The following is a 55,664-nucleotide window of genomic DNA, read 5'->3' as shown; positions in this document are numbered from 1 at the left end:
CCAGGTCACCGTCTCCCACGCCGACCCGGCCATCCGCTGGGTCCTGGCGACCAAACTCGTCCGCGTCCTGGACGAGTGCGACATCCTCTAGACGTCGGTCAGGAGTGCAGGCTCATCGGCCCGTAGACGACATCCTCGCCGTCGAACAGCGTGGCCTCGTCCACCCCTTGCTCCGCCAGCTCGCGCCAGTTCTCCGACAGCCAGGACTCCGCTTCCTGCTGGTCATCGGCGCGCGGGCTCTCGCGCGGGCCTTCGGTGGTGTCGTACCGCCAGAAGTAGGTCACCACCGAACGGTAGCCTGCGCGCCCGTGAGCAAGACGCTGGTACTCGGAGGAGCCCGGTCAGGCAAGTCGGCACACGCCGAGTCCCTGATGGGCACCGACACCCTCTACCTGGCCACCGCCCGCCGCATCCCCGGCGACACCGAGTGGGACGCCCGCATCGCCACCCACACCGCCCGCCGACCCTCCACCTGGGACACCCTGGAAACCCCGGACACCACCAGCCTCACCACCGCCATCGAGACCGCGACCAAGCCGCTCCTCATCGACGACATCGCCACCTGGCTGACCAACGCCATGGACGACGCGAACGCCTGGACCTCCCCCCACCCCGACCTCGCCCCCGCCACAACCGCCCTCGTGGCCGCCGTCAGCCGCTGCCCGGCGCCGATCACCGTGGTCTCCTCCGAAGTCGGGTTGGGTGTCATCCCGCAAACCCGCTCTGGCAGGCTCTTCCGCGACGAGCTCGGCGCGGTGAACGCGTCCCTGGCCCAGGTGTGCACCCAGGTGCTGCTGCTGGTCGCGGGGCTGCCGCTGCGCCTCAAGTGAGGAGTGGAGGCGCGCCGGTGAGCGACACCGCGTTCCCGATCGTGGACCCGCCCGACGCGGCAGCGCGGGACGCGGCGCGGCAGCGGCAGGCGCAGCTGACCAAGCCGGCGGGCTCGCTCGGCAGGCTGGAGGAGTTGGGCGTCTGGATCGCCTCCTGCCAGGGGGTCTGCCCGCCGAGGCCGTTCGCCAGGCCGAGGATCGTGGTGTTCGCCGGCGACCACGGTGTCGCCGCGCACGGGGTGTCCGCCTTCCCCAGCGAGGTCACCGGGCAGATGGTGGCCAACTTCGCCGCGGGCGGCGCGGCGGTCAACGTCCTCGCCGCCGCCGCGGGCGCGACCGTGCGCGTGGTCGACATGGCCGTCGACGGGGAGACCGCCGCCGACGACCTGAAGGTGCGCCGCTCGTCCGGCTCGATCGACCGCGAGGACGCGCTGACCGACGAGGAGACCGCCACCGCGGTCATCGCCGGGCGCGCGATCGCCGACGACGAGATCGACAGCGGCGCCGACCTGCTCGTCGCGGGCGACATGGGCATCGGCAACACCACCCCGGCCGCGGTGCTGATCGCCGCGCTCACCGGCGCCGAGCCGGTCGCGGTGGTCGGGCGCGGCACCGGGATCGATGACCAGGGCTGGATGCGCAAGGCTGTCGCCGTGCGCGACGCGCTGCGCCGGGCCCGCAAGGTGGGCACCGACCCGCTGGGCCTGCTGCGCACCGCGGGCGGGGCCGACCTCGCCGCGATGGCCGGGTTCCTCGCCCAGGCCGCCGTGCGCAGGACCCCGGTGATCCTCGACGGCGTGGTCGTCGGCGCGGCGGCCCTGGTGGCCGAGGAGATGGCTCCGGGGGCGGCGCGCTGGTGGGTGGCCGGGCACCGCTCGGTCGAGCCCGCGCACCACCTGGCACTGGAGCGCTTGGAGCTGGAGCCGGTCCTCGACCTGGGGATGCGCCTTGGCGAGGGGTCGGGGGCCGTGGTGGCGCTGCCGATCGTGTCCGCCGCCGTGCGGGTGCTCGCCGAGATGGCGACGTTCGGCGAGGCGGGCGTCAGCACCGGCTGATGCGCCTCGCCTTCTCCTGGCTGACGGTGCTGCCGCTGCACGTGGCCACCGTGGACGCCAGCGCCGCGCGCCGGGCGATCGCGGCGGCCCCGGTCGTCGGTGTCGCCCTGGGCGCGCTCGTGGCCGTTCTGCTGTGGACAGCGGGTCTGCTCGGCCTGCCGCCGCTGCTCGGCGGTGTGCTCGCGGTGGCGTTCCTCGCGCTGGCCACCCGCGGCATGCACATCGACGGCCTGGCCGACACCGCCGACGGCCTGGGCTGCTACGGGCCGCCGGAGCGGGCGCTGGCGGTCATGCGCGACGGCGGCGCGGGCCCGTTCGGGGTGGCTGCGCTGGTGCTGGTGCTGCTCGGGCAGGCCGCTGCGTTCGGCGCGCTGCGCCCGGAGTCGCTGGGAGTGGCGGTGCTGGCGGTCGCCGTCGGGCGGATCGCCTTCCCGCTGTGCTGCGTGCGCGGTGTCCCGGCGGCGCGACCGGAAGGGCTCGGCGCGCTGGTCGCGGGGACGCAGCCGTGGGCGGTGCCCGCGGCGTGGCTGGCGGTCGCGGCGCTCGCGGGGCTGTTCGCCGTCCCGGGAAAGCCGTGGGCGGCGGCCGGGGTCCTGCTCGCCGCGCTGCTGGTGGCGGGGCTGGTGCGGCACGCGCGACGGCGCTTCGGCGGGATCACCGGCGACGTCCTCGGCGCGGCCTGCGAGCTGTCGGTGCTGCTCGTGCTGGTCCCGGGGGTCCTCTGAGGTCGAGAACCCCCGGGTTCGGCTCAGCCCAGCGTGGTCAGCCAGCCGCGGGTGTCGGCGACGCCGCCGCGCTGCAGCGACACCAGGGTCTCGCGCAGCTGCGTGGTCACCGGGCCGGTGCCGCCGCCGCTGATGTCGAAGGAGCCGCCCGCGTGCTTGACGTGGCCGACCGGGGTGATCACCGCGGCCGTGCCGCAGGCGAAGACCTCGGTCAGCTCACCGGACTCGGCCTTCTTCTCCCACTCGTCGGTGGAGATGCGGCGCTCCTCGACCCCGTAGCCGAGGTCCTTGGCCAGGGCCAGCAGCGAGTCGCGGGTGATGCCGGGCAGCAGCGAGCCGGACAGCTCGGGGGTGACGACCCTGGCGTCCGCGCCGGAGCCCAGCACGAAGAACAGGTTCATGCCGCCCATCTCCTCGACCCAGCGGCGCTCCACCGCGTCGAGCCACACGACCTGGTCGCAGCCCTGCGCGGCGGCCTCGGCCTGGGCGACCAGGGAGGCGGCGTAGTTGCCCGCGAACTTGGCCGCGCCGGTGCCGCCGGGGGCGGCGCGCACGTACTCGGCCGAGAGCCACACCGTGACCGGCTTGACGCCGCTGGCGAAGTAGGCGCCCGCCGGCGAGGCGATCAGCAGGTACAGGTAGCGCGAGGACGGCCGCACGCCCAGGCCCGCCTCGGTGGAGATCATGAACGGCCGCAGGTACAGCGACTCCTCGGCCTGCTCCGGCACCCAGCGCGCGTCAACGGCCAGCAGCTCGCGCAGCGAGGCCATGAACAGCTCGTCGGGCAGCTCCGGCATGGCGATGCGGCGCGCGGAGTCGCGGAAGCGGGCGGCGTTGGCCTCCGGCCGGAACGAGGCGATCGAGCCGTCCGGCTGCCGGTAGGCCTTGAGGCCCTCGAAGATGGCCTGCCCGTAGTGCAGCACCATCGCCGACGGGTCCAGCGAGATGGGGGCGAAGGGTTCGACGCGGGCGTCGTGCCACCCGCTGGAGGAGTCGTGGCGGATCGTCACCATGTGGTCGGTGAAGTGCGCCCCGAATCCCGGCTTCGCCAGTACCTCCGCGACCCGCTCCGGGGTCGCCGGGTTGGGGTTCGGGGTGAGGGTGAATGGCGTCATGCGCAAACGGTATTCGCAGTCCCCCGCCAGGGGAAATCAGCGTCCCGAAGTTCGGACGTCCGACTATCGGGCGGCTACCTGTCGTGACGGCGGGCTGACGCCCAGCACGCGAGGACGCCCACCCCGAGGAGGGCGGCGCCGACCCCGAGCGCGGGGACCGAGACGTTGACCGAGAGCACCACGCACAGCGCCAGCCCGCAGCAGCCGGTGCGCACCCACGTCGAGCGCTGGCAGCGCTCCAGCGCGCGGGCCGCGGAGTTGACCATGGCGAAGTAGCCCAGCAGCAGCGTGGCGGCCAGCGCGGCGGCGAACCCGGCGGGCAGCGCCAGCGCGACCAGGCCCGCGCAGGCCACGACGACAACCCCCGAGACGGCCGCGCGTCCCGGCAGCTCGGGCATCTCCCCGGCGACCCTGGCCGCGTCGGCGAGCAGCGGCCGCACGGCCAGCACGGCCAGCGCCGCGACGCCCAGGACCAGCAGCGGCCGCAGGGCGGTCCCGTCGGCGGCGGCCAGGGCGTCGCGCAGCGGCGCGGGCGAGACCGCGGCCCGCGGCCCGCCGAGCTGGCGCAGCACCGCGTAGACCACCACGCCCAGCACCGCCGTCGCCCCCGCGACGAGGGCCAGCGCCTTCACCGGGCGCGCGCCCGCGAGCCGATCGAGCCCGGCGAACCCCAGGAACAGCAGGCCTGCCGCCGAGACGGTCCCCCGCCAGTCGTCCGCGCCCGCGACATCGCCCGCCGCCGCGACCGGGGCGACCGCGAGACACGCCACGACGATCACGCCAATTGTGACGATCACCACATACAGCACAGGTGCGGGCACCCGGACCCTGGTCACCACCAGCGCCCCCGCGGCGACCACCACCAGCGCCGACACCACCCCGGGCGCCGACGGCAGCACCGCGGGCCCGGCCAGCGCCGCGAGCGCTCCCGCGGCGACCACCCGGCCCGCCAGCGCCAGCACCCCGGCGATCCGGCCACCCCACACCCCGCGGACCGCGGTGACGTGGGCGTACCCGCTCATCGGACCGTGCACGGCGGTCAGGTCGGCCAGCGACATCGCGGTGAGCCCGGCGGCGAGCGCGGTCAGAACCAGGGCGGCGAGGGCGAAGACACCCGCCTCGGCCAGCGCGGCGGCGGCGGCGAGCACGCCCGCGGCCGCCGCGGTGAGCAGTGAACCGGGCACCATAGCCGAGGTCGCCGCCTTCACCTGTCCCAGTTCTGTCACGGTCACAACCGTGCCAGACGCCCCGGCGATTCTCCAGGAGCACCGGTTGAACGGACGGCGCAACTCGTTAGCATGCGTCATCATCTCGCCCCGGACCCACGAGGCCGTGAACGGACCGCCCTTCCCTAGGAGCCCATCAGTGACCGCCCCCAAGCTCGCCCTGGCCACCGCGTCCGCGGCCGAGGCCGCCGTCGACGCGCTCGTCATCGGCACCGTCCGCACCGAAGACGGCGTGGCCCTGCAGCCCGGCGCCGAGGCCGTGGACGCCGCGTTCGGGGGCGACCTCGTCGGGACCCTCACCGCGCTCGGTGCCACCGGCAAGTCCGAAGAGGTCGTCAAGCTGCCCTCGCTGGGCAAGATCCCGGCCACCGTCGTCGTCGCCGTCGGACTCGGCGCGGACGACAGCGGCGACGGCATCACCGGAGAGCAGGTCCGCCGCGCCGCGGGCGCGGCCAGCCGCGCGCTCTCCGGCACCGCCAAGGTCGCCAGCCTGCTTTCCACGGTGAACCTGCAGGCGGCCGTCGAGGGCGCCGCGCTCGGCGCGTACTCCTTCACCGCGTACAAGTCCAACGGCGCCAAGGACAGCGGCATCACCAAGGTCGACTTCATCGCCCCCGCCGAGGGCGCGACGAAGGAGCACAAGGCCACGCTGAAGGCCGCCACCGCGATCGCCGAGGCCGTGGCCACCGCCCGCGACTTCATCAACACCCCGCCGAACGACCTCTACCCGGCCTCCTTCGCCGACAAGGCCGCCGCGCTCGGCCGCGCCGCGGGCCTGACCGTCGAGGTGCTCGACGACAAGGCGCTGCGCAAGGGCGGCTTCGGCGGCATCGTCGGCGTCGGCTGCGGCTCCACCCGCGGCCCGCGCCTGGTCCGGCTGACCTGGAAGGGCCCGCGGGCCAAGAAGAAGGTCGCCCTGATCGGCAAGGGCATCACCTTCGACACCGGCGGCATCTCGATCAAGCCGGCGGCGTCGATGGACCAGATGACCTCGGACATGAGCGGCGCCGCCGCGGTCGTGGCCACCGTCGTGCTGGCCGCGAAGCTGAAGTACCCGCTGGAGGTCACCGCGACCGTCCCGATGGCGGAGAACATGCCCTCCGGCGACGCCTACCGCCCCGGCGACGTGCTGACCATGTACGGCGGCAAGACCGTCGAGGTGCTCAACACCGACGCCGAGGGCCGCCTGATCCTGGCCGACGCGATCGTGCGCGCCTGCGAGGACGCCCCCGACTACCTGATCGAGACCTCCACGCTGACCGGCGCGCAGCTGGTGGCACTGGGCAAGCGCACCTCCGGGATCATGGGCGAGCCCGAGTTCCGCGACCGCGTGGCCGCCATCGGCCGCTCCGTCGGCGAGGGCGCCTGGGCCATGCCGCTGCCCGAGGAGCTGCGTGGCGACCTCGACTCCCGCCTGGCCGACCTGGCCAACGTCACCGGCCACCGCTGGGGCGGCATGCTCGCCGCGGGCGTCTTCCTCGGCGAGTTCGTCGCCGACGGCGTGCCGTGGGCACACGTCGACATCGCGGGCCCGGCGTACAACGCCGAGGGCCCGTGGGGCTACACCACCCGCGGCGGCACCGGCGTCCCGGTGCGCACCCTGGCCGCCGTCTTGGCCGACATCGCCGAGAACGGCTAGTCCGACGCAGAAGGGGGAGGGGCGGGGCTCAGCCCCGGCCCTCCCTCTTCTGCTTGGCCATGTAGTCGCGCATCCGCTGCGGGTAGCCGACGCGCGCGACCTCGTACACCGGGATCTGGCGCTTCTTGCCGAACGAGATCGCGCTCTCGAAGTCGGCGATGCGCCGCCGCGTCCACTCACCGTCGTGGGCGACGAGCACCACCGTGGAGTTCGTGGTGTTGGTGCGCGGCTCGAAGTACACCTCGACGCCCGTGTGGCTGTTCACCCACTCGTCCAGGTGCGAGGTGTCCTGCTTGCTGGCCTGGCGCAACGTGCCGGGCCGCTCCTTGCCGCGCTTGCGGCGAAGCGCGTCGAATAGCCCCACGACCGCTCCCCTCCGGTATTGGACGGTTTGAGCCCTTCGTCGTCATTCTCCCAGCCGAACCCGTGAGTAACCTGAAGGTGGTCTCCGACACCCCGGCCACCTCGCAGACCCCCGCCGCGAAGTGGAAAGATGTCTTCTGGTGGCACGCCCGGCCACCAGGCGCGGGCGGCCTGGACACGTAGCCGTTTCGTCAAGGAGATCCCGTGACAGACACCCCCGCCACAGCCGACCTGGTGATCCTCGGCGGCGGATCGGGGGGCTACGCGTGCGCCTTCCGGGCCGCCGAGCTGGGCATGTCGGTGATCCTGGTCGAGAAGGACAAGGTCGGCGGCACGTGCCTGCACCGCGGCTGCATCCCGACGAAGGCGCTCCTGCACGCCGCCGAGGTCGCCGACCTCGCGCGCGAGGGAGACCAGTTCGGCGTCAAGTCCTCGCTGGAGGGCATCGACATCAACGGCGTGAACTCCTACAAGGACGGGATCGTCGGCAACCTCTACAAGGGCCTGCAGGGCCTGTTCAAGGCCAACAAGGTCAGCGTGGTCAACGGCGCGGGCACGTTCGTCGGCCCGAACTCCGTCGAGGTCGACGGCAAGCGCTACACCGGCAAGAACGTCGTGCTGGCCACCGGCTCCTACGCGCGCTCGCTGCCCGGCCTGGAGATCGGCGGCCGGATCATCACCAGCGACCAGGCGCTGAACCTGGACTACATCCCGGAGAAGGTCGTCGTGCTCGGCGGCGGCGTGATCGGCGTGGAGTTCGCCAGCGTGTGGCGCTCCTTCGGCGCCGAGGTGACCGTCGTGGAGGCGCTGCCGCGCCTGGTGCCCGCCGAGGACGAGTGGGCTTCCAAGCAGCTGGAGCGCGCCTTCCGCAAGCGCAAGATCGCCTTCAAGACCGGTGTGCGGTTCACCGGGGCCACGCAGAGCGACTCCGGCGTCAGCGTGTCGTTGGAGTCCGGTGAGACGCTGGAGGCCGACCTGCTGCTGGTGGCCGTCGGCCGCGGCCCCAACAGCGCCGGGCACGGCTACGAGGAGGCCGGGGTGGCGATGGAGCGCGGCTTCGTCACCACCGACGACCGCCTGCGCACGAACCTGCCGGGCGTCTACGCCGTCGGCGACCTCGTGCCCGGCCTGCAGCTGGCCCACCGCGGCTTCCAGCAGGGCATCCTCGTCGCCGAGGAGATCGCGGGCCTGAACCCGAAGCCGATCGATGAGGCGGGCATCCCCAGGGTGACCTACTGCAACCCCGAGGTCGCCTCCGTCGGCCTGACCGAGGCCCAGGCCAAGGAAAAGTTCGGCGCGGCCGAGACCCTGGTGTACGCGCTCTCCGGCAACGGCAAGAGCCAGATCCTCAAGACCTCCGGCGGCGTGAAGCTCGTCCGCGAGCCGAACGGGCCCGTCGTCGGCATCACGATGGTCGGTGAGCGCGTCGGCGAGCTGATCGGTGAGGCGCAGCTGATCTACAACTGGGAGGCTTTCCCGGAGGACGTGGCGCCGCTGGTGCACGCCCACCCGACGCAGAACGAGGCCCTGGGAGAGGCGTTCCTCGCCCTCGCGGGCAAGCCACTGCACGTGCACGGCTGACCCCAGGTCAGTCCCAAGAAGACCCGTCAGCCCTAGCAAGCCCGAGGAGTCCTGGACAACATGGCGTTCTCCGTAGAGATGCCCGCGCTCGGCGAGAGCGTGACCGAAGGCACCGTCACGCGGTGGCTCAAGCAGGAGGGCGACACCGTCGCCGTCGACGAGCCGTTGCTGGAGGTGTCCACCGACAAGGTCGACACCGAGATCCCCTCCCCCGCCGCAGGCGTGCTGCAGAAGATCGTGGCGCAGGAGGACGAGACCGTCGCCGTGGGCGCGCAGCTGGCGGTGATCGGGGACGGTTCCGGGGATTCCGGTGGCGACTCGGGCGGCCAGGAGGAGAAGGCCGCCGAGGCCGAGCCCGAGCCCGAGCCGCGCGAGGAAGAGGAGTCCGCGCCCGCGCCGCAGCCGTCGCCGGACGCGCCGAAGGGCGGCGGCAAGGGCACCGACGTGACCATGCCCGCCCTGGGCGAGAGCGTCACCGAGGGCACCGTGACCCGCTGGCTCAAGCAGGTCGGCGACAGCGTCGACGTGGACGAGCCGCTGCTGGAGGTGTCCACCGACAAGGTCGACACCGAGATCCCGTCGCCGGTCGCGGGCACGCTGCTGGAGATCACCGCGGGCGAGGACAGCACTGTCGACGTCGGCGGCAAGCTCGGCGTCATCGGCGACAAGTCGGCCGCCGCCGAGCCTGAGCAGCCGAAGGACGAGCCGAAGCAGGAAGAGCCCAAGCAGGAGGCTCCCCAGCAGGAAGCTCCCAAGGAAGAGGCCCCGAAGCAGCAAGCCCCCAAGCAGGAGGCGCCCAAGGCGGCTCCCAAGCAGGAGGCTCCCCAGGCCGACTCCTCCCGCGGCTCCGCCCAGGACGGCTCCCCGTACGTGACGCCGCTGGTCCGCAAGCTGGCCGCCGAGCACGGCGTCAGCCTGGACTCGGTGCGCGGCACCGGCATCGGCGGGCGCATCCGCAAGCAGGACGTGCTGGCCGCCGCCGAGGCCGCCAAGGCGCCCAAGGCCGAGCCCGCCAAGGCCGCGCCGAGCACCCCCAGCGCGCCGAGCAAGCCGGTGCAGGTGGACACCACGCTGCGCGGCACCACGCAGAAGATGTCGCGCCTGCGCCAGACGGTCTCGCGCCGCATGGTCGAGTCGCTGCAGACCGCCGCGCAGCTCACCCAGGTCGTCGAGGTGGACATCACCAAGGTGGCCAAGCTGCGGGCCCGGTCCAAGTCGGCCTTCGAGCAGCGCGAGGGCGTCAAGCTGACGTTCCTTCCGTTCTTCGCCAAGGCGACCGTCGAGGCGCTCAAGCAGCACCCCAAGCTCAACGCCTCGATCAACGACGAGACCAAAGAGGTCACCTACCACGCCGCCGAGCACCTGGGCATCGCCGTGGACACCGAGCGCGGCCTGCTCACCCCGGCCGTGCACGACGCGGGTGACCTGAACCTGGCGGGCATGGCGGGCAAGATCGCCGACCTGGCCGAGCGCACCCGCGCCAACAAGGTCACCCCGGACGAGCTGTTCGGCGCGACGTTCACGCTGACCAACCTGGGCAGCATGGGCGCGCTGTTCGACACGCCGATCATCCCGGTGCCGCAGGTCGGCATCCTGGGCGTCGGCCTGATCGTCAAGCGCCCGGTCGTGGTGACCGACGAGAACGGCGACGACTCCATCGCCATCCGCTCGATGGTCTACCTGGCGCTGACCTACGACCACCGCCTGGTCGACGGCGCCGACGCGGGCCGCTTCCTCACCACGGTGAAGAACCGCCTGGAAGAGGGCGCCTTCGAGGCCGACCTCGGTCTCTAAAGAGCACCGCCGAACGGGCCGCTCCCTCGGGGGCGGCCCGTTTGTCGTCGGCGACAAAGCTGCTTTGACCTGCGAGCACGCTCCTTGACCGGGCTATCTACGCGTCAGTAGCTTCAGGGCCCCTGCCTGCCCTGCCCCTAGGGAGAACCGCCGTGTCCACGCGCACCACCCGACTCGCACTCGCGGTCCTGGCCGCCGCGACCGCCGTCGCCACCACCGCGACCCCTGCCGCCGCCGAACCGCTGAACTACGTCGCGCTCGGCGACAGCTACGCGGCGGGCTCGGGGGTGCTGCCCATCGCGCCCGGCTCCCCTCTGCTCTGCCTGCAGTCGGCGAAGAACTACGCCAAGGTCATCGCGGGCGCGACAGGCGCCACGCTCACCGACGTCACCTGCGGCGCGGCCGAGACCCGCCACTTCACCACCGCCCAGTACCCCGGCCTGCGCCCGCAGCTCGACGCCGTCACCGCCGACACCGACCTGGTCACGGTCAACATCGGCGGCAACGACAACTCCGTCTTCGCCACCGCCGTGCTCGCCTGCGGCTCGGCGGGCCTGCTGACGCTCGGCTTCGGCAGCCCGTGCAAGAACACCTGGGGCGGCCACTTCACCCGCCAGATCGAGGAGAAGACCTACCCCGCGGTGAAGGCGGCGCTGGAAGGCGTGCACCGCAAGGCCCCGAACGCGCGCGTGGCGATCCTCGGCTACCCGTGGATCGTGCCCACCGAGTTCGACCGCCCCTGCTTCACCAAGCTCCCGATCGCCCGCGGCGACGTGCCCTACATGCGCGCCGTGCAGGGCCGTCTCAACGACGTCATCGCGCGCGCCGCGGCCGAGACCGGCTCGGTGTTCGTGGACCTGGCGGCGGTGTCCAACGGCCGCGACGCGTGCAAGCCCTCGGGCACGCGGTGGGTCGAGCCGCTGTTCAACGTGGCCGAGCTGAGCATCGTGCACCCGAACACGCGTGGCGAGGCCGGGATGGCCGCCGAAGCCATGCGGGTGCTCGGACTGGGCTGACCCCCGACAGCCCTGTCGTGCGAGGGCCGGACGGGTCAGGGACGATCACCGCATGCGCGTCGTCGTCGCCGGCTCGTCCGGGTTCCTCGGTTCCGCCTTGGTCACACATCTGCGCGGGGCGGGCCACGACGTCCTTCGCCTGGTGCGCCGCGCCCCGGCGGCAGCCGACGAGCGCGGCTGGGACCCGCCCGCCGGCAAGATCGACGCCGGTGCGCTCGACGGCGCGGACGCGGTCGTCAACCTCTGCGGCGCGCCGCTGTGGACGCGGCGCTGGAGCGGCGCGCGCAAGCAGGTGCTCATCGACAGCCGCGTCGAGCCGACCGAGGTGCTGGCCTCGGCCGTGGCCGAGCACGGCATCCCGGTGCTGCTGAACCAGTCGGCCGTCGGCTACTACGGCGACACCGCCGGCGGCCCGCACGGCGAGTCCGCCCCGCGCGGCGAGGGCTTCGCCGCGCAGCTGTGCGAGCGCTGGGAGCAGGCCACCGCCGCCGCGGCGGGGGCGCGCGTCGTGCTGCTGCGCACCGCGCCGGTCCTGGCCGCCGGCGGCGGCATGCTGGCGCCCCTGCGCCCGCTGTTCACCGTGGCGCTGGGCGCGCGACTGGGCGACGGCCGCCAGCACATGCCCTACATCCACGTAGCCGACCTGAACGCGGCCACCGCGTTCCTCCTGGAGTCCGATGTAGAGGGACCGGTCAACCTGACCGGTCCGACCCCGGCCACCAACGCCGAGTTCACCAAGGCCTTCGCCGCGGCCCGCCGCCGCCCCGCGCCGTTCTCCGTCCCCCGCCCCGCGATGCGCCTGGCCATGGGCGAGCTGGCCGACGACCTGCTGCGCGGGCAGCACCTGGTGCCCACCGCGCTGAGCGGCGCCGGCTTCGAGTTCCGGTACCCGACCGTGCGCGCCGCGCTGGCAGACACCGAGCGCGGATGACGCGGGTCACCTCGGGCGCGATCCTGCTGATCGCCTTCCTCGTCCTCGGGCTCACCGTCTCCGACACCACGCCGACGATCGACCGCTTCGCCGCCGACGCGCTCGGCGGCGGCTGGCAGCAGACCATCGGCGACATCACCTTCGTCGTGAGCGCGGTCCTCGGCCCGGTGCTGCCGGTCGCGCTGGGACTTGCCCTGCTCGTGGGCGCGGTGCTGGCCCACCGGCGCGGCGACGTCGCCCGGCGCGGCCTGCTGCTGCGCGCGGTGGTGCTGCTGGCCGTGTGCCGGACGGTGTCGCTGGTCAAGCCGCTGTTCGCCAGGGACCGCCCGCGCGAGTACCCGGATTTCAGCTTCCCGAGCGGGCACGTGGTGTCGGTCGCCTCGGTGGCGTTCACGCTCGTCGTGCTGTGCGCGTGGCTGGCGGCGCGGCGGGTGCGCGCGGTGCTGTGGTGGTCGATCGCGGCGGTGGTCGTCGCGGCGCTGTGCCGCATGATCCTCGACGTGCACTGGCTCACCGACGTCCTCGGCGCGACCCTCGGCGTGGTCGGCCTCGGGCTGCTGACGGCGACGGGTCTCAAGCTGCTGCCCGCCCGACCGCAGGGCGTAAAGTCACCGGTGTGAGCGCACCCCTCTCCGCCCGCGCCGACACCCACCCGGTGTCCGTGCGCGAACTCGGTGTCATCGAGTACCTGCCCGCCTGGGACCTGCAGCGCGAGATCGCCACCGCCCGCGCGGACGAGCAGGGCCCGGACACGCTGCTGCTGCTGGAGCACCCGTCGGTCTACACCGCGGGCAAGCGCACCGAACCCGCCGACCGCCCCACCGACGGCACCCCGGTCATCGACGTCGACCGCGGCGGCAAGATCACCTGGCACGGCCCCGGCCAGCTGGTCGGCTACCCGATCATCAAGCTGTCGGACCCCATCGACGTCGTGCGCTACGTCCGCCGCGTCGAGGAAGCCCTGATCTCCGTCTGCGCGCACTTCGGCCTGGAAACCGGCCGCGTCGACGGCCGCAGCGGCGTCTGGCTCCCCGCCGACACCACCCGCCCCGAACGCAAGATCGCCGCCATCGGCATCCGCGTCCAACGCGGCGTCACCCTCCACGGCTTCGAGATCAACTGCGACGCCGACCTCTCCGCCTTCGACGCCATCGTCCCCTGCGGCATCCGCGACGCGGGCGTCACCTCCCTCACCGAGGAACTGGGCCGCCGCGTCACCGTCCCCGAGGTCCTCCCCCTCGCCCGCGACGCCGTCCTGGCAGCCTTGGCGGGCGACCTGCCCGTCCAGGACCACGACATCCGCCGGGCTGCCCCGCAGAGCCCAGGAGTCACCTTCGCCCTGAGCTGACCGCGGGCCGCCGCGGGCCAGGCAGTTGATGTTGTCACCCGAATGGGCCCGCACACCGCGCGTAGCATTTCCCCTGTGAAGCGCAACACATTGTTCGTGATCATGCCGTTCGGTGCGCGGCCGCTGGAAGACGGCACCCGGCACGACTTCGACGCCTTCTACCAGCAGGTTCTGAAGCCGATCGGGATCGCCGAGGGGTTCAACGTCCTGCGGATCGATGAACTCCCGACGAGCGGGACGATCACCCACCAGGCCATGGAGCACCTGTACCGGGCCGACCTCGTCCTGGCCGACGTCAGCTCGCCGAACAGCAACGTCTACTACGAGCTGGGTGTGCGCCAAGCCCTCTCAGCGGGGGGAACCGTCCTGGTCGCGGTCAAGGGGACGATCCTCCCGTTCGACATCGCGAGCCAGCGGGTCCACTTCTACGAACGGGAGTTCGCCGCCGACAGGAAGTTCGCCGCCCGCCTCCGGGAAGTGCTCGGCACCCGCACGGGCTCCTCGTCCAACCCCGTCTTGGACGCCCTCCGGGACCTCGGGGTCGCGCCCGACCCGGAGTCCTCCGGAGCCGCACTGGAACGCGAGTTCTACGCCAAGCTCTCCCGCGCCACCCGGGACGAGCAGCTGGTGGCGCTGTGGAACTGGGCCAAGCCTTTCCCCAACCTGCCGGTGTCCGGCTTGCTGGCCCTCGCCGAACGGCTGGCGGCCGTGGAGGACTGGGCACGCGCGGCCGAGGTGCTGGCGGCCGGGTACCCGGCCGCGCAAGCCGATTACGAGGTGCACCGCCAGCGGGGCTTCTACCTGCGCAAGAGCGGCGATGTCGAGGGCGGCATCGCCGAGCTGGAGGAAGCCCTGCGGTTGAACCCGAACGACCCCGACACCATGGGCATGCTCGGCGGCACGATGAAACGGCTCAACCGCTACACCGAGGCCCTGCGCTACTACGCCGATGCCGTCCGGATCGCGCCGAGCAGCCTCTACCTGCGGGTCGGGCACGCCGGGATGCTGATCCTGGCCGACCCCGTCCACCGTCCCGAGGCGGAGCGGCTGTACGGCGAACTGCGCACTTCGGTGGACGAGTCGGAGACCCTCGTCGGCGACTACTGGGCGGATCTGGTGTCCGCCGAGGCGCATTTCGTCCTCGGCGACTTCTCCGAGGCGCACAGGCGGGCGGAGGACGCCATCAGCAACGGCTGCCCGCCCGCTGCGGCGCAGTCGACGGCGGAACAGATCAGAGCGCTCGGAGACGCGGGGGTGCACCCCGCCAAGGCGGCCGGTTTCGCCACCTGGCTCGTCTCCCGCGCGCGCAACCGCGGCGGTGTCTCCACGGTCGACCCGTTCGCCCCGCCCCACCGCCCGCACCTGCTCTTCCACATCTCCGATGTGCACTTCGGACCGCTCCGGGCCGGGGAGACCGGCGGGGCCATGAGCGTGCACCGGTTCGAGCCCGACCAGAACACGCTGTCCCTGCACGAGACCCTCGCCGACGAGTTCCGAGCGGCGATCAAGCGGGAGAAGTGCGCGCCGGAGGACACGACCGTCGTCGTCTCCGGCGATCTGGCCTACACCGGCCAGCAGGACGAGTTCGACCGCGTGCACGACTTCCTGGTCGCGCTCTGCGCGGAGATCACCATCAGTCCGAAGCAAGTCGTCCTGGTCCCCGGCAACCACGACATCGACTGGACTGCGCCGAAGCACGACATGGGACGGCGTTTCGACAACTACCTGTCCTTCGCCAGGAAGTTCTACGGCAAGGACCTCTTCCACCAGCTCTACCCGCTGGTGACGTGGAACTTCGAGGTCGACAAGCGAAGACCGGAACCCAACGAGCTCATCTCCTTCGCCAAGCACGGTCCCTACACCTTCGTGGGATTGAATTCCTGCATCTTCGAGGACGACCAGAACCACTACGGCTACGTCGGCCTGCGCCAGCTCAACTCCGTGCAGCGGCGCCTGCGGGACTTCTCCGGCGACGACGGCGAGGACGGCATCCGGGTGGCGGTCATGCACCACCACCTCCACCCCTACCCGGAGGCGCTGAGGTCGGCCAGCAAGGCCAGCGACATCGTCCTGGACCTCTCAACGGTCCGCGACGCGGGCATCGTGGAGCAGCGGCTGTCCCGCATGGGGTTCTCCCTGCTCCTGCACGGCCACAAGCACAAGCCGCAGCTCCGCGAGACCTCCGTCCTCAACCGCGACGAGAGCACCGCACACGCGGCCCGCTCGCTGATCGTCTCCGGGTGCGGGAGCACGGGGGTGGCCGAGGAAGGCTTGGAGCACAACCAGTCCAACCACTTCGCGATCATCAAGCTGCTCCGCAACCGGCGTGAGGCAGGCGTCGACTTCGTGCAGGTCGAGTGGCGCGAGATGGCTCTGCAACCAGGCGCGGAATGGAGATCCAGCGCCCGCTGGGTCCTCAAGGGGTGAGCCGGTGGCCCGCGACCAGAGGACCCGTCGAGCGGTGCCTCGCAACCTCAGCCACCCTCCGATCTCGCGCAGCGCCCCCGACACGACTCACCGAGAGCGGCTGGAATCACTCTTCCGCTGGGCCGAGGAGCGCACCCAGCGCACCATCGACTGGTACCTGTGGCGCAAGACCAGTCGGTCCCGGCTGTCGAAGGCGTGCCGTGCCGCCGCGATCCTGCTGGGCGTCGCGGGCGCGGCGCTGCCCCTGGTGCACTCGGCCTACCCGCCGGGACCGGCGCCGGAGTGGGGTTTCGTGCTGCTCGCGCTCTCGGGTGGCTGCGTGCTCGCGGACCGGCTCTTCGGTTTCAGCTCGTCCTGGACGAGGTTCATGCGCACCCAGGCCGCCCTGCAGGCCGAACTCGCGGTGGCCCAAGCCCGTTTCCTGGGCTGGTCCGGCGCTCAGGGCGACACCGAGGCGGTGACGCCGGAATCGGCGGCCGACCTGATAGCGATCACTCAGGAGCTGATCGAGAAGACCTCGGCGGTGGTGCTCCAGGAAACCGCCACGTGGGCCGACGACCTGACCGTGCAGATCGATCAAGCGGACGCCCGCTTCACCTCGCCCGGCGGTCCGCTCGCCCCATGACCGCGGGAGCCGCTCGGGCCGTCCGGCGTCACCGACTCCTGCGCATGCCCTCCAGCACCCGCACGACCGTCCCCGACACCTCCGCCACCGCCCGCTCCGGCTCCTCGGCGTCGGCGATGATCGCCGCGCCGGCCGCCAGCGCGCCGAACAGTATCCGCGTCGTGGTCTCGACCGGCAGCTCGTCCAGCTCCCCCGCCGCGACCAGCGACTCCAGCACCGCTTTGACCAGCCCGAAGCTGAAGTGCTCCTCGGCGGCGCGCCACCGCTCCCAGCCCATCACGACCGGCCCCTCGTGGATCACGATCCGCCGGTACGCGGGCTCAAGGCACACCCGCACGTAGGCGTTCACGCCGCCGATCGCCCGGTCCCACGCCCCTTCCGGGCCGCCGGCGACCACCTGGCCGAGCCGGGCCATGACCGCGGCCTCCACCGCCTCGAAAGCGGCCTCGAACAGCGCCTGCTTGCCGGTGAAATGGTGGTAGAGCGCCCCTTTGGTGAGCCGGGCCCGCCGCGCCACGGCGTCCAGGGACGTCGCCGCGTAGCCGTTCTCGGTGAACAGCGAGACCGCGGAGTCGACCAGGGCCTGCCGGGTCGACTCGCTGTAATCGGCCTTCCGCGACTGCGCTGTCACCACGTTCACACATTACGACATACCGACGGCACATACCGGTGGTACGGTGACCCCATACCAACGGTATGCCGCAAACCCACGGTATGGCGAAGGTCACGGGACGAGGGGAACCACGACCATGAGCTGGAGCGACTACTACCGCAGGCGCGACGCCCTGGACGCCGTGCTCGACCAGGCCGCCCGCGACCCGGAGGGCCCGCTGCCCTTCGGCGAGCAGGCCGCCGCCGAGTTCGCCGATCGCCGCGAGCTGCTGCTGGCCCTGCACTACCGCTGGTCGGTCCGGCTCACCGGGCGCGTCGGCATGGCGCAGGCCGACGCCGAGCGCGACCCCTCGGCCGACCGGGTCGACGCCGTGGCGCGGGCCTGGCGGGCCACCGCGGCCGAGCACCCCGTCCTGCGCCGCGTCCTCGACGCCCACCCCGTGGGCCCGGCCGTCGCGGGCGAGCAGCGGATGCTGGCGCTGGCCGCCGGGCTGGCCGAAATCGACGAGCCCGCCGCCGAGATCACCAGGGTCGGCGCCGCCTACCTCGCGCTCATCCGCACCGCGCCGTGCCCGGTCCGGCAGCGCACCACCCGCGTCGAGCAGTTCCTGCGCAGGCTCGTCGCGAGCGCCTGAGGCCCCTCTCAGCGCCCCGCCCCGAGCATGGGGTAGTACTCACGGGTAGCAGAAGGAGGGCACAACCATGGCGTGGTCCGAAGCCGACATCCCCGACCAGAGCGGCCGCACGGTGCTGATCACCGGCGCGAACTCCGGCCTCGGCCTGCGCAGCGCGCAGGTGCTCGCGGCCAAGGGCGCGCACGTGCTCATGGCCTGCCGGTCGACGGAGAAGGGCAAGGCCGCGCTGGCCACCGTCGACGGCGCCGCCGAACTGCTCCAGCTCGACCTCGCCGACCTCGCCTCGGTGCGCAAGGCCGCCGCCGAGGTCCGCGAGCGCACGGGCGACCAGCTGCACGTCCTGATGAACAACGCGGGCGTGATGGCCCCGCCGAAGGGCAAGACCGCCGACGGCTTCGAGACCCAGATCGGCACCAACCACCTCGGCCACGCCGCGCTCACCTGGCTGTTGCTGCCGGCCGTCACCGACCGGGTCGTCACCGTCTCCAGCATCGCCCACCGCGGGCGCGGCTTCGACATCGACGACCTCAACTGGGAGCGGCGCCGCTACAGCGCGGGCGCGGCCTACAGCGCCTCGAAGCTGGCCAACCTGCTCTTCACCTTCGAGCTGGACCGCAGGCTGCGCGCCGCGGGCTCGTCCGTCCGCTCGGTCGCCGCCCACCCCGGCATGACCGACACCGAGCTGTCGGCGAACACCTTCCGCGCCCGCGGCCCCGTCGCCAACGCCCTGAGCAAGGCGGTCTCTTTCGGCAACCGGTTCATCACCCAGTCGCTGGCCCAGGGCACGCTGCCGCAGCTGCTCGCGGCCACCGGCGACGTCGCGGGCGGCGAGTACTACGGGCCCACCCGCCTCTCGGAGATCTTCGGCCCGCCCGGCCCCGCCCACCCGCGCGCCGCCGCCCGCAACACCGAGCTCGCGCGCAAGCTCTGGGACCGCACCGCCGAGCTGACCGGTGTCGCCCCCGAGCCCGCCTGAACCGGTTCTGACCTGCGGGAGTGACGCGGGTGACACCAGTCACGTCAGGGCCCGGCGTAGCCTGGCCACGTGACGGTCACGCCTGAGGGTCGGAAGCTGCTGCGCCTGGAAGTGCGCAACAGCGAGACGCCTATCGAGAAGAAGCCCTCGTGGATCAAGACCAAGGCCACGATGGGTCCGGAGTACCGCGAGCTGAAGGGCCTCGTCCGACGCGAGGGCCTGCACACCGTGTGCGAGGAAGCGGGCTGTCCGAACATCTTCGAGTGCTGGGAAGACCGCGAGGCCACCTTCCTCATCGGCGGCGACCAGTGCACCCGGCGCTGCGACTTCTGCCAGATCGACACCGGCAAGCCCGCCGACTTCGACCGCGAGGAGCCGCGCCGGGTCGCCGAGTCGGTCCAGGCCATGGGCCTGCGCTACTCCACGGTGACCGGCGTCGCCCGCGACGACCTGTCCGACGGCGGCGCCTGGCTCTACGCCGAGACCGTCCGCCAGATCCACGCGCTCAACCCCGGCACCGGCGTCGAGCTGCTCATCCCGGACTTCAACGCCGTCCCCGAGCAGCTGGCCGAGGTGTTCTCCGCCCGCCCGGAGGTCCTGGCCCACAACGTGGAGACCGTCCCGCGCATCTTCAAGCGCATCCGGCCCGCGTTCCGCTACGAGCGCTCCCTCGAGGTCATCACCCTGGCCCGCGCCGAGGGCCTGATCACCAAGTCGAACCTCATCCTCGGCATGGGCGAGACCCCCGACGAGGTCACCGAGGCGCTGCACGACCTGCACGACGCGGGCTGCGAGATCATCACCATCACCCAGTACCTGCGCCCCAGCGTCCGCCACCACCCCGTCGAGCGGTGGGTCAAGCCGGAGGAGTTCCTGGAGCACAAGGAGACCGCCGAGGCCATCGGCTTCGCGGGCGTCATGGCGGGCCCCCTGGTCCGCTCCTCCTACCGCGCGGGCAGGCTCTTCACCCAGGCCGTCGCCCACCGCGGCGACACCATCCCGGAGAACCTGCGCCACCTGGCCGAGGCGGGCGAGGCCCGCCAGGAGATCAGCGCCCTCCTCCGCAAGTAGCCCCTCGGGGTCGGCTCCGGGACTGATTTCCGGGGGAACCCGGTTATGCGACGCTCCCTCTGAACGAGAGACTTCACGAGCGGCGCCAGAGGGGGCCGCCGCCGTACCCGAGGGGGACCACCACCGTGGCACTGCTGACCGACGTCCTCACCTGGCTCCAAGGGCTCCCGCAGCCCGCGCTGGTCGCCGCCACCGGCGGCCTCGTGCTGGCCGAGTGCACCATCGGCCTTGGCTTCATCGCCCCAGGGGAGGGCGGCCTGCTCATCGCCGCCACCACCGTCAACTCCGTCTCCCGCTTCGTCATCCTCTGGGCTGTCGTGACGGTCTGCGCGGGCATCGGCGACTCGATCGGCTACGCCATCGGCCGCCGCTTCGGCCCCCGCCTGCGCGAGACCAAACTGATCCAGAAGTACGGCGTGGACGGTTGGGACAAGGCCACCGGCATCATCCGCAAACGAGGCGCCTGGGCGGTCTTCTTCGCCCGCTTCCTCCCGGTCGTGCGCACCCTGACTCCGGCGGCGGCGGGCACCTCCGGCCTGCCCTACCGCAAGTTCCTGCCCGCCGTGGTCGCGGGCGCGGCCTGCTGGTCGGCCCTCCACATCGCCATCGGCGCCGCTCTGGGCGAAGCGGCCAAGCGGGTGGAGAAGTACATGGGCGCGGGCGGCCTCTTCATCGTCGGCGGCGCCGTCCTGGTCTTCGTCATCGTCCACATCGTCCGCAAACGCCGCAAGAACGCGCTGCCCCCCGTCACCGCGCCCACCACGGCCTTCGCGGCCACCGCCCCAGCGGCCTCGGAGAAGTCCGAAGAGCCCTCCCGCTGAAGTCCTTTCGGTGGATGGCCGCCCACGCCCCCAGCGGGGTCACCAGGCGGCCATCTCACCCACCGCTAGCCCTTGTTCCTGAGCCGCCGAGCGATCTCCGCCTCGACCTCCCGGCTTGACGACTTGCCGTACTCCTTCGCCAGATCGGCCGCCGCCCGAGCGATGTCGGCTTGCGCGACATTCGCCGCCAACCCGGCCACGACGACCAGCCCTTTGACGACCTCGACAATCTTGACCTCGGGAATCGCCGCCACTTCTGCTCCATTCATCGAGTGGACGCGCGAACCGCGGAACACCCGCCCCGTTCACGCGAACGATGAATCGTCGGCATCCCCACCCTGTTACACGGCGACGATCGGCCTCACCCGATGGCACGGCAACGACCGGCGAAGCCGGCTACAGGACGACGAGCAGCACCACGACCGCCGCGAGCGCGAGCACCCCGGCAACCGCCCAAGCGGCATTCCTGCGCCGAAGCGCGGCCTCGGCCGCCCGCTCCGCCTCGACCCGCCGTCTCTCGGCCATCACCTCTTCGTCTCGCCGCCGCTGCTCCTCCACGCCCTTGGCCCGGTGCCGCGCCGCCATCCGCTCACTGCGCTCAGCGCGCTCGCGCCACCGGGCGTTCTCCAGGAACTGGGCGCGGTTGACCCGATCGGCGTCGGTCATCGCGTCCTCGTCGTTCCACGCGTCGTCCCACCCATCAGCGCGAACAGCCACAGCTCTCTCCTTCGCCTCAGCCACGTCCGAGAAACCGCGTGTGCCGTGTATCGCGAAGGGAGGCTCACTGCTACAGCATTCCGCCAACCGGCGGATTACCCGGGGCACCCGGAATCGCCGGGAAAGCCGCGTGTCGATTGTGGTGGGCGCAGCAGGATTTGAACCTGCGACCGCTCGGGTGTAAACCGAGTGCTCTTCCGCTGAGCTATACGCCCGCTCAGCCCCCGGGAACCATCCCCGGGGGCCTGCGAAACCTACGCCAGCTCGGCGACGGCCTTCTTCCAGCCCGCCTGGTCGCGAGCCTCGCCCGGCGCGTTGACCTCGGCGAAGCGGACCGTGCCGGTCTTGTCGATCAGGAAGGTGCCGCGGACCGCCAGGCCGGCCTCCTCGTGGAAGACGCCGTAGGTCTTGGCGACCTCGCCGTGGGGCCAGAAGTCCGAGAGCAGCGGGAAGGTGTAGCCCTGCTGCTCGGCCCACGCCTTGAGGCTGAACGGGGTGTCCACGGACACACCGACGACCTGGACGTCCTTGTCGGAGTAGTCGGCCAGCTCGTCGCGGACCTGGCAGAGCTCGCCTGTGCAGATGCCGCTGAAGGCGAACGGGTAGAACACGAGCAGGACGTTCTTCTCGCCCTGGAACGACGACAGCGACACGGGCTGCTTGTTGGAGTCGTTGAGCGTGAAGTCCGGGGCCTGGGAGCCAACCTCGATCGCCATCTGAGTCCTCACGGTTGCGAAAAGGGCCTGGTGCGCGGACAAGCCTAGGGCACCCGGGCGGCAGGCCGCCCGGGTGTTCGGCAAGTGGGAGTCAGCGCTTGGACTTGACGGACTTGGGTGAGACCAGTCTTGTCCCGATCCAGTCGCTGCCCACGCTCGCGCTGGAGGTCTGGGCCAGGCCCGCCGTCGGCACCGCCTCGGCGATGTCGCTGGGTTCGACGTGGCCGGGTCGGCCGGTCTTGGGCGTGAGGACCCAGATCACGCCATTGTCGGCGAGTGGGCCGATGGCGTCCATGAGGGCGTCGACCAAGTCGCCGTCTTCCTCCCGCCACCACATCAGGACGACGTCCACGACGTCGTCTGAGTCCTCGTCGAGCAGCTCACTCCCGATGCGCTCCTCGACTGCGGCGCGGATCTCGTCGTCCACGTCCTCGTCCCAGCCGATCTCCTGGACGACGGCGTCCTCTGCGATCCCCAGTTTCTCGGCGACGCCTGCGTACCCGGCGTCTCCCGCGGCCACCACGGTGTCTTTCCTCCAGTCCCGCTCGCACGTCCCGCCGGGCGTCTGACCCGTCCGAGGAGCGTAAATGCCTGTTCGGTTAGGCGATAGCGAACACTGAGTGTGGCCACCTGCGCAACCGTCCGCTCTCCGACACGCCGCGATGGTGTAGGCCGAAGCGGCCCCGGGTACCCCTACTGACCAGTAAGGATGACGTCAATCTCGATTCAGTGGAGCATGGCAGAGTGTTCCCTATACGCGCGCGCACGCGCGCGTGGGACCCGCCCGATCGACTAACGACCCAGTCTGGAGTTGCCTTGGCCTCCGAGAACAGCACGGGAGCGCCCGAGCGCGTACGCGTGATCCGCGACGGCCTCGCCGCGCACCTGCCCGACATCGACCCCGAGGAGACGTCGGAGTGGCTGGAGTCGTTCGACGCGGCGCTCGCCTCGGGCGGGCAGCAGCGCGCTCGCTACCTGATGCTCCGGCTGCTGGAGCGCGCCAGGGAGAGCCACGTCGGCGTGCCCGCGCTGACGAGCACGGACTACGTCAACACCATCCCGACCGACCGCGAGCCGTGGTTCCCCGGCGATGAGGAGGTCGAGCGCCGCTACCGCGCCTGGATCAGGTGGAACGCGGCGATGACGGTGCACCGCGCGCAGCGGCCCGGGGTCGGCGTCGGCGGGCACATCTCGACCTACGCCTCCTCCGCGGCGCTCTACGAGGTCGGCTTCAACTGGTTCTTCCGCGGCAAGGACCACCCCGGCGGCGGCGACCACATCTTCGTGCAGGGCCACGCCTCCCCCGGCATCTACGCCCGCGCGTTCCTGGAGGGCCGGATCTCGGCCGACCAGCTCGACGGCTTCCGCCAGGAGCTCTCGCACGCCGGTCCGGGCGGCGGCCTGCCGTCCTACCCGCACCCCCGGCTGATGCCGGACTTCTGGGAGTTCCCGACCGTGTCCATGGGCCTGGGCCCGATGAACGCGATCTACCAGGCCCGGTTCAACCGCTACCTGCGCGACCGCGGCATCAAGGACACCAGCGACCAGCACGTCTGGGCCTTCCTCGGCGACGGCGAGATGGACGAGCCCGAGTCGCGCGGCCTGATCCACGTCGCGGCGAACGAGGGCCTGGACAACCTGACCTTCGTGATCAACTGCAACCTGCAGCGCCTCGACGGCCCGGTCCGCGGCAACGGCAAGATCATCCAGGAGCTGGAGTCCTACTTCCGCGGCGCGGGCTGGAACGTCATCAAGGTCATCTGGGGCCGCGAGTGGGACTCGCTGCTGCACGCCGACCGCGACGGCGCGCTGATCAACCTGATGAACAAGACGCCCGACGGCGACTACCAGACCTACAAGGCCAACGACGGCGCGTTCGTCCGCGAGCACTTCTTCGGCCGCGACCCGCGGACGAAGTCCCTGGTCGAGCCCATGAGCGACCAGGAGATCTGGAACCTCAAGCGCGGCGGCCACGACTACCGCAAGGTCTTCGCCGCCTACCAGGCCGCCATGAACCACAACGGCCAGCCGACGGTGATCCTCGCCAAGACGATCAAGGGCTACAACCTCGGCCCGCACTTCGAGGCCCGCAACGCCACCCACCAGATGAAGAAGATGGCGCTGCAGGACCTCAAGCTCTTCCGCGACACGCTGCGCATCCCGATCGAGGACGCGGAGCTGGAGCACGACCCGTACCTGCCGCCGTACTACCACCCCGGCACCGACGCGCCGGAGATCCAGTACCTGCGGGAGCGCCGCCGCCAGCTCGGCGGGTACCTGCCGGAGCGGCGCGGCAAGGCCAAGGCGCTGGTACTGCCCGGCGACAAGGTCTACGACGTGGTGCGCCGCGGCTCCGGCAAGCAGGACGTGGCCACGACCATGGCGTTCGTCCGGCTGATCCGCGACCTGGCCAAGGACCCGGAGATCGGCCCGCGCATCGTGCCGATCATCCCGGACGAGGCGCGCACGTTCGGCATGGACTCGATGTTCCCGACGCAGAAGATCTACAACCCCAACGGCCAGCTCTACACCTCCGTCGACGCGTCGCTGATGCTGTCGTACAAGGAGAGCGAGCAGGGCCAGATCCTGCACGAGGGCATCAACGAGGCCGGGTCGACGGCGTCGTTCACCGCGGCGGGCACCTCGTACGCCACGCACGGCGAGCCGATGATCCCGGTCTACATCTTCTACTCGATGTTCGGCTTCCAGCGCACCGGCGACGGCCTCTGGGCCGCGGCCGACCAGATGGCGCGCGGCTTCGTCCTCGGCGCCACCGCGGGCCGCACGACGCTGACCGGCGAGGGCCTGCAGCACAACGACGGGCACTCGCTGCTGCTGGCGGCGACCAACCCGGCCGTCGTGGCCTACGACGCGTCCTACGGCTACGAGATCGCCCACATCGTCAAGGACGGTCTGCGCCGCATGTACGGCGAGCAGGCGGAAGACATCTTCTACTACCTCACCGTCTACAACGACCCGTACCCGCAGCCCGCGGAGCCGGAGAACCTGGACGTGGAGGGCCTGCTGCGCGGCCTCTACCGCTACCGCACCGCCGAGGGCGACGGCCCGCGCGCGCAGGTCCTCGCCTCCGGCGTGGCCATGCCGTGGGCGCTGCGGGCGCAGGAGCTGCTCGCCGAGGAGTGGGGCGTGCGCGCCGACATCTGGTCGGCGACGTCCTGGACGGAGCTGCGCCGCGACGGCGTCGACACCGAGCGCCGCAACCTGCTGCACCCGGGCGCCGAGCCGCGCGTCCCGTACGTGACGCAGGTGCTGTCGGACAAGCCCGGCCCGGTGGTCGCGGTCTCGGACTGGATGAGCGCGGTGCCGGACCTGATCCGCCCGTGGGTGCCCACCGACATGGTCACCCTCGGCACCGACGGCTTCGGCTTCTCCGACACCCGCCCCGCCGCCCGCCGCCACTTCATGGTGGACGCCGAGTCGATCACCGTCGGCGTGCTGACCGCCCTGGCCCGCCGCGGCGAGATCGACCCCGCCAAGGCCGCCGAGGCGGCCCGCCGCTACCGCATCGATGACGTCACCGCCGCCGGTCCCCAGACCTCGGACCCCGGCGTCGCGTAGTGATCCCCAGAAGGGCGCCCTCCCCACCGGGAGGGCGCCCTTCTGGCTTCCACCACCTGTCCACAGCCCCCACGTCCGCATGGCCGCCGCCATCCCCACATCGATAACCTGGCGGCGGGGGGCCGGACACCCAGCCCCCCGCACAGCACGAAAAGGGCGCCGGACCCGCAGGCCCGGCGCCCCTCCCCCACTCCTCGCCTAGCGGGGCTTCTGCTGCTCGAACCCGGCAGGCGGCGTCGGCGCGTCCGCGGCCGACGGACCCTGCCCGCGACCCGCCGTCGCGGGCTCCGGCGCGCGGTGGCCCGGCGCGCGCTCCGAGCGCGGCTCCGGCGCCGAGCGGCCGTCGCCTGCCATCTGCGCCTGCGCCCGCTCCAGCCAGCCGCCCCAGCGCTCCTGCATCGGCTTCACCAGACCGCCGCCCAGCCCGATCGCCAGGATCGCGCCGACCGTCGCCAGCACGGTGATCAGCACCGGCGTCGTCACCGTCGTCGCGATGTTCACCTGGTTCAGCGCGGCGATGATCCCGAACGCCAGGATGAAGACGTACGCGATCGTCCCCATCATCGGCGCGAACGACCGGTTGCCCAGCGCCCCGGTCACCAGGTCCCGCACCACCCTGGCCACCGCGGCCGCCACGATCAGTAGCACGATCGCCACCAGAATCCTCGGCAGGAACGCGATGACCTCGTTCAGCAGCTGGCTGACCGGGTTCGACTCCCCGAACACCCCGAACGACAGCTGCAGCGCGATCAGCAGGATGAAGTAGTAGACCAACTTGACGATGATCGTCCCCGGCTCGACCCCGGAACTCCGCGTCAGGTTGGACAGCCCCGTCCGCTCCATGAGGCGGCCGAACCCGACCTTCCCCATCAGCATCCCGAGCCCCTTGGACACCGCCTTAGCAATCAGCCACCCGATGAACAGGATGACCATGAACGCCAGCAACTTGGGCACGAACGTAGCCACCATCGACCACGCGGCCCCAAGCCCCTGCCGGAGCTCTTCACCCATCACGCCTCCAAAACGGACCCCCGACGACAACTGTCCTGTGTGATCCTTTCCCGACGCCCACACCCCGGCAATCTCAAACCCATGCCACGATCGGGGGAATCCCCCCATCCCGCCTGGCATCCACCCCCACCGCGATCCATAGTGGAATCACCGGTGGGGACCGGGGAGATGGCCGCCCGGCATCGAGCGCACCGACATGCCGGGCGGCCCACCGGTTGGGTCTTCCCTGCTCGCGCTTCGCACTTCGCCGGGAACCGGTGGCGTTGCATCTGGGGGCCGAGCCCCCAGACCCCCACGGTGCGGGACCTCTCGAACCAGCGTGGCGGCCCACAGACGTAGGCATCGGCGGTCTCACCCACGGTGCGGGACCTCTCGAACCAGCGTGGCGGCCCACAGACGTAGGCATCGGCGGTCTCACCCACGGTGCGGGATCTTCCGATGCGGGGTGGAAGCCGGCGGTGTAAGCGATAGGCAAGGCGCGCCCACCGCCAAGCAGCGCGCCGGGCGCTACTGCCCTGTCCGGTGGGGTGGAGTCGCTTCGGTGGGGTGCGATGCGCCGCTCAACTCGCTTGACCCACTCAGCGGTGCGTCGCCAGGGGCCCCGCCTAAGCGACGTCGCCCCATCGGACACGCCATCCCACAACGCCACGGAGCTGCATGACGTGTCCGTCGAGGGGGGCTGGTGTGGGAGTCTGGGTGGGTGCGTCTATCTGCGAAGACGTTGGCGGCGGTGGAGCGGGCGTCGGGGAAGTTGGCGTCGGCTGCGGTGGCGGCCATGGATCGGGAGTTCGTCTGGTTCGGGCGGATGCCCGCTGACCAGCGGGCCAGTGTCGTCCTCGTCGCGCAGAACGGGGTCGCCGGGTTCACGGCGTGGTTGAAGGATCCGCGGGAGGCGTTGCGGCTGACGACGGACACCTTTCGCGGGGCGCCGCGGGAGTTGTCGCGGTGGGTGAGTCTGCGCCAGACCGTGGAGATGGTGCGGGTGTCGCTGCGGGTGTTCGAGGAGATGGTGCCCGACCTGGCGGCCGACGACGACGAGCGGGCCGTGCTGTCGGAGGCCGTGCTGCGCTACGGGCGGGAGGTGGCCTTCGCCTCGGCGATGTCCTACGCCTCGGCCGCCGAGGCGCGCGGGGCCTGGGACGCGCGGCTGGAGGCGCTCGTCGTCGACGGGATCGTGCGCGGCGACGCCGAGGAGGCGCTGCTGTCGCGGGCGGCGGCGCTGGGGTGGGACCCGGCCGCGGAGGCCACGGTGCTGGTGGGCAACCCGCCCAGCGACGACCAGCCCACGGTGGTCTACGAGGTGCGCAGCCGGGCCGCGCGGGCGAGCCGGGCCGCGCTGCTCGGGGTGCAGGGGTCGCGGCTGGTGGTGGTGCTCGCGGGGCCGACGGAGAGCGCGGCGGACATGGACGCGCTGCAGCGGATGGCCAAGGCGTTCGGGGACGGGCCCGTCGTGGCCGGGCCGACGGTGGCCTCGCTGGCCGAGGGGCACCGCAGCGCCGCGGACGCGCTGTCCGGACTGCGGGCCGTGGTGGCCTGGCCGGAGGCGCCGCGGCCGGTGCGCTCGGTGGACCTGCTGCCGGAGCGGGCGCTCGCCGGGGACCCGGAGGCCGAGTGGCAGCTGATCGACCGGGTGGCGCGGCCGCTGGAGGAGGCGGGCGGGGCGCTGCTGGAGACCGTCGAGGCCTACCTGGGAGCGGGCGGGGTGCTGGAGACGTGCGCGCGGCAGCTGTTCGTGCACCCGAACACCGTCCGGTACCGGCTGCGGAAGGCGACCGAGCTGACCGGGCGCAACGCGGCGGACCCGAGGGACGCGCTCGTGCTGCGGGTGGCGCTCGCCGTCGGCAGGCTCAGCCGCGCGCGGGGTCTGTGGTGACAGGTATCACTGCGCACAGTCGAACGGGCGGTCCACACAACTTGTCCAGGCACTTTGCGTTCACCTGACAGCAACCTTTGGAGGGTTCCTACAAAGCAGAGCGGTCGACTTCGTCAGCGGCGGCATGCGCGTCGCCCGCTCTGACGGTGTTCAGTAGATAGGTGATCGCGCTACTCGCGCCCGGACAGGGCTCCCAGACCCCCGGCATGCTGTCGGCATGGCTCGAACTCCCGGGCTCGGCCGAGCGCCTGGCGGAGTTCTCCGAGGTCACCGGGCTGGACCTGGCCCGACTGGGCACCACGGCCGACGCGGACGAGATCAAGGACACCGCGATCACCCAGCCGCTGATCGTCGCGGCCACCCTGCTGGCCTTCGCGGCGCTGCGCGAGCGGGTCGAGGTCCCCGCCGACGCGCTCGTCGCCGGGCACTCCATCGGCGAGTTCGCCGCGGCCGCCATGGCCGGGTCGCTGGCCGAGCGCGACGCGCTGGCGCTGGCCGCCGTGCGCGGCCGGGAGATGGCCGCCGCCTGCGAGCTGGAGCCCACCGGCATGGCCGCCCTCGTGCGCGGCACCGAGGCCGACCACCTCGCCCGGCTCGCCGAACTCGACCTCGTCGCGGCCAACCGCAACGGCGCCGGGCAGATCGTCGCCGCCGGGTCCGCGCAGGCGCTCAAGGAGCTGGCCGCCGAGCCGCCGACCGACACCAAGGTCATCCTGCTCAAGGTCGCGGGCGCCTTCCACACCCGCTACATGGCCCCCGCCCAAGAGGCGCTGGCCGCCCACGCCGCGACGCTGGCAACCCCGGCCGACCCGGCGCACACCCTGCTGTCGAACCGCGACGGCGCCGTCGTCACCTCGGGGGCCGACGTACTCGACCGGCTGATCGCCCAGGTCACCAGCCCCGTGCGCTGGGACCTGTGCATGGCGGCCATGCGCGAGCGCGACGTGCGCGCCATCATCGAGCTGCCGCCCGCGGGCGCGCTCGTCGGACTGGCCAAGCGCGAGCTGAAGGGCGTCCCCACCGCCGCCCTCAAGTCCCCCGCCGACCTCGACGCGGTGGTCGAACTGATCGGGAGCACCTCGGCATGACCGCATTGCACATCAACCAGGGCGTGGCCGCGACCCGCCTGCTGGGCGTGGGCAGCTACCAGCCGGAGCGCATCGTCACCAACGACGACCTCGCCGAGATCATGGACACCACCGACGAGTGGGTCCGCGAGCGCGTCGGCATCCGGGAGCGCCGCTTCGCCGAGAAGGACGAGCGCCTGGTCGACATGGCCGTGACCGCCGGGACCAAGGCCCTGGCCGACTCCGGGCTGACCCCGTCCGACGTCGACACCGTCATCCTCGCCAACTGCACCATGCCCACCCCGATCCCCAACGGCGCCGCCCAGGTCGCCGACCGGATCGGGGTGAAGGCCGCGGGCGCCTTCGACCTCAACGCCGCGTGCGCGGGCTTCTGCTACGCCCTCGGCACCGCTTCCGACCTGGTGCGCGCCGGCTCGGCGCGCCGGGTTCTGGTCATCGGCGCGGAGAAGCTGACCGACTGGGTCGAGCCGACCGACCGGGCGAACGCGATCATCTTCGCCGACGGCGCGGGGGCCGCGGTGGTCGGACCGGCCGACACCCCGGGCATCGGCCCGGTCGTGTGGGGCAGCCGCGGCGACCTGGTCGAGATGATCCACATGCGCGACAGCCGGTGGATCTACCAGGAGGGCCAGTCGGTCTTCCGGTGGGCCACCACCCAGATCGCCCCGATCGCGCTGCGCGCGCTGGAAGCGGCGGGCGTCGAGCCCGCCGACGTCGACGTGCTGATCCCGCACCAGGCGAACCTGCGCATCATCGAGGCCATCGCCAAGCGGCTGCGCGCCAAGGGCGCCCGCGAGGACATGGTCGTCGCCGACGACATCGTCTTCTCCGGCAACACCTCATCGGCCTCGATCCCGATGGCGATGGACCACATGCGCGCCGCGGGCCGGATCAAGCCCGGCGACGTCGCGCTGCTCATGGGCTTCGGCGCCGGCCTGTCCTACGCGGGCCAGGTCGTCATCTGCCCCTGATCCACCAGATTTCCCGGCCGGTGTCGTGCCGGCCAGGCAAGCACAACAGGAAGGACGTCAGCGATGGCGGACAAGCCCAGCGATTCGGACATCCTCACCGGCCTCGCCGAGATCGTCGAGGAGGTCGCGGGCGTCTCTCCCGACGACGTGACCGCGGAGAAGTCCTTCGTGGACGACCTGGACATCGACTCGCTGTCGATGGTCGAGATCGCCGTGCAGGCCGAGGACAAGTTCGGCGTGAAGATCCCGGACGACGAGCTCGCCAACCTCAAGACGGTCGGCGACGCGGTGAAGTACGTCTCGGCGAACGTCTGATCCACCCCCACATCCCGGGCCACGCCCGCTAGCGGAGGAACACCCATGAGCAACGTCGACGTAGTCGTCACCGGCATCGGCGCCACCACGCCGCTCGGTGGGACCGTGTCCGCCACTTGGGAAGCGCTGCTGGCGGGCGCGAACGGCATCACCCGCAACGAGTCCGAGTGGGTCGACCGCTTCGACCTGCCCGCGAAGCTGGCCGCGAAGCTCGCCGTCGACCCCAGCGAGGTCCTGCCGCGCGTGCAGGCCCGCAGGCTCGACCGCTGCGAGCAGATCGCGATCATCGCGGCCCGGGAAGCGTGGGCGGACGCGGGCTACGAGCTCCCGTCCGACGAGCACGAGCCGGTGGACCCCGAACGCCTCGGGGTCAGCATCGGCACCGGTATCGGCGGCCCTGTCACCCTGCTCGACCAGGACGACATCCTGGAGACGCACGGGCTGCGCAAGGTCTCGCCGCTCACGGTGCCGATGCTGATGCCCAACGGCCCGGCCGCCCACGTGGGCATCGAGCTGCGCGCCCGCGCGGGCGTGCACTCCCCGGCCTCGGCGTGCGCCTCCGGCGCCGAAGGCCTGGCCACGGCGTACCAGATGATCCAGAGCGGCCGCGCCGACGTGGTCGTCGCCGGCGGCGCCGAGGCGTGCATCCACCCGATCACCGTCGCGGGCTTCGCCCAGTCGCGGACGCTGAGCACCCGCAACGACGAGCCGGACCGCGCGTCCCGCCCGTTCGACACCGAGCGCGACGGCTTCATCCTCGGTGAGGGCGCGGGCGTGCTGGTGCTGGAGCGCGCCGACCACGCCGCCGCGCGCGGGGCCCGGGTGTACGGCAGGCTCGCGGGCTTCGGCATGACCTCCGACGCCCACCACATCACCGGCAACCACCCCGACGGCATCGGCCAGATCCGGGCCATCGAGCACGCCGTGCGCATGGCCGGGCTGACCGCCGCCGACATCGGCCACGTCAACGCCCACGCCACCTCCACGGTGGTCGGCGACGTCGGCGAGGCCGCGGCCATCCGCAAGGCCATCGGCGAGCACGTGGTGCTCACCGCCCCCAAGTCGGCGCTCGGGCACCTGGTCGGCGGGGCGGGCGCGGTCGAGAGCATCATCACGCTGCTGTCGATCTACTACGGCGTCATCCCGGCGACCCGGAACCTGGAGCAGCTGGACCCGAGGGTCGGGTTGGACGTGGTGTCGGGTCAGCCGCGCAAGGTGGAGCTGCAGGCGGCAATCAACGACTCGTTCGGCTTCGGCGGCCACAACGTGGCGCTGGCCTTCACGGCTTAGCCACCGACACGCGAGAAGAGGCGCGGCCCCGAGTGGGCCGCGCCTCTTCTCGCGTCTCCGGTCAGCAGGGGTCGTGCTGGGGGCTGGCGCCGGTGGTGCCCGCGTCGATGCGCCACGCGCCGTTCTCCACCGCCAGCGCGTAGACCACGCGCCAGCGGATGCAGGTCTCGGGCAGCTCCGGCGGTGTGTCCGCCAGGTCCTGGGTGCTGGTGAAGCCGAGCAGGACGCGGGCGCGGTCGGCCGGGCCCGCCTCGATGCGGTGCACGACCACGCTGCCGTCCTGGGTCGAGCGGTAGGCGACCCGCCAGTCGTCCTCGGGGCGGTTCTCGATGTGGGTGCTGGTGACCGTGGTCATCCAGCGCTCGTAGCTGCGGCCGTTGATGGCGTCGAAGTGCGTCTGCAGGAGTTGGCGGACGGTCTCGTACATCGGGTGCCGGATGGCGTCCTCGGTGCCCTGGACCGCGCGGGAGCCGGGCTGTTCGGACGGGGGGACCGCACTGGTGCTGGGGACCACCGGGCGCTGCGTGGTGGCGGGCGCGGACTCGGCGTAGAGGTCGCGGGCGAGCAGGCCGCCCGCCGCGGTGACGACCACCGCGATCAGGACCGCCGGGAGCAGCCAGGTCTGGCGTTCTGCGCGCACGCCTCCACGGTATCCCCGAGTCGCCTGCCGCACCCGGGGATCAGCCGACCTGGTGCAGCCAGGTGATCGGCGCGCCGTCGCCCGCGCGGCGGTAGGGCTCCAGGGCCTCGTCCCAGGAGGCGCCGAGGAGTTCGTCGACCTTGAAGGCGAAGGACTCGCCGCCGCGCGCGCCCGCGGCGAGGGCGCGCAGCTGGTCCTCGCCGACGACGATGTCGCCGTTGGCGCTGGTGCGGGCGTGCCAGATGCCGAGGGCGGGGGCGTAGCACCAGCGCTCGCCGTCGACGCCGGGGCTGGGGTCCTCGGTGACCTCGAAGCGGATCATCGGCCAGGCGCGGAGGGCCGAGGCCAGGCGGGCGCCGCTGCCCGGCTCGCCCGTCCAGGCGTACTCGGCGCGCAGCTGGCCGGGGGCGGCGGGCTGCGGCGTCCAGCGCAGCTCGGCGCGCGCGTCCAGCGTGCCGGAGATAGCCCACTCGACGTGCGGGCATACCGCAGTCGGCGACGAGTGGACGTACACCACGCCTCGGGTGTTTCCACGGGTGCTCACTGCTGACCTCCGGTGCTCGACGAGGATCGTCTTCCCCTACGTCCCTGTCGTTCCGGTGGCCCGCCGCGGGCACGGGCGCGGTATCACCCGGATGCCATTGTGCCCGCAACCGAACACTTTGGCCACACGAACCACCATCACCACCCGAGTCACATCCGGCATCGCGGGCCACGCGATCGGGTGAACTCCGCGACCGCTAGCGTGTTGATCCGGATACTGACCGGAAATCACGCCGATCGGGAGGTGTGACGTGCGGCTGGTTCGATTCGGGGATTCGAGCGGCGCGGCGATGGTCGGCGCCGACGTGCGGGCCGCGCTGGCCTCGCTGGGCCCTGGCCACTCGGTGCTGGGCGGTGTCGCCCTGGTCGACATCCGGCCGCCGGACTTCGAGCACCGCCTCGACGCGGTGATCCTGGTGCCGCGCGGGCTGGTCGTCGTGGTCGGGATCGACCTGCCGGACCCGGCCGTGCGGCTGGAGGCGCCGCTGAGCGGCCAGTGGAAGACCGACGGCTGGCCGCTGGTGCGCCCCGACGGCGCCACGAACCCGGCCGACCCCGCGCTGGCCGCGGGCGCCGAGGTGGCCGAGCGGCTGCACGCCGCGCGGGTGGAGCCGCTGCCGGTGGGCGTGGTGATCGCCGTCGGGCCGTACGTCAAGCAGGTGGTCCAGCCGACGGCGGACCTGGTGCGCGGCATCCGCATCCTGCACCCGGAGACGCTGACCCTGCTGGCCGCCGTGCGCGAGCTGGCCACCCACGACCACGCGTGCTCGGCGCCGCAGGCCGCCCGGCTGCTGTCCGCGCTGCACCCGGGCGTCGACCTGGACACCGCCGCGCTCGTCGCCGAGGGCTTCCCGGAGTCCGCGCCCGCCACCCGGACGACCTTCATCCCCAAGGCCGCCGTCGCCCGGCCCGTCCAGGCCAGCCCGACGCCGAGGCAGGCGGCGGCGCGCAGCGCCCGCCGGGGCCCGCGCTGGCTGCCGATCGCGGCCGCCGCGCTGGTCGTCGTGCTGCTCGTGGTCGGGATCGTGCTGGCGATCAGCTCGGCGGACTCGGCGTCGCGGACCGATCCGCGCACCCCGCCCGCCCCGGTCGGGGTCGACGGCGTGGCCTTCACCGCGCACGGCGCGGCCGCGGAGGCGGACTGCGCCGGGGCCGTCTACGGCGACATCAGGGCGTGGCTGGAGCGCAACGGCTGCAACCAGGTCATCCGGGCCCGCTTCGCCGCCGAGTCCGAGGACGGGCGGGCCGCGCTGCTGGTCACGGTGCTGCGCTTCGCCGCGAGCGCCACGGCCACCGAGCTGCGCGGGGTCGCCGACGAGCCCGGCTCCGGCGGCGTGCGCGACCTGGAGGGGGTCTGGCCCGCCGGGCTCGCGCCGCGCTTCGACGGGGCCGCGTTCGTCACCGGCCGGGAGGGCAACAGCGTCAAGGTCGTCCAGGCGGTGTGGCTCGGCAAGGAGTCCGACCCGGGCGACCCCCGACTCGTCGGCATCGCCGAACGCGCCCTGCGGTTGGCCGTCTCCGGGTAACTCGCCGGGGGGACTTGCCGGGGGGACTTGCCCGGGGAAATGCACAGAATTCGCCCTGATCGCGAAGCTGAAGATTGTTCCGCTCCGCTTTCGGCCGGCGAGTCGGCGCGGCCTGATGCCCGCCGGGCCCGCGAACCGATAAGATCTCCGACATCGGCGACGGAATACCCGGCTGACCGATTCCGACAGGCTCAGACCAATCCGGAGGAAACCGTGGCACAGAAGACCGTTGTCGAGTTGGTGGACGATCTCGACGGTGGCAAGGCCGATGAGACCATCGCCTTCGCCATCGACGGCGTGGACTTCCTCATCGACCTGTCCGCGGAGAACGCCACGCGCCTGCGCGAGTCGCTGGCCGAGTTCGTCGGCCACGCCCGCAAGACCGGCACCAAGCGCGGCAAGGTCGCGGGGCGCAAGGCCCAGGCCGCCGACAAGCCGGACAACCAGGCGATCAGGGAATGGGCCCGCAGCCAGGGGGAGACCATCGCCGAGCGCGGCCGCATCCCGCAGGCGCTGGTGATGCGATTCCAGGAAGCCCACAGCTGAGTTCCGTTTCGTCCGGACGCCGGTCCCGGCGTCCGGACCGATCGGCTATATCCGGGGCAGGCGCTCCGGTGAAGGCGCCGCCCACTGCCCCAGCCTGCGAACGGCGGTGACCGGTGCCGGTTCTGGTCCGTCGTCGGCCAGGAATCGCTCAGGCACCGCGAACGCGGCCGCCCGAAGTGCCCGCAGCATGCCGGTGGTGACCGTTTCCGGATAGCTCCGCGCGCCCCACATCCGCCGCGCCCACTCCGGTTGCAGCGAATAGGCCAAGCGACCGATGGCGACCTGGTACAAGGGCGTCACCATCGCGAGCCTGCCTTTCAAGGGCGGGCGGTGCAGGAAATCACCGACCTCGGCGGCGTCGGGGGTGTGCCGCAGGCTCGGGTACGCCCTGACGAAGTAGTCGCGCAGTTGCTCGACGGTGCTGGGCACGGTCTCCGGGTCGAGGCCGACGAGCCCCGCGCTGGTGCGCTGTTCGTGCAGGTAGCGGTCGGCGTGGGCCTTGGTGATCGGGTAGCCGGCGCGGCGCGCGACGCTCAGGAACGAGCCCACCTCGGTGCAGTGCACCCACATCAGGAGTTCCGGGTCGTCCAAGCCGTAGCGCTCGCCGGTGCCGGGGTCGGTCGCCGACAACGCCCTGTGCACCCGCCGGATGCGGGCGCCCGCGGCCCGCGCCTCGTCGACGGTGCCGTAGGTGACCCGGCCGATGAAGTCCGCGGTGCGCTCCAGCCTGCCCAGCGGGTCGTTGCGGAAGTCGGAGTTCTGCATCACCCCCGCGACCACCCTGGGGTGCAGGGCCTGCAGGAACAGGCTGCGCACGCCGCCGAGGAACGCCGCGGGGTCCGCGTGCAGCTGCCAGGTCACCGAGTCGGGCCCGAACAGCCCGAGTTCGGCGCTGTCGATGACGGCGGGCTGGCTCATGGCCCCAGTCTTCACCCGCGCGGACCGACTATCCAGCCCGGTCCCTCAGATGCCCTTCAGCTCCTCGGCCAGCTCGGCGACCGAGGCCTTGGCGTCGCCGAAGAGCATGGCGGTCTTGGGGTCGAAGTAGAGGGTGTTGTCGACGCCTGCGAACCCCGCCGCCATGCCGCGCTTGAGCACGATGATCGAGCGGCTCTCGTCCACGTTGAGGATCGGCATGCCGTAGATCGGCGAGGACGGGTCGGTGCGGGCCGCGGGGTTGGTGACGTCGTTGGCGCCGATGACGATGGTAACGTCGGTGCGGCCGAACTCGCCGTTGATGTCCTCCATCTCCTTGAGCCGCTCGTAGGGCACGTCGGCCTCGGCGAGCAGGACGTTCATGTGGCCGGGCATGCGGCCCGCCACCGGGTGGATGGCGTAGTACACCGGCACACCGCGCGATTCCAGCAGGTCGGCCATCTCCCGCACGACGTGCTGGGCCTGGGCGACGGCCATGCCGTAGCCGGGGACGACCACGACCTGGTTGGCGTAGGCCATCTGCATCGCGGCGTCGGAGGCGTTGGTCTTGCGGACGCTGCGGTCGCCGTCGACCTCGGCGGCCGGGCCGCCGGTGCCGCCGAACCCCCCGGCGACGATCGCCGGGATGGAGCGGTTCATGGCCTTGGCCATCAGGTTGGTCAGGATGGTGCCGGACGCGCCGACGATCATGCCCGCGACGATCAGCGCGGTGTTGTCCAGCGCCAGGCCCATCGCCGCGGCGCTGAGCCCGGTGAGCGCGTTGAGCAGGGAGATCACGACCGGCATGTCGGCGCCGCCGATGGGCAGCACGACGAGCACGCCCAGCGCGGCCGCCAGCACCAGCAGCCCGATGACGAGGATCTCGGCGGAGACGCCCGCCACGATCGCCACGCCGCAGGCGACGGCGCCCGCGAGCAGCAGGAGGTTGACCGGCTGCTGGAGCCTGCCCGCGCCGATCGGCCTGCCGGGCAGGATCTCCTGGAGCTTGCCGTAGGCGATCAGCGAGCCCCAGAACGACACCGACCCGACGAGCGCGGCGAACAGGCTGGCGATCGCGACGTAGGCGGCGCCGTGGGCGAACCCGTCGCTCTGGCGGTGCTCGACCCACGCGATCAGCGCGACCGCGCCGCCGCCGACGCCGTTGAACAGCGCCACCATCTGCGGCATCGCGGTCATCTTGACCTGCCGCGCCGAGGGCACGCCGACCGCGGTGCCGATGGCGATGCCGAGCAGGATCAGCCACCAGTTGCCCATGCCGGGGATCATCAGCGTGGCGATCACGGCGACACCCATGCCCGCCGCGGCGATCCAGTTGCCGCGCACGGCGGTGCGCGGGCCGGTCAGGCCCATCAGCCCGTAGACGAACAGGGCGAAGGCGACGATGTAGAGGATCTGGACGACCGTCATCGCGTGGTCTCCTCCTTGCCCGCGTCCTTGGCGCTGCCGGAGCGGCCCTTGAACATGCCGAGCATGCGGTCGGTGACCAGGAACCCGCCGACGACGTTGATCGTGCCGAAGGCGATCGCGATCACCAGCAGGATCTTGTCGAGGGTGCCCTCGGCGCCGAGGCCCAGGACGATGAGGCCGCCCAGCAGCACGATGCCGTGGATGGCGTTGGTGCCCGACATCAGCGGCGTGTGCAGGGTGTTGGGCACCTTGGAGATGACCAGGAAGCCGACGAAGCCCGCGAGCACGAGCACGGCCAGGTTCTGCAGCAGCATCTACTCCCCCTCCCCGGTGACGCACGCGCCGCGGACGATCTCGTCGGCGAAGTCCGGCCGCAGCGCGCCGGAGTCGTCGACGAGCAGTTCGATGAGCGCGAGCACGTTGCGCGCGTACAGCTCGCTGGCGTGCTCGGGCATCGTGGCGGGGAGGTTGAGCGGCGCGGTGACGGTGACGTCGTGGGCGACGACCGTGCCGCCGGGCTCGCTCAGCTCGCAGTTGCCGCCGGACTCGCCCGCCAGGTCGACCACGACGCCGCCGGGCCGCATGCCGCGGACCGCCTCGGCGGTGACCAGCCGGGGCGCGGTCCTCCCGGGGACCTGCGCGGTGGTGATGACCGCGTCGAACCCGCCGATGGCCTTGCCGAGCTGGTGCTGCTGCTCCTCGCGCTCGGCGTCGGTGAGGGTGCGGGCGTAGCCGCCGCTGCCCCCGGCCTCGATGCCGAGGTCCAGCCACTGCGCGCCGACCGAGCGGACCTGCTCGGCGACTTCCGGGCGCACGTCGTAGCCGGTGGTGCGCGCGCCGAGGCGCCGGGCGGTGGCCAGCGCCTGCAGGCCCGCGACACCGACGCCGAGCACCAGCACCTTGGCGGGCGGGACGGTGCCCGCGGCGGTGGTCAGCATCGGGAAGAAGCGGGTCAGGTGCTCGGCGGCCAGTAGCGCCGCCCGGTATCCGGCGACGTTGGCCTGCGAGGACAGCGCGTCCATCGACTGGGCCCGGGAGATCCGCGGGATCGACTCCACCGCGTACCCGGTCACCCCCGCCTCGCGCAGCGCGGAGATCCCGGCGGGCGCGGTGAGCGGGGCGAGGAAGCCGATCAGCGACGCGCCGCGGCGCAGCTTCGCGGCCTCGTCGGCGGTGGGGGCGGCGACCTTGACCACGAGGTCGGCCTGCCAGGGATCGCCGAGGGTGGCCCCGGCGGCGGTGTAGGCGTCGTCGGGAATGAGCGCGGCGGTGGCGGCGCCCGGTTCGACAACGACGTCGAGGCCGCGCGAACGCAGTTTCTCGACCACTTTCGGCACGAGCGCCACTCGCCGCTCACCCGCAGCGGTCTCCGTCGGGACGCCTACGACAGTGTTGGCCGTCACACGAGTGGTTTACCACCTCGTGGGTGCACTCCGGCAGGTGGTCAACTTTGCCATTTGTCGGCCTGTTCGCTGTGACCTGCGAAGATACCAGGAAATAACAATCCGTACGTTCGGCTATAACAGCGGCGCGTCAGGATTCGGTCGTCCGCAGGTGACCGGCGGCCTAGCGCACCCGCCAGTGCGCCATGCCCAGGGCGACGATGCGCAGTTGCCGTTCGCCCACCTTCAGCGCGGCGTCGACGTGCTCGGGGTCGCGGGGGGCGTCGAGCAGCGCGGTGACGATGCCGAGCATGCCGGAGACCATGAGGTCGGCGGCCATGCGCAGGTCGTCGGCGTCCCATGCGGACATCCCCGGGAAGCGGGCGAGGTCGGTGGCCAGCTCGCTGCCGATGAAGCGCAGCTCGGTGGCGATGGCGCGGCGCACGTCGGGCACACCGCCGTGGCGCTCGCGGATGAGGAAGCGGAAGTGGTTCTCCCCGGCGAGGACCTGGTCGGCCAGGATGCGCACCGAGCTGCGGATCGCGTCGTCCATGTCGGCCTTGCGGGCCTCGCGGAGCATCCCGCGCAGGGTGCGCATGCTCTCCTCGACGAGGGCGACGCCCAACTCGTCCATCGAGGCGAAGTGGCGGTAGAAGGCGGTCGGGACGATGCCCACCTCGCGGGTGACCTCGCGCAGGCTCAGCCCGGCGAGACTGCTGCGGTCCAGCAGTCTCAGCGCCGCGTCCAACAGCGCCTGCCGCGTCCGCCGTTTGCGCTCCTGCCGGGTCCCCACGACCACATCACTCACGGCGGTGAGCGTACGCGCGTGCTCCACCACTGCTCCGACCACCTTGTTGCGGGGCTCACAGCCGTCCCGGTTGACAGACCGCCCTCTCCCGCGCTTCGCTTTCAGTGTACATCTGTTCACGATGACCGGGAGGGACGATGGCGCTCGGCACCGGACTACGCCTGCTGGAGGCGCTCGCCACCCCGCATGGCCTGGACCGATACCTCGAACTCCTACACCCGATGCTGACCGTTCACGACATCCGGGGTCAGGTCACAGCCGTGCACCGAACCACCTCGGACACGGTGACGCTGAGCATCAGGCCGACGCACCGCTGGCGCGGCTTCAGCGCCGGGCAGTTCGTGCGGGTCTCGGTGGACATCGACGGTGTCCGCCGCACCCGCTGCTACTCCCCCGCCACCTCCGAGCACCGCGACGGCTTCGACCTCACGGTCAAGGCCCACGACGGCGGCCTCGTCTCCGGCTGGCTGCACGCCAACGCCCGACCGGGCCTGGTCGTGCACCTCTCGCAGGCCGAGGGGGCGTTCACCCTCGGCGCCCGGCGGCCCGAGCGGCTGCTGCTGATCAGCGGCGGCAGCGGGATCACCCCGGTCCTGTCGATGCTGCGCACCCTGGCCGAGGAAGACCACCGCGGCGAGGTCGTCTTCCTGCACTACGCCCGCCGCCAGTCCGACGTGCCGCACCTGTTCGCGCTGCGCGCCCTGGCCGAGCGGACCGTGGGCGTCCGGCTCGTCCTGGCCTACACCGACGCCGACACCGATGCAGGCGACCTGCGCGGCTTCTGCACCGAGGAGCACCTGCGCGCCGCGGCGCCCTGGTTCGCCGACGCCCCCGCCTACCTGTGCGGCCCACCCGGGCTCATGAGCTCCGTCCGCGAGATCTACACCCGTCTCGGCGCCGCCGGGCGGCTGCGCACCGAGGAGTTCGCCCCCGCGCCGGTGTCCGCGGGCCTCGCCGACGCGACCGGCGAGGCAGCCGGCGAGGCGAAGGGCACGGTGACCTTCGCCCGCAGCGGGCGCAGCGCGCCGAACTCCGGGCGGACGCTGCTGGAGCAGGCCGAGGCCGCGGGCCTGACACCGGAGCACGGCTGCCGCATGGGCATCTGCTTCTCCTGCACCAGCGTCAAGACCGCCGGGTGCGTGCGCGACGCGCGCAGCGGTGAGGTCTCCGCGGAGGAGGACGAGGAGATCCAGCTGTGCGTCCGGGTCCCGGTCGGCGACGTGACCATCGACATCTGAAGGGCAGGCACCACATGGCTCCCCAGCTCACCCCCGCCCAGTTCGCCGCGCTCGGCCGCGACCTCGACGAGCTGCGCGACCGCGTGCTCGCCGACCTCGGCGAGGCCGACCGCAAGTACATCTACGACGTGGTGAAGGTCCAGCGCGCGCTGGAGGTCGCCGGGCGCGGCCTGCTGTTCCTGGGCTTCCTGCCGCCCGCGTGGCTGGCCGGGGTCGGCGCGCTGTCGCTGTCGAAGATCCTCGACAACATGGAGATCGGCCACAACGTCATGCACGGCCAGTACGACTGGATGCGCGACCCGGCCCTGAACTCCCGCATGTTCGAGTGGGACACCGTCGCGCCCGCGGCGAACTGGAAGCACTCGCACAACTACGTGCACCACACCTACACCAACATCCTCGGCAAGGACCGCGACATCGGCTACGGCATCCTGCGCATGGACACCGAGCAGAAGTGGAACCCGTACTACCTCGGCAATCCCGTGTACGCGACGCTGCTGGCCGTGTTCTTCCAGTGGGGCGTCATGCTGCACGACCTGGAGATCGAGAAGGTGGCCTCCGGGGAGAAGGCGTGGTCGGAGACCGCGCCGGAGCGCAAGCGCATGTGGCACAAGGGGATCAAGCAGGTCATCAAGGACTACGCGCTGTTCCCCGCGCTGACCGGCCCGCTGTTCGTGCCGACTCTCGTCGGCAACGCCACAGCCAACCTCGTGCGCAACCTGTGGGCCTTCTCCATCATCTTCTGCGGCCACTTCCCCACCGGTGTGGAGTCCTTCACCGAGGAGGAGACGCGGGACGAGACCCGCGGGCAGTGGTACTACCGGCAGATGCTGGGCTCGGCCAACATCACCGGCGGCCCGCTGTTCCACGTGCTCACCGGCAACCTCTCCCACCAGATCGAGCACCACCTGTTCCCGGACATCCCGGCCCGGCGCTACCCGCAGATCGCGCCCGAGGTGCGGGCGATCTGCGCGAAGTACGGGCTGCCGTACAACACCGGCGGACTCGCCAAGCAGCTCGGCTCGGTGTTCGGCAAGATCGTGCGGCTCGCGCTCCCGAACCGCGCCCCGGCCGGTACCGTCGACGACGACCGCGCACGGCGTGCGGCGTGAGGAGCAGCGCGATGGTGAGCGAGTTCGAGACCCGCAAGGACACGGTGCAGGAGCTGACGGAGTCCGCCGCCGACCACGTCGGCCGCATCGCCCAGATCATCGCCGGAGCCGTGCGCGACATCGCCAGGGAAGTCGGCGACTGGGCCACCGACGTCATCGAGATGAACGAGGCGAGCAGGCGCGCCCGCGCCGACGACCGCGCCCCGGATGCTCCGGTTGTCGTGAACGACACCCCCTGATAAGCCACGAATGAGTACGCCCGATCCCGTGGTTTGCCCACTGGTGGCCACGATCGGTGAGGCGGTTCGGGGCCGGTACCCGCTCGGATGGCACTGATCGGGTCCTATCATTTCCACTCGTCCGATGAATCGTCGGGCCGCATTCTGTCTGCCAGGCTCGGAAGTGACCGCAACGTCCGTCCAGCTAGGAGAGACAGCATGCGCATTGCGGCAAGACGACTCGGCACCGCCCTCGGCGCGTCCGTGCTCGCGCTCGGTATGACCGCGACGGGGGCATCGGCGACCGCAGCCGAGTCCGCCGCGCCCTCCGAGACCCAGAACTGCTGCGGGCTCATCATCGATTTGGGCATCATCGGGGACATCGACCTCGACCTCGGGGTGGACATCGACGCCGACGTCGACCTTGACGCCGATGTGGACGCCGATGTGGACGCCGGTGTCGACGCAGACGTGGATGCAGACGTGGATGTCGACGCCGGGGTGGACGGCGACGTGGACGCCGGCGTCGACGTCGATCTCGGTGACGGCCCGGTCGTGGACGTCGACCTCGGCGGCGACGGTGACGGCATCGACATCGACCTGGGTGTCGACGCCGACCTCGGCGCTGATGTGGACGCCGACCTCGACGCCGACGTGGACGTGGACGCCGGTGTGGACGCCGGTGTGGACGTGGACGCGGGTGTCGACGCGGACATCGACGCCGGAGTCGACGCGGGCACCGACGGCGGCATCGGCGGCGGCCCGAACGTGGTCGCGGAGGTCAACGACGGCTTCTCCGGCGGCACCATCGACCTCGGCGTGCTCGACAGCGGTGAGATCCAGTGGGGTCACGTCGAGTTCGACGGCATCGACGCCGACGACCCGCAGGTCCCCGGCGGTGACGAGGGCGACGGCGGCGGCATCGGTATCGACATCGACCTCGGCGTGGACGCGGACGTCGACCTCGACGCGGACGTGGACCTCGACCTCGGTGTCGACGCGGACATCGACGCCGGCGTGGACGCGGACGTGGACCTGGGCGCGGACATCGACGCTGATGTGGATGCCGACGTGGACGCCGACGCGGACATCGACGCCGGTGTCGACGCGGACGTGGACGCCGATGTGGACGCGGGCACTGACGGGTAAGCGGAGGGAACAACGACTCTGAGGCGGCGTGGCGCCCCCTCTCCCGACCGGGCGGGAGGAGGGGGCGCCCGCACGTGCGGGCTCAGAGCAGCGGCGGGACGAGCGCGTCGATGAGGTGCGGGCCGGGTTCGGCCAGGGCCCGCTGGAACTGCTCGGCCAGCTCCTCGGCGGTGCGCGCCCGGGTCGCCGGGACGCCCATTCCCTGGGCGATCGCCACGAAGTCCATGTCCGGTGTGGACAGGTCGAGCAGCGACTTCGCCTTGGGGCCCGCGCCTTCCACGCCGACGCGGGCGAGTTCCATGCGCAGGATGGCGTAGGCGCGGTTGTTGAGCAGCACCGTGGTGACGTTGAGGTTCTCCCTGGCCATCGTCCACAGCGCCGACATCGTGTACATCGCCGAGCCGTCGGACTGCAGGCAGACCACCGGCCGGTCGGGGCAGGCGATCGCCGCGCCGACCGCGACCGGCAGGCCTTGGCCGATCGCGCCGCCGGTCAGGGTCAGCACGTCGTGGCGCGGGGCGCCCGCGGTCGCCGTCGGCACCAGGATGCCGGAGGTGTTGGACTCGTCGGAGATGATCGCGCCGTCGGGCAGCAGCGCGCCGATGACGTCAGCCCAGTTCTGCGGGGTGAGGTCGCCGGTGGGCAGCTCGGGCCGGGAGGCTTCCTTCAGCACCGGCTCGGTGTCGGCGGCGACCGCCTCGGCCAGGCGTTCCATGGCGTCGAGCACGTCGTCGCCGACCTCGGCCAGAACGTGCACCTGGCAGCCATCGGGGGTCAGCTCGCTGGGCTTGCCGGGGTAGGCGAAGAACGACACGGGGGCCTTCGCCCCGACCAGCACCAGGTTCCTCACGCCGGTGAGCTGCCATTGCACCTGCTCGGCGAGGTAGCCGAGCCGGTCGACGGCGGGCAGGCCCGCGCCGCGCTCGATGCGCGCGGGGAAGGTCTCGGCGAACAGCTTGGTCCCGGTGGCGGCGGCGATGCGGCTCGCGGCGCGCAGGCCGCGCTCGCGGGTGACGCCGGAGCCCAGCAGCAGCACGGTGTTCTCGCCGAGTGCGTCCGCCACTTCGCTGATCCGGTCGTCGGCGACGGTGGCGGGCGCGGGCGGGAGGACCTCGGCAGCGGCCTCGCCGCCCTCGCCCCAGGACACGTCGGCGGGCAGCACCAGGTTCGCGATGCGGCCCCCGCGGGCGGCGGCGACGGCCTCGGCGGCGTCCTTGCCCACCGACGCCGGGTCGCCCGAGGTGCGGCTCCAGCCGTTCGTCCAGGCGTTGAGCCCGTCGATGTCGGACTCCAGCGGCGCGTCGAAGCCCTTGTGGGTGAGCGCGTGGTCGCCGATGACGTTGACGATCGGGGTGCGGGCGCGGCGGGCGTTGTGCAGGTTGGCCAGGCCGTTGACCATGCCGGGGCCCAGGTGCAGCAGCGTCGCGGCGGGCTTGTCGGCCATCCGCCCGTAGCCGTCGGCCGCGCCGGTCACCACGCCCTCGAACAGGGCGAGCACACCGCGCATCTCCGGGACGGTGTCCAGCGCGGCGACGAAGTGCATCTCCGAGGTGCCGGGGTTGGCGAAGCACACGTCGACACCGGAGTCGACGAGCGTGCGGATGAGGGACTGGGCGCCGTTCATGGGGGCGTTCATGTGGTCCGTTCCGTCAGTCGAAGAGGACACCGGGGTTGAGCACGCCCTCCGGGTCGAAGGCGTGCTTGACGCGCTTCATCAGCGCGATCTTGGCCGGGTCCTCCAGGTCGAGGAAGTACTGCTTCTTCGCGTGGCCGACGCCGTGCTCGCCGGAGATCGCGCCGCCCAGCTCCATGCTCGCGGCGAACAGCCCGTGCAGGGCCTTGCCGCGCTTGTCGGCGTCCTTCTGGAACACCGCCAGGTGCACGTTCCCGTCGCCCGCGTGCCCGCAGCCGACGACGAAGGTCTCGGTCTCCTGGGCGATCTTCTGCACGCGGGCCATGAACTCCGGCAGCGCCGCGCGCGGCAGCACGGTGTCGATCACGTCGTCGGCGCCCGCGTTCTTGGCGGTGTGGAAGGCCTGCTCGCGGGCCTCGATCAGGCGCCGCGCCGAGGGGCCGGGCAGCACGTAGGCGTCGACCGCGCCGAGGCCGGTGAGCAGTTCGCCGGTGGCGGCGATGTCGTCGTCGAGGCGGTCGGCGTCGCGGTTCTCCAGCATCACCACCAGGTAGGCCTGGGAGGTGTCGCGGACGCTGTCGGGGATGCCGAGCTGCAAGTCGTGGGTGTAGGTGATCGCGCCCATCGTCATGGCGTCGATGTACTCCAGGATCAGCGGCCCGATGCCGCTGGCCACCACCTTGGGGACCGCGCCGACCACGGCGGCCAGGTCGCCGAAGGGCGCCAGGATCGTCGCCTGGTGGGCGACCCTGGGCTGCAGCTTCAGTGTGGCCTCGGTGACCAGGGCGAGGGTGCCCTCCGAGCCGACGATCAGCTGGGTGAGGTCGTAGCCGGTGCTGGCCTTGACGTACTTGCCGCCGGAGCGGATCACCTCGCCGGTGGGCAGCACCGCCTCCACGCCCAGCACGTGGTGGCGGGTCACGCCGTAGCGCACCGCGCGCATGCCGCCCGCGTTCGTCGCCACGTTGCCGCCGAGGCTCCCGCCCAGCTCACCGGGGTAGACGGGGTAGACGAGGCCGTGCTCGGCGGTCTTCTCGTCCAGCTCGCGCAGCGTCACGCCGGGCTGCACCACGGCGACGTGGTTGTCGGTGTCGATCTCCAGGACGCGGTTCATCCGCTCGAAGGAGACCAGGATCGCCTCGGCGCGCGGCACGGCGGCCCCGGAGAGCCCGGTGCCGCTGCCGCGCGCGGTGACCGGGGTGCCGGTCTCGGTGGCGGCGGTGAGGATCTCGGCGATCTCGGCCGCGCTGCCCGGCTTGACGACGAAGGCGGGCCGGGTGGCCTGGCTGGTGAGCCCCTCGTCGCGGGCGTAGTCCTCCCCCGCGTCCGCGCCGTCTCGCACGTTGGCCTCACCGACGATCCCGGCGAGCCGCGAGCGCATGTCCGTCATGGGACTCCCTCCGCCGCTTACTGGTGCGTAACCCTAGTCACGCGAACCGATCGGGCGAAAGCTGCTCGGCGGTCACCGCGACGTCGGCGGGGATCGGCTCGCCCGCGATGGCCGCGGCGCCCGCGGCGGCCAGCGCCGGGGCCATCTGGATGCCGTAGCCGCCCTGCCCGGCGAAGAACGCGAACCCGGGGTGCCCGGCGCGCGCCCCGACGACCGGGCCGCGGTCGGGGGCGAAGGTGCGCAGGCCCGCCCACGCGGTGCGCACGGTGCGCAGCTTCAGCGTGGTCATCTCGTTGACCCGGTCCAGGGCGCGCGCGACGTCGAGGTCCTCGGGCCTGGCGTCAACGGGCTCGCTGGGCGTCTCGTCGGCGGGCGAGACCAGCAGCGCGCCGGACTCGGGGCGGAAGTAGCAGGTCTCGGCGACGTCGGCGACCAGCGGCCAGGCGGGATCGATCGGCTCGCCCGCGGCGATGGCCACGGTCCGGCGCAGCGGACGCAGCCCGACCGGCGGCACCCCGGCCAGCTCGGCGAGGCGGTCGGTCCACGCGCCCGCGGCGGCGACGACCTGGCCCGCGCCCACCGTGTCGGGGCCGATGCCGACCCGCCAGCAGGCGCCGTTGCGGGTGAGGGCGGTGATCGGGGCGCCTTTGCGGATCTCGCCGCCGCGGGAGCGCAGCTCGCGGACGTAGTGCTGGTGCAGTCCCATCGCGTCGATGTCGGCGGTGTGCTCGTCCAGTGCGGCGCTGGTGAAGGCGTCGGGGCGCAGCGCGGGGCAGAACTGGCGGGCGCGGGCGACATCGATCGGCACGGAGCCGGGGATCTCGGTGGTGGCGTCCTCGCCGAGCCACAGCATGGGGAGCGGGGTGAGCAGGCCGTCGGCCAGGCGGGGGCGGGAGGCTGCGGTCAGGGCGCGGATGATCGGGCCGCCGTAGGAGGGCAGGAAGATCGCGGCGGAGCGGCCGGTGGTGTGCACGGCGAGCGCGGGCTCGGCCTCCACCAGCAGCACCGACCCGCGGCGGGCCAGTTCGGCCGCCACCGACACCCCGGCGATGCCGCCGCCCGCCACCACGAAGTCCCACGCCATGCGGCGAGACTATGTCAGGGACGCCAGCCCGGGTCCCGGCCGCTGAGCGCCAGCGCCTTGTCCAGGGTGGGCGCGTCGGCGGGCACGACGACCTCGGGGCCGAAGGCGCCCCACTCGCGGCCCATCTCGGCCATGCCCCCGATCGCGCGCAGCGCCGCGTCGGCCACCTCCGGGGCGACGGTGAAGTCCTGGCCGGTGGCGGCGGCCAGGTCCCAGCCGTGCATGACCAGCTCGGCGAAGAGCATCGTGCCGATCGTCTGCGCGGGCATGGGGTTCTGCACCAGCGTGATCTCGCCGTCCCAGGCCCCCGGCTCGCCCCAGGCGGCGACGGCACGCTCGACGCGGGCGGCGAAGAAGGCGGGCCAGTCGCCGCCGGTGTAGTCGGTGTTCTCGTCCTCGGACTCCAGCGGCGCCTCCTTGCGGGCGCGGCGCTCGGAGATCACCGCCGACCAGTGCGTCAGGTGGTTGGCGAGCGCGCGCACGTCCCACCCCGGGCACGGGGTCGGTCGGTCGTACTGGTCGGGGCTGACCCGCGCCGCGACGGCCGATGCCGCCTCCGCTGCCTGGGCCATGAGCTTGTGATCCATGGCGGAGACAGTATGTCCGCAGGTCACGAGCGGTCTTGAAGAAACGCGACGGCTGTCGGTGCCGGGGCTTACCGTGGCGGGGTGCAGGTGGATACCGGGGTGGACGAGGTGAGTCCGGGCGTGCTGGACCCGAGGACGGCGCGCACGAAGTTCGACCTGCGCAAAGCGGCGCCCTCGCCCGTGCTGGCGCCGTTCGTGGAGTACTTCTGGCGGGTCTCGTGGGACCTGTCGGAGGAGTTCACCCAGCGCGTCGTCCCGCACCCGAACGTCCACCTGGTCTTCGAGCCCGACGGCACCTGGGTCTACGGCGTCCTGCACGGCCTGTTCCGGCGCACGCTGACCGGCCGCGGCACCGTGCTCGGGGTGCGGTTCCACCCGGGTGGTTTCCGGCCGTGGCTGGGCGCGCGCGTCTCGACCATGACCGACGAGCGCTTCGCCGCCGCCGACCTGCTCCCCGGCTTCCCCCCGGTGGCGGGCATCCCCGACACCGACGCGGCCGAAGCCGCGCTCCTGCCGCTGTGCCCTCCCCCCGACCCGGCCGTCGCCGAGGCCCGCGCCCTGGTCGCGGCCATCGCCGACGACCTCACCCTGACCAGGGTGGACGACCTCGCCGCCCGCTTCGACCGCACGGTGCGCTCGGTGCAGCGCCTGTTCAACGAGTACGTCGGCGTCGGCCCCAAGTGGGTCATCCGCCGCTACCGCATGCACGAGGCCGCCGCCCGCGCCGACGAGGGCGGCGCGGTGGACTGGGCCGCCCTCGCCACCGACCTCGGCTTCAGCGACCAGTCCCACTTCACCCGCGAGTTCACCGCCGCCATCGGCGTCCCACCCGCCCGCTACGCCGCGGGCCGGTAGTTTCGCCCCGTGTACGACTTAGACGACGACCCGAGCCGCATCGACGCCGACGCCGTCTGGGCGTTCCTGTCCACCGAGGCGTACTGGGGACGCTGGCGCACCAGGGAACAGTTCGAGACCCAGCTGCGCGGCGCGTGGCGCGTGGTCGGCGCCTACGAGTCGGCCACCGGCACCCAGGTCGGCTTCGCCCGAGCCCTCTCCGACGGCGTCGGCCTGGCCTACCTGGCCGACGTGTTCGTCCTCCCGTCGGCCCGCGGCCACGGCCTCGGCAAGGCCCTGGTCCACCACATGATCGACAACGGCCCCGGCCCGCACCTGCGCTGGATGCTGCACACCGCCGACGCCCACGGCCTGTACGCGGGCTTCGGCTTCGCCACCCCGGACCAGACCTACCTGGAGCGCCCCGGCACCCCGCCCGGCATATCGCCGCCCGCCTGAGCGTTGCAGGTGGTGTGACCGACGTCGACGTGCTGGTGATCGGAGCGGGCCAAGCGGGCCTGTCGAGCGCCTACTTCCTCAAGAAGCACGCCATCGACTTCGCGGTCCTCGACGCCAACCCCACCCCCGGCGGCGCCTGGCTCCATCGCCGTCCGGGCCTGCGCATGGACAAGGTCCACGGCTTCCACGCCCTCCCCGGCCTCCCCCTGCCCCCGTACGACCCCGACGACCCGGCCTCGGAAGCCATCGCGGCCTACTTCGCCGCCTACGAAGCCGAATACGCCCTCCCCGTCCTGCGCCCCCGCCACGTCCACTCGGTGACCGAAGCCCCCCACAACCGCCTCCTGGTCACCGCCCGCACGGCCGCCGCTTCCGCCGAGACTTGGACCACCCGGGTCCTGATCAACGCCAGCGGCACCTGGGACAAGCCGTTCTGGCCCCGCTACCCCGGCCAGGAGCTGTTCCGCGGCCGTCAGCTCCACAGCGTGGACTACCGCTCCCCTGAGGACTTCCGCGACCAGCACGTCATCGTCGTCGGCGGCGGCGCCTCAGCCATCGAGGCCCTCCTGGAGATCACCCCGCTGGCCGCCACCACGACCTGGGCGACCCGCCGCCCCCCGGTCTTCCGCCACGGCCCTTTCACCGAGGCCCAAGGCCGAGCCGCCGTGGCCAAGGTCGCCGAACGCGTCACCGCAGGCCTGCCCCCCACCAGCGTGGTCCGCGCCACGGACCTGCATCTCACCCCCCGCATCGAGCAGGCCCTCGCCGAGGGCCACCTCACCCCCCACCCCATGTTCACCCGCCTGACCCCCACCGGCGCCCACTGGCCCGACGACACCGAAACCCCCGCCGACGCCATCCTCTACGCCACCGGCTACCGAGCCGCCCTGACCCACCTCTCCCCCCTCACCCTGCGCGCCCCCGGCGGCGGCATCCCCATGACCGGCACCCACACCACCGCCGACCCCCGCATCCACCTGGTCGGCTACGGCCCCTCCGCCAGCACCATCGGCGCCAACCGAGCAGGCCGCGCCGCCGTAGCCACCCTCCGCCGATACCTCAACCGCCCCACCACAATCCCCGCCTGACCTCCATCCACACCCCCCAACTCCACCTGGCCCCTCTCAGCATCCCCTCGATAACCTGGCGGCGGGGGGCCGGGCAAATCGCCTCCCGGCGCCGCGAAGTCACCGGACGCCCACACCCCCGACCGCACGTGACCCACGTCCTGGCGCACCACTGTTACCGATGGGTAGGCTCGCGCCGGGATGAGCACACACACAACCTTTGTCGCCGTGGGCGACTCGTTCACCGAGGGCATGTCGGATGAGCTGCCCGACGGCACCTGTCGAGGCTGGGCCGACCTCGTGGCGGCGCGACTGGCGCAGGACACGCCCGGATTCCGGTACGCCAACCTCGCGGTGCGCGGGAAGCTCGTCGGTCAGATCGTGGACGAGCAGGTCGGCCTGGCCGCCGACATGCGTCCAGACCTGGCCAGCTTCGCGGGCGGCATGAACGACGTGATGCGCCCTGGTTGCGACATCGACCGGGTGCTCGGCCGCATCGACGAAGCCGCCGCCCGGCTGACCGAGGGTTCCGGGAAGCTGCTGATGTTCCGCGTGATCGACCCGACACGACGGATGCGCAGCAGCGCACGCCTGCTGCCGAGGATCACCAAGCTCATCGATGGCGTCGACGCCGCCGCCGAGCGCCACGGCGCCGTGGTGGTCGACCTGTTCTCCCAGCGCGTGTTCGACTCCCCGGCGCTGTGGGCCGAAGACCGCATCCACCTGAACGCCGAGGGGCACCGCCGGGTGGCCGAGGCCGTCCTGTGCGCACTCGGCGCCGACCCCGCGTTCGACTGGAACGCCACCGTCCCACCCGCCCCGCCCTTGCCGTGGACGCTGCGCGCCAAGGCCGAGCTGCGATGGGCGCGCACGCACGTCGTGCCCTGGATCGGTCGCCGCCTCACCGGCCGCTCCTCAGGCGACAACCGCCCTCCCAAACGCCCTCAGCTGAGCCCCTTGCAGGACTGACAGCCCACGAAAGCTCCCGCTGGTCAGAACGCCTACGCGCCACCGGCGCACGGTTGGGCACGTGTGGGCCGACAGCGACTCACCAGACGACGCCCACAAACACGGCCTACGAATGCAGGTCGTCCAACGCCTGACTACGGTCCGTTTGCTCGGCACGGGCAGACTCTCCCGGACCGAACATGTCTTCTGCGTTCGCCCCTTTCCCACGCTCCAGAAACTGCCCCAGCAATCCGGGGAGGGCTTCATCGGCGAACGCGAGGCCCTTCCCCGCGTCGACGTCGGGAATCACGTAGGCCCCGGAGTTCGCCGATGTCGCCACCACGAGGGTCGCCAGGCCCAGACGACGCTGAAACGGTGAGCTGACCACACGCCAGCCGATGATCCCGCCGCGCTGCAGCGCGATTGTTCGCCTGCGCACCGACCCTGACCTGACGACCAGATACTCGCCGTCCAGTCGGTGGCCCAGACTGCGGTAGGCATCGAGAGCGAGCGCCACCCCCTGTGGGCACCGCGACCGCGGCCACCGCTGCCGCGATGATCAGCAGGACATCGGTCAGCCATGCGCCGAGCACCACCAGAACGCCGACTACGACAGCCACCGCCGCTAGCGACCACGTCAGCCTGCGGCGACGAGCCGCCTTGGGGTGCAGGACAAGGCCGTCAGGTTCGGTTGGCGACCTCGGCTCACGCAGGACGTCCTGGGCGATTCGCTGCGCCTTCGACTTCGGCATGGCGGGGGCGAGGGAACGCGGCACGCTGTGGCCTTGGTCGTCCTTGACCCGCAGACCGGTGGCCACGGCATCCACCCGGGCCGCGCCGACGACCCGGGAAGCAAGCGGCTCAACCAGTTCGACGCCGCGCACCCGCCGCTCCTCGATGGTCAACGATCGGGTCGTCACCAGGCCTCGGCGCATGACCAACGCGCCGGGCTCGCGGGTGAGCCGGTACGACCACCACATCTCGACGAACATCCCGAGACTGCCCACTACGCCGATGAACAGGCCGATGGCCACCAGCACCGCTACCAGTTCGACGACGCTGAGACCGTCGAACACATCGCCCACCGTCCGCACCACCGAGGACTGCAGGTTGAACCAGTCGGCCACTTGCATGACGCCGCCGAAGGCCGCTGCGCCGAGGATGGGAGTGGAGACCGAGAGCGGCGCGTAACGCAGCCAGCTCCAGTCCAGGGTCGCGAGCAGACCGGCCTGCTTCTCCTCCGGCTCCGCGCCCCGGCGCAGCAGGTCTCGGCGCAGCGCCTCGCCCACGGCGCGGTCGAGAGGATCAAAGGTGATCACCTCGCCGGCGTTGTCCTGCTGGCCGGTGCCGATGCGTACCTTCACCACGCCGAAGATCCGATGGGCGGGCCCGGCATCGATGTCGACGCTGCGCACCCGTTCGCGCGGGATGGACTTCTTCGTGTGGACAATGAAGTCGTACCGGTACTCCACTCTGGAATCGGTGATTCGGTACCGGACGTGCTTCCAGTTGATCCAGTCCAGCACCAATCCGCCCAGCACCAGCACGACCGCCCCACCGAGCAGCAGCGATCCCACGGCCCACGACGGCACCTCGGAGCGGAGCAGCCAGTAGCCCGCGGGCACACAGCCCGCCGCCGCGATCCCGAGCATGATCACGGTCGTGACGCGGAAGGTGCGGCGGTCGAGCTGCTTCCAGGGGATCTCCGTCATGTGGCATCACCCGGGGTGGCCTGGGTGACGGCGGTCAACTCGCGGACCACGTCGTCGGCCTTGTCGTGGTCGAGTCCGGGGATGCGAATGGCGCCTTGTGACGACGCCGTCGTCACTGTCACTGTGGACAGACGGAAGCGCTGCTCCAGCGGGCCGCGCTTGGTGTCGACTGTCTGGATGCGCGACATGGGCGCGATCCGCCAGTCCTGCCAGAACCAGCCAGACCTCGCGTAGACCGCGTCCTCGGTGACCTCCCAGCGGTGCACCCGGTAGCGCACGCGCGAAACCACCAGGGCATCCACGAGGCAGATGACCGCGCACACCGCCGCGCCCAGGAGCAGCCACGGACGCGCGGGCGGGATGAGGAGAGCGGTGATCACGAGCACGGCGACGATGGAGCCCCACCCGACCAGGGCCTGCGTCGCCCACCAGGTGACGGCTCGGCGCTCGACCGGGTTGCTCGGCGGCCGCAGCCGAGGGGGCGTGCTGGAAGCTGGCATGTCCACAGTCGATCATCTCTGGGGTGGGCGCGCCACGGACAAAGGTAGGAAGTGCGCCATACCAAAGTAGGGTTCGCGCCCTACCAAAGTAGGATGTCGCCCCTACCTTGGTAGTGATTCACCCCCGCCGAGCCGCCTCGAACAGTAGTTTCGAGCACATGTCCGACTCCGAGAAAGCGCCACTGTGGCGCACGCCGCGCCAGCGGGCCTGGTACCTGATGCCCATCGTGGTCATCGGGCTGGCCCTCGTGGCGATCCTCGTGTCCGTCGGTCTTCCGAAGACCACCGTGGGCTGGATCGACATCGTGCTCACGATCGGTTCCCTGGGCCTGCTGTACCTCCGCGCCCGCCACCCGCTGGGCGTCATGGTGGCGACGATCGCGTGCGCCGGCTTCTACCACGCGTGCATGATGATCATCCCGGAGCTGTCGGCGGAGGTCTTCAAATCCACCGACCCGTGGCTACCTCTGGTGACGCCAGTAGTCGTCTACAACATTGTGCTGCACGGCCGCCGGTGGGCTGCTCTGGTGAGCATCGCGGCGCTCGGTGTGCTCGGTGCCCGGCCGTGGGACACCTCCACCGACCTCGTTCTCGCCACGGTGACGATGGTGGTGGTGCCTGCGCTGATCGGTCTCTACATCGGCGCGCACCGCGGCTTGGTGCAGGCGCTGACCGACCGGGCGGAGCGGTTGGAACGCGAGCAGCACCTGCGCGAGGAACAAGCCAGAGCCGACGAGCGGGTTCGCCTCGCGGCGGAGATGCACGACGTCGTCAGCCACCGGCTCAGCCTGATGGTGCTTCACCTCGGGGCGATGGGCCTGTCCGCCACCGACGAGCGGACCAGGTCAGCGGCGGAGGAGCTGCGCGCGGCGGGCTGCGAGGCGCTCAACGAGCTGCGGGAACTGGTGGGTGTGCTGCGCGAGGACCGAGGGGATCCGACCACCCCCGCCGACGACGAGCCTGCGCCGGTTCCGAGCCTGGAGCAGCTGATCGCCGAGTCGTTGGCCGTCGGGGTCGTGGTGGACCTGGTTCTGGAGGGCAATCCGAACCCGACGTCGCGTGCGGTCGGCAGAACGGCGTACCGCGTCGTGCAGGAGTCGCTGACCAATATCCGTAAGCACGCGCCGGGGGCGTCGGCGACGGTGTTGGTGCGCTATCTGGGCGACCGACTTCGCCTGACGGTCCGCAACGACACCGGGATCGGCCCGGTTGACCAGGTGCTGGTGAACTCCGGTTCCAGGACGGGATTGCTGGGCCTGCGGCAGCGGGTGGAGTTGGTCGGCGGCTCGCTGCAGGCCGGGCCGCGCGAGGACGGCGGCTTCGAGGTGGACGCGATACTGCCCTCCTACGTGCCCACGTCGGGAGGGCGCGAGTGATCCGGGTTGTCGTCGTCGACGACGAGCCGATGGTGTGCCAGCACTTGCAGACCATTCTCTCGTCAGCCGAGGACATCGAGGTGGTCGATCAGGCGCACGACGGCGCGGCGGCGGTGGAGGCCGTGGTCCGCCGCGAGCCGCACGTCGTGCTGATGGATCTGAAGATGCCCGGCGTCGACGGATTGACCGCGATCGAGCGGATCACGCGGATGGCGAAGC

At 71.9% G+C, this 55,664-nt stretch carries 58 protein-coding genes, 1 tRNA gene and 1 pseudogene (2 of these 60 cut by a window edge); 35 read left to right on the top strand and 25 right to left on the bottom strand.

Going from position 1 to position 55,664, the window contains the following annotated elements; all coding sequences use genetic code 11:
• On the top strand, positions 1–91 hold the 3' portion of the coding sequence (locus tag ACFPM7_RS11325; protein ID WP_378246806.1) for a hypothetical protein. Its footprint begins 383 nt before the window's first position; only the last 91 of its 474 coding nucleotides appear in the window; the start codon falls outside the window, past its left edge; the stop codon is at positions 89–91.
• Between the two features lie 7 nt (positions 92–98).
• Here ACFPM7_RS11325 and ACFPM7_RS11320 read toward each other — a convergent pair whose 3' ends face one another.
• Positions 99–284, bottom strand: a complete 186-nt coding sequence (locus ACFPM7_RS11320) for a hypothetical protein (protein ID WP_378246804.1) — start codon at positions 282–284, stop codon at positions 99–101.
• 24 nt (positions 285–308) lie between these two features.
• Between ACFPM7_RS11320 and cobU the strand changes: the two genes are divergently transcribed.
• The 3 genes from cobU to cobS are packed head-to-tail and all read left to right on the top strand — an operon-like array spanning position 309 to position 2,610.
• Entirely contained in the window at positions 309–830 is a 522-nt protein-coding gene (cobU, locus tag ACFPM7_RS11315; RefSeq protein ID WP_378246802.1) for a bifunctional adenosylcobinamide kinase/adenosylcobinamide-phosphate guanylyltransferase, read from the top strand.
• A 17-nt stretch (positions 831–847) separates the two neighbouring features.
• Positions 848–1,885: a nicotinate-nucleotide--dimethylbenzimidazole phosphoribosyltransferase gene (gene cobT / locus ACFPM7_RS11310; RefSeq protein WP_378246800.1), complete on the top strand. Its 1,038-nt coding sequence runs from the start codon at positions 848–850 to the stop codon at positions 1,883–1,885.
• Positions 1,885–2,610 carry an adenosylcobinamide-GDP ribazoletransferase gene (gene cobS, locus ACFPM7_RS11305; protein WP_378246798.1) on the top strand — a complete coding sequence of 242 codons (726 nt, stop codon included), beginning with the start codon at positions 1,885–1,887 and terminating at the stop codon, positions 2,608–2,610. The genes cobT and cobS overlap by 1 nt, the downstream gene beginning before the upstream one ends.
• Positions 2,611–2,633: 23 nt before the next feature.
• Here cobS and ACFPM7_RS11300 read toward each other — a convergent pair whose 3' ends face one another.
• Both ACFPM7_RS11300 and ACFPM7_RS11295 read right to left on the bottom strand, forming a co-directional pair.
• A complete protein-coding gene (locus ACFPM7_RS11300; RefSeq protein WP_378246796.1) occupies positions 2,634–3,725 on the bottom strand; it encodes a branched-chain amino acid aminotransferase in 1,092 nt (363 codons plus the stop codon).
• A gap of 74 nt (positions 3,726–3,799) precedes the next feature.
• Positions 3,800–4,951 (bottom strand): hypothetical protein, encoded by a 1,152-nt coding sequence (locus tag ACFPM7_RS11295; protein WP_378246795.1) that lies wholly within the window; start codon positions 4,949–4,951, stop codon positions 3,800–3,802.
• A 139-nt stretch (positions 4,952–5,090) separates the two neighbouring features.
• Here ACFPM7_RS11295 and ACFPM7_RS11290 point away from each other — a divergent pair, with 139 nt between their 5' ends.
• Positions 5,091–6,590: a leucyl aminopeptidase gene (locus tag ACFPM7_RS11290; protein ID WP_378246793.1), complete on the top strand. Its 1,500-nt coding sequence runs from the start codon at positions 5,091–5,093 to the stop codon at positions 6,588–6,590.
• 28 nt (positions 6,591–6,618) lie between these two features.
• Here the strand turns inward: ACFPM7_RS11290 and ACFPM7_RS11285 are convergent, their stop codons facing one another.
• On the bottom strand, positions 6,619–6,954 hold the full coding sequence (locus tag ACFPM7_RS11285; protein ID WP_378246791.1) for an oxidoreductase: 336 nt from the start codon (positions 6,952–6,954) through the stop codon (positions 6,619–6,621).
• A 203-nt stretch (positions 6,955–7,157) separates the two neighbouring features.
• On the opposite strand from ACFPM7_RS11285, the gene lpdA reads away from it, so the two are divergent.
• The 8 genes from lpdA (at position 7,158) to ACFPM7_RS11245 (ending at position 16,675) form a co-directional block, all read left to right on the top strand.
• On the top strand, positions 7,158–8,534 hold the full coding sequence (gene lpdA / locus ACFPM7_RS11280; protein ID WP_378246789.1) for a dihydrolipoyl dehydrogenase: 1,377 nt from the start codon (positions 7,158–7,160) through the stop codon (positions 8,532–8,534).
• 60 nt (positions 8,535–8,594) lie between these two features.
• Complete coding sequence (gene sucB, locus ACFPM7_RS11275; RefSeq protein ID WP_378246787.1) at positions 8,595–10,328, top strand: 2-oxoglutarate dehydrogenase, E2 component, dihydrolipoamide succinyltransferase; 1,734 nt, start codon at positions 8,595–8,597, stop codon at positions 10,326–10,328.
• A gap of 152 nt (positions 10,329–10,480) precedes the next feature.
• Positions 10,481–11,344, top strand: a complete 864-nt coding sequence (locus ACFPM7_RS11270; protein WP_378246785.1) for an SGNH/GDSL hydrolase family protein — start codon at positions 10,481–10,483, stop codon at positions 11,342–11,344.
• Between the two features lie 52 nt (positions 11,345–11,396).
• The gene (locus ACFPM7_RS11265; protein ID WP_378246783.1) at positions 11,397–12,275 is read left to right on the top strand and encodes a TIGR01777 family oxidoreductase; all 879 of its coding nucleotides are present in this window, start codon (positions 11,397–11,399) and stop codon (positions 12,273–12,275) included.
• Entirely contained in the window at positions 12,272–12,895 is a 624-nt protein-coding gene (locus ACFPM7_RS11260; protein WP_378246782.1) for a phosphatase PAP2 family protein, read from the top strand. Before ACFPM7_RS11265 ends, ACFPM7_RS11260 begins: the two co-directional genes overlap by 4 nt.
• A complete protein-coding gene (gene lipB, locus ACFPM7_RS11255; protein WP_378246780.1) occupies positions 12,892–13,623 on the top strand; it encodes a lipoyl(octanoyl) transferase LipB in 732 nt (243 codons plus the stop codon). The genes ACFPM7_RS11260 and lipB overlap by 4 nt, the downstream gene beginning before the upstream one ends.
• 75 nt (positions 13,624–13,698) lie before the next feature.
• Positions 13,699–16,050 carry a metallophosphoesterase gene (locus ACFPM7_RS11250; RefSeq protein WP_378246778.1) on the top strand — a complete coding sequence of 784 codons (2,352 nt, stop codon included), beginning with the start codon at positions 13,699–13,701 and terminating at the stop codon, positions 16,048–16,050.
• A gap of 34 nt (positions 16,051–16,084) precedes the next feature.
• A complete protein-coding gene (locus tag ACFPM7_RS11245) occupies positions 16,085–16,675 on the top strand; it encodes an SLATT domain-containing protein (RefSeq protein WP_378246776.1) in 591 nt (196 codons plus the stop codon).
• A gap of 28 nt (positions 16,676–16,703) precedes the next feature.
• On the opposite strand, the gene ACFPM7_RS11240 is transcribed toward ACFPM7_RS11245, so the two are convergent.
• Positions 16,704–17,306, bottom strand: coding sequence for a TetR/AcrR family transcriptional regulator (locus tag ACFPM7_RS11240; protein ID WP_378247227.1), 603 nt, complete (start codon positions 17,304–17,306; stop codon positions 16,704–16,706).
• A 118-nt stretch (positions 17,307–17,424) separates the two neighbouring features.
• On the opposite strand from ACFPM7_RS11240, the gene ACFPM7_RS11235 reads away from it, so the two are divergent.
• The 4 genes from ACFPM7_RS11235 to ACFPM7_RS11220 all read left to right on the top strand — a co-directional run bounded on the left by ACFPM7_RS11235 (position 17,425) and on the right by ACFPM7_RS11220 (position 20,790).
• On the top strand, positions 17,425–17,922 hold the full coding sequence (locus ACFPM7_RS11235; protein ID WP_378246774.1) for a hypothetical protein: 498 nt from the start codon (positions 17,425–17,427) through the stop codon (positions 17,920–17,922).
• A gap of 67 nt (positions 17,923–17,989) precedes the next feature.
• Positions 17,990–18,898, top strand: a complete 909-nt coding sequence (locus ACFPM7_RS11230) for an oxidoreductase (RefSeq protein ID WP_378246772.1) — start codon at positions 17,990–17,992, stop codon at positions 18,896–18,898.
• 69 nt (positions 18,899–18,967) lie between these two features.
• Positions 18,968–19,969 carry a lipoyl synthase gene (lipA, locus tag ACFPM7_RS11225; RefSeq protein ID WP_378246770.1) on the top strand — a complete coding sequence of 334 codons (1,002 nt, stop codon included), beginning with the start codon at positions 18,968–18,970 and terminating at the stop codon, positions 19,967–19,969.
• A gap of 125 nt (positions 19,970–20,094) precedes the next feature.
• Positions 20,095–20,790 carry a DedA family protein gene (locus ACFPM7_RS11220; RefSeq protein ID WP_378246768.1) on the top strand — a complete coding sequence of 232 codons (696 nt, stop codon included), beginning with the start codon at positions 20,095–20,097 and terminating at the stop codon, positions 20,788–20,790.
• Positions 20,791–20,855: 65 nt separating this feature from the next.
• On the opposite strand, the gene ACFPM7_RS11215 is transcribed toward ACFPM7_RS11220, so the two are convergent.
• From ACFPM7_RS11215 to ACFPM7_RS11195, 5 genes are all read right to left on the bottom strand, one after another.
• Positions 20,856–21,044 carry a hypothetical protein gene (locus ACFPM7_RS11215; RefSeq protein ID WP_378246766.1) on the bottom strand — a complete coding sequence of 63 codons (189 nt, stop codon included), beginning with the start codon at positions 21,042–21,044 and terminating at the stop codon, positions 20,856–20,858.
• Between the two features lie 142 nt (positions 21,045–21,186).
• On the bottom strand, positions 21,187–21,507 hold the full coding sequence (locus tag ACFPM7_RS11210; RefSeq protein ID WP_378246764.1) for a hypothetical protein: 321 nt from the start codon (positions 21,505–21,507) through the stop codon (positions 21,187–21,189).
• Between the two features lie 140 nt (positions 21,508–21,647).
• A tRNA-Val gene (locus ACFPM7_RS11205) sits at positions 21,648–21,722 on the bottom strand.
• A 39-nt stretch (positions 21,723–21,761) separates the two neighbouring features.
• Complete coding sequence (locus ACFPM7_RS11200; protein ID WP_378246762.1) at positions 21,762–22,223, bottom strand: peroxiredoxin; 462 nt, start codon at positions 22,221–22,223, stop codon at positions 21,762–21,764.
• 91 nt (positions 22,224–22,314) lie between these two features.
• Entirely contained in the window at positions 22,315–22,746 is a 432-nt protein-coding gene (locus ACFPM7_RS11195; protein ID WP_378246760.1) for a DUF3052 domain-containing protein, read from the bottom strand.
• A 293-nt stretch (positions 22,747–23,039) separates the two neighbouring features.
• On the opposite strand from ACFPM7_RS11195, the gene aceE reads away from it, so the two are divergent.
• Positions 23,040–25,802, top strand: coding sequence for a pyruvate dehydrogenase (acetyl-transferring), homodimeric type (gene aceE / locus ACFPM7_RS11190; protein WP_378246758.1), 2,763 nt, complete (start codon positions 23,040–23,042; stop codon positions 25,800–25,802).
• 198 nt (positions 25,803–26,000) lie between these two features.
• On the opposite strand, the gene ACFPM7_RS11185 is transcribed toward aceE, so the two are convergent.
• Positions 26,001–26,813, bottom strand: a complete 813-nt coding sequence (locus tag ACFPM7_RS11185; RefSeq protein ID WP_378247225.1) for a mechanosensitive ion channel family protein — start codon at positions 26,811–26,813, stop codon at positions 26,001–26,003.
• Between the two features lie 700 nt (positions 26,814–27,513).
• Between ACFPM7_RS11185 and ACFPM7_RS11180 the strand changes: the two genes are divergently transcribed.
• The 5 genes from ACFPM7_RS11180 (at position 27,514) to ACFPM7_RS11160 (ending at position 32,350) form a co-directional block, all read left to right on the top strand.
• Positions 27,514–28,686 (top strand): PucR family transcriptional regulator, encoded by a 1,173-nt coding sequence (locus ACFPM7_RS11180; RefSeq protein ID WP_378246756.1) that lies wholly within the window; start codon positions 27,514–27,516, stop codon positions 28,684–28,686.
• A 161-nt stretch (positions 28,687–28,847) separates the two neighbouring features.
• Complete coding sequence (locus tag ACFPM7_RS11175) at positions 28,848–29,774, top strand: ACP S-malonyltransferase (RefSeq protein ID WP_378246754.1); 927 nt, start codon at positions 28,848–28,850, stop codon at positions 29,772–29,774.
• On the top strand, positions 29,771–30,745 hold the full coding sequence (locus ACFPM7_RS11170; protein WP_378246752.1) for a beta-ketoacyl-ACP synthase III: 975 nt from the start codon (positions 29,771–29,773) through the stop codon (positions 30,743–30,745). The genes ACFPM7_RS11175 and ACFPM7_RS11170 overlap by 4 nt, the downstream gene beginning before the upstream one ends.
• Positions 30,746–30,808: 63 nt before the next feature.
• Positions 30,809–31,060 (top strand): acyl carrier protein, encoded by a 252-nt coding sequence (locus ACFPM7_RS11165; RefSeq protein ID WP_378246750.1) that lies wholly within the window; start codon positions 30,809–30,811, stop codon positions 31,058–31,060.
• Between the two features lie 45 nt (positions 31,061–31,105).
• The gene (locus ACFPM7_RS11160; protein WP_378246748.1) at positions 31,106–32,350 is read left to right on the top strand and encodes a beta-ketoacyl-[acyl-carrier-protein] synthase family protein; all 1,245 of its coding nucleotides are present in this window, start codon (positions 31,106–31,108) and stop codon (positions 32,348–32,350) included.
• 61 nt (positions 32,351–32,411) lie between these two features.
• Here the strand turns inward: ACFPM7_RS11160 and ACFPM7_RS11155 are convergent, their stop codons facing one another.
• Both ACFPM7_RS11155 and ACFPM7_RS11150 read right to left on the bottom strand, forming a co-directional pair.
• Positions 32,412–32,990, bottom strand: coding sequence for a hypothetical protein (locus ACFPM7_RS11155; protein WP_378246746.1), 579 nt, complete (start codon positions 32,988–32,990; stop codon positions 32,412–32,414).
• A gap of 40 nt (positions 32,991–33,030) precedes the next feature.
• Complete coding sequence (locus ACFPM7_RS11150; protein WP_378246744.1) at positions 33,031–33,534, bottom strand: DUF3145 domain-containing protein; 504 nt, start codon at positions 33,532–33,534, stop codon at positions 33,031–33,033.
• A 250-nt stretch (positions 33,535–33,784) separates the two neighbouring features.
• Between ACFPM7_RS11150 and ACFPM7_RS11145 the strand changes: the two genes are divergently transcribed.
• A complete protein-coding gene (locus ACFPM7_RS11145; protein ID WP_378246742.1) occupies positions 33,785–35,059 on the top strand; it encodes a hypothetical protein in 1,275 nt (424 codons plus the stop codon).
• A gap of 213 nt (positions 35,060–35,272) precedes the next feature.
• A complete protein-coding gene (locus ACFPM7_RS11140) occupies positions 35,273–35,605 on the top strand; it encodes a histone-like nucleoid-structuring protein Lsr2 (RefSeq protein ID WP_378246741.1) in 333 nt (110 codons plus the stop codon).
• A 45-nt stretch (positions 35,606–35,650) separates the two neighbouring features.
• Here the strand turns inward: ACFPM7_RS11140 and ACFPM7_RS11135 are convergent, their stop codons facing one another.
• The 5 genes from ACFPM7_RS11135 to ACFPM7_RS11115 all read right to left on the bottom strand — a co-directional run bounded on the left by ACFPM7_RS11135 (position 35,651) and on the right by ACFPM7_RS11115 (position 40,138).
• Entirely contained in the window at positions 35,651–36,523 is an 873-nt protein-coding gene (locus ACFPM7_RS11135) for an oxygenase MpaB family protein (protein ID WP_378246739.1), read from the bottom strand.
• 45 nt (positions 36,524–36,568) lie between these two features.
• Positions 36,569–37,948: an NAD(P)(+) transhydrogenase (Re/Si-specific) subunit beta gene (locus ACFPM7_RS11130; protein WP_378246737.1), complete on the bottom strand. Its 1,380-nt coding sequence runs from the start codon at positions 37,946–37,948 to the stop codon at positions 36,569–36,571.
• Positions 37,945–38,262, bottom strand: coding sequence for an NAD(P) transhydrogenase subunit alpha part 2 (locus ACFPM7_RS11125; protein WP_378246735.1), 318 nt, complete (start codon positions 38,260–38,262; stop codon positions 37,945–37,947). Before ACFPM7_RS11125 ends, ACFPM7_RS11130 begins: the two co-directional genes overlap by 4 nt.
• Positions 38,263–39,351, bottom strand: a complete 1,089-nt coding sequence (locus ACFPM7_RS11120; RefSeq protein ID WP_378246733.1) for a Re/Si-specific NAD(P)(+) transhydrogenase subunit alpha — start codon at positions 39,349–39,351, stop codon at positions 38,263–38,265.
• Positions 39,352–39,514: 163 nt separating this feature from the next.
• Entirely contained in the window at positions 39,515–40,138 is a 624-nt protein-coding gene (locus ACFPM7_RS11115; RefSeq protein ID WP_378246731.1) for a TetR family transcriptional regulator, read from the bottom strand.
• A gap of 137 nt (positions 40,139–40,275) precedes the next feature.
• On the opposite strand from ACFPM7_RS11115, the gene ACFPM7_RS11110 reads away from it, so the two are divergent.
• From ACFPM7_RS11110 to ACFPM7_RS11095, 4 genes are all read left to right on the top strand, one after another.
• On the top strand, positions 40,276–41,376 hold the full coding sequence (locus ACFPM7_RS11110) for a ferredoxin reductase (RefSeq protein WP_378246729.1): 1,101 nt from the start codon (positions 40,276–40,278) through the stop codon (positions 41,374–41,376).
• Positions 41,377–41,390: 14 nt separating this feature from the next.
• Positions 41,391–42,488: a fatty acid desaturase family protein gene (locus tag ACFPM7_RS11105; protein ID WP_378246727.1), complete on the top strand. Its 1,098-nt coding sequence runs from the start codon at positions 41,391–41,393 to the stop codon at positions 42,486–42,488.
• Positions 42,489–42,499: 11 nt separating this feature from the next.
• Entirely contained in the window at positions 42,500–42,727 is a 228-nt protein-coding gene (locus ACFPM7_RS11100; protein ID WP_378246725.1) for a hypothetical protein, read from the top strand.
• Positions 42,728–42,814: 87 nt separating this feature from the next.
• Complete coding sequence (locus tag ACFPM7_RS11095; protein WP_378246723.1) at positions 42,815–43,855, top strand: hypothetical protein; 1,041 nt, start codon at positions 42,815–42,817, stop codon at positions 43,853–43,855.
• A gap of 82 nt (positions 43,856–43,937) precedes the next feature.
• On the opposite strand, the gene ACFPM7_RS11090 is transcribed toward ACFPM7_RS11095, so the two are convergent.
• Genes ACFPM7_RS11090 through ACFPM7_RS11075 form a run of 4 tightly spaced genes read right to left on the bottom strand, consistent with a single transcriptional unit; the run spans position 43,938 to position 48,549 of the window.
• Positions 43,938–45,479: an acetolactate synthase large subunit gene (locus ACFPM7_RS11090; protein WP_378247223.1), complete on the bottom strand. Its 1,542-nt coding sequence runs from the start codon at positions 45,477–45,479 to the stop codon at positions 43,938–43,940.
• Positions 45,480–45,504: 25 nt separating this feature from the next.
• Positions 45,505–46,878, bottom strand: a complete 1,374-nt coding sequence (locus ACFPM7_RS11085) for an FAD-binding oxidoreductase (protein WP_378246722.1) — start codon at positions 46,876–46,878, stop codon at positions 45,505–45,507.
• A gap of 37 nt (positions 46,879–46,915) precedes the next feature.
• Complete coding sequence (locus tag ACFPM7_RS11080) at positions 46,916–47,962, bottom strand: NAD(P)/FAD-dependent oxidoreductase (protein ID WP_378246720.1); 1,047 nt, start codon at positions 47,960–47,962, stop codon at positions 46,916–46,918.
• 14 nt (positions 47,963–47,976) lie between these two features.
• Positions 47,977–48,549, bottom strand: a complete 573-nt coding sequence (locus tag ACFPM7_RS11075) for a TIGR03086 family metal-binding protein (RefSeq protein ID WP_378246718.1) — start codon at positions 48,547–48,549, stop codon at positions 47,977–47,979.
• Positions 48,550–48,630: 81 nt separating this feature from the next.
• On the opposite strand from ACFPM7_RS11075, the gene ACFPM7_RS11070 reads away from it, so the two are divergent.
• The 4 genes from ACFPM7_RS11070 to ACFPM7_RS11055 all read left to right on the top strand — a co-directional run bounded on the left by ACFPM7_RS11070 (position 48,631) and on the right by ACFPM7_RS11055 (position 51,878).
• On the top strand, positions 48,631–49,404 hold the full coding sequence (locus ACFPM7_RS11070; RefSeq protein ID WP_378246716.1) for a DUF6597 domain-containing transcriptional factor: 774 nt from the start codon (positions 48,631–48,633) through the stop codon (positions 49,402–49,404).
• A gap of 9 nt (positions 49,405–49,413) precedes the next feature.
• Positions 49,414–49,842: a GNAT family N-acetyltransferase gene (locus ACFPM7_RS11065; protein WP_378246714.1), complete on the top strand. Its 429-nt coding sequence runs from the start codon at positions 49,414–49,416 to the stop codon at positions 49,840–49,842.
• A gap of 14 nt (positions 49,843–49,856) precedes the next feature.
• Positions 49,857–50,930 carry an NAD(P)-binding domain-containing protein gene (locus ACFPM7_RS11060; RefSeq protein WP_378246712.1) on the top strand — a complete coding sequence of 358 codons (1,074 nt, stop codon included), beginning with the start codon at positions 49,857–49,859 and terminating at the stop codon, positions 50,928–50,930.
• A 180-nt stretch (positions 50,931–51,110) separates the two neighbouring features.
• Positions 51,111–51,878, top strand: coding sequence for an SGNH/GDSL hydrolase family protein (locus ACFPM7_RS11055; RefSeq protein WP_378246710.1), 768 nt, complete (start codon positions 51,111–51,113; stop codon positions 51,876–51,878).
• Positions 51,879–51,984: 106 nt separating this feature from the next.
• Here the strand turns inward: ACFPM7_RS11055 and ACFPM7_RS11050 are convergent, their stop codons facing one another.
• The 3 genes and pseudogenes from ACFPM7_RS11050 to ACFPM7_RS11040 all read right to left on the bottom strand — a co-directional run bounded on the left by ACFPM7_RS11050 (position 51,985) and on the right by ACFPM7_RS11040 (position 54,069).
• A complete protein-coding gene (locus ACFPM7_RS11050; protein ID WP_378246708.1) occupies positions 51,985–52,296 on the bottom strand; it encodes a PH domain-containing protein in 312 nt (103 codons plus the stop codon).
• 892 nt (positions 52,297–53,188) lie between these two features.
• Positions 53,189–53,509, bottom strand: a pseudogene (locus ACFPM7_RS11045) (PH domain-containing protein); the annotation flags it as partial.
• Between the two features lie 56 nt (positions 53,510–53,565).
• A complete protein-coding gene (locus tag ACFPM7_RS11040; protein ID WP_378246706.1) occupies positions 53,566–54,069 on the bottom strand; it encodes a PH domain-containing protein in 504 nt (167 codons plus the stop codon).
• Between the two features lie 218 nt (positions 54,070–54,287).
• Between ACFPM7_RS11040 and ACFPM7_RS11035 the strand changes: the two genes are divergently transcribed.
• Together ACFPM7_RS11035 and ACFPM7_RS11030 are read left to right on the top strand one after the other, a co-directional pair.
• Positions 54,288–55,445 carry a sensor histidine kinase gene (locus ACFPM7_RS11035; protein WP_378246704.1) on the top strand — a complete coding sequence of 386 codons (1,158 nt, stop codon included), beginning with the start codon at positions 54,288–54,290 and terminating at the stop codon, positions 55,443–55,445.
• Positions 55,442–55,664: the 5' portion of a response regulator transcription factor gene (locus ACFPM7_RS11030; RefSeq protein WP_378246702.1), read on the top strand. The gene runs 428 nt beyond the window's last position; only the first 223 of its 651 coding nucleotides appear in the window; its start codon is at positions 55,442–55,444; its stop codon lies beyond the right edge, outside the window. Before ACFPM7_RS11035 ends, ACFPM7_RS11030 begins: the two co-directional genes overlap by 4 nt.

Origin of the sequence: Actinokineospora guangxiensis (genome assembly GCF_042657845.1) — a bacterium.
Taxonomy (GTDB): Bacteria; Actinomycetota; Actinomycetes; order Mycobacteriales; family Pseudonocardiaceae; genus Actinokineospora; species Actinokineospora guangxiensis.
This window is presented reverse-complemented; position numbering and strand designations above follow the sequence as displayed.

Bases quoted from the DNA above. Each gene is read 5' to 3' on its own strand.
- cobS (WP_378246798.1), top strand. From the start codon at position 1,885: ATGCGCCTCGCCTTCTCCTGGCTGACGGTGCTGCCGCTGCACGTGGCC.
- ACFPM7_RS11300 (WP_378246796.1), bottom strand. From the start codon at position 3,725: ATGACGCCATTCACCCTCACCCCGAACCCCAACCCGGCGACCCCGGAG.
- sucB (WP_378246787.1), top strand. From the start codon at position 8,595: ATGGCGTTCTCCGTAGAGATGCCCGCGCTCGGCGAGAGCGTGACCGAA.
- ACFPM7_RS11265 (WP_378246783.1), top strand. From the start codon at position 11,397: ATGCGCGTCGTCGTCGCCGGCTCGTCCGGGTTCCTCGGTTCCGCCTTG.
- ACFPM7_RS11260 (WP_378246782.1), top strand. From the start codon at position 12,272: ATGACGCGGGTCACCTCGGGCGCGATCCTGCTGATCGCCTTCCTCGTC.
- ACFPM7_RS11235 (WP_378246774.1), top strand. From the start codon at position 17,425: ATGAGCTGGAGCGACTACTACCGCAGGCGCGACGCCCTGGACGCCGTG.
- ACFPM7_RS11230 (WP_378246772.1), top strand. From the start codon at position 17,990: ATGGCGTGGTCCGAAGCCGACATCCCCGACCAGAGCGGCCGCACGGTG.
- ACFPM7_RS11200 (WP_378246762.1), bottom strand. From the start codon at position 22,223: ATGGCGATCGAGGTTGGCTCCCAGGCCCCGGACTTCACGCTCAACGAC.
- ACFPM7_RS11185 (WP_378247225.1), bottom strand. From the start codon at position 26,813: ATGGGTGAAGAGCTCCGGCAGGGGCTTGGGGCCGCGTGGTCGATGGTG.
- ACFPM7_RS11170 (WP_378246752.1), top strand. From the start codon at position 29,771: ATGACCGCATTGCACATCAACCAGGGCGTGGCCGCGACCCGCCTGCTG.
- ACFPM7_RS11165 (WP_378246750.1), top strand. From the start codon at position 30,809: ATGGCGGACAAGCCCAGCGATTCGGACATCCTCACCGGCCTCGCCGAG.
- ACFPM7_RS11160 (WP_378246748.1), top strand. From the start codon at position 31,106: ATGAGCAACGTCGACGTAGTCGTCACCGGCATCGGCGCCACCACGCCG.
- ACFPM7_RS11135 (WP_378246739.1), bottom strand. From the start codon at position 36,523: ATGAGCCAGCCCGCCGTCATCGACAGCGCCGAACTCGGGCTGTTCGGG.
- ACFPM7_RS11130 (WP_378246737.1), bottom strand. From the start codon at position 37,948: ATGACGGTCGTCCAGATCCTCTACATCGTCGCCTTCGCCCTGTTCGTC.
- ACFPM7_RS11125 (WP_378246735.1), bottom strand. From the start codon at position 38,262: ATGCTGCTGCAGAACCTGGCCGTGCTCGTGCTCGCGGGCTTCGTCGGC.
- ACFPM7_RS11110 (WP_378246729.1), top strand. From the start codon at position 40,276: ATGGCGCTCGGCACCGGACTACGCCTGCTGGAGGCGCTCGCCACCCCG.
- ACFPM7_RS11105 (WP_378246727.1), top strand. From the start codon at position 41,391: ATGGCTCCCCAGCTCACCCCCGCCCAGTTCGCCGCGCTCGGCCGCGAC.
- ACFPM7_RS11100 (WP_378246725.1), top strand. From the start codon at position 42,500: ATGGTGAGCGAGTTCGAGACCCGCAAGGACACGGTGCAGGAGCTGACG.
- ACFPM7_RS11095 (WP_378246723.1), top strand. From the start codon at position 42,815: ATGGCACTGATCGGGTCCTATCATTTCCACTCGTCCGATGAATCGTCG.
- ACFPM7_RS11090 (WP_378247223.1), bottom strand. From the start codon at position 45,479: ATGAACGGCGCCCAGTCCCTCATCCGCACGCTCGTCGACTCCGGTGTC.
- ACFPM7_RS11085 (WP_378246722.1), bottom strand. From the start codon at position 46,878: ATGACGGACATGCGCTCGCGGCTCGCCGGGATCGTCGGTGAGGCCAAC.
- ACFPM7_RS11080 (WP_378246720.1), bottom strand. From the start codon at position 47,962: ATGGCGTGGGACTTCGTGGTGGCGGGCGGCGGCATCGCCGGGGTGTCG.
- ACFPM7_RS11075 (WP_378246718.1), bottom strand. From the start codon at position 48,549: ATGGATCACAAGCTCATGGCCCAGGCAGCGGAGGCGGCATCGGCCGTC.
- ACFPM7_RS11055 (WP_378246710.1), top strand. From the start codon at position 51,111: ATGAGCACACACACAACCTTTGTCGCCGTGGGCGACTCGTTCACCGAG.
- ACFPM7_RS11040 (WP_378246706.1), bottom strand. From the start codon at position 54,069: ATGCCAGCTTCCAGCACGCCCCCTCGGCTGCGGCCGCCGAGCAACCCG.
- ACFPM7_RS11035 (WP_378246704.1), top strand. From the start codon at position 54,288: ATGCCCATCGTGGTCATCGGGCTGGCCCTCGTGGCGATCCTCGTGTCC.